The 57671-nt window shown below is 38.4% G+C and carries 44 protein-coding genes, 7 tRNA genes and 1 rRNA gene (2 of these 52 cut by a window edge); 22 read left to right on the top strand and 30 right to left on the bottom strand.

The features are described 5' to 3' along the window. The 3 genes from HN643_01610 to HN643_01600 form a co-directional block, all read right to left on the bottom strand. Nucleotides 1–11438, bottom strand: the 5' portion of a protein-coding gene (locus HN643_01610; GenBank protein MBT7500346.1) for a hypothetical protein. The gene continues 1318 nt to the left of window position 1, outside the view; 11438 of the gene's 12756 nt are visible here — the first part of the coding sequence; it begins with the start codon at nt 11436–11438; the stop codon falls past the left edge of the window. Between the two features lie 134 nt (nt 11439–11572). Continuing rightward, nucleotides 11573–13360, bottom strand: coding sequence for a translational GTPase TypA (typA, locus tag HN643_01605; GenBank protein ID MBT7500345.1), 1788 nt, complete (start codon nt 13358–13360; stop codon nt 11573–11575). Between the two features lie 74 nt (nt 13361–13434). Further along, nucleotides 13435–14724, bottom strand: a complete 1290-nt coding sequence (locus HN643_01600; protein ID MBT7500344.1) for a DEAD/DEAH box helicase — start codon at nt 14722–14724, stop codon at nt 13435–13437. A 372-nt stretch (nt 14725–15096) separates the two neighbouring features. Between HN643_01600 and HN643_01595 the strand changes: the two genes are divergently transcribed. From HN643_01595 to rihA, 3 genes are all read left to right on the top strand, one after another. Next, nucleotides 15097–16860, top strand: a complete 1764-nt coding sequence (locus tag HN643_01595) for an ATP-binding cassette domain-containing protein (protein ID MBT7500343.1) — start codon at nt 15097–15099, stop codon at nt 16858–16860. A gap of 181 nt (nt 16861–17041) precedes the next feature. Then, complete coding sequence (locus tag HN643_01590) at nt 17042–17695, top strand: HAD family hydrolase (protein MBT7500342.1); 654 nt, start codon at nt 17042–17044, stop codon at nt 17693–17695. Then, nucleotides 17692–18630 carry a pyrimidine-specific ribonucleoside hydrolase RihA gene (rihA, locus tag HN643_01585; protein ID MBT7500341.1) on the top strand — a complete coding sequence of 313 codons (939 nt, stop codon included), beginning with the start codon at nt 17692–17694 and terminating at the stop codon, nt 18628–18630. The genes HN643_01590 and rihA overlap by 4 nt, the downstream gene beginning before the upstream one ends. 163 nt (nt 18631–18793) lie before the next feature. Here rihA and HN643_01580 read toward each other — a convergent pair. From HN643_01580 to HN643_01555, 6 genes are all read right to left on the bottom strand, one after another. Beyond that, nucleotides 18794–18868 (bottom strand) — tRNA-Gly (locus HN643_01580). 156 nt (nt 18869–19024) lie between these two features. Beyond that, nucleotides 19025–19101: transfer RNA gene (locus HN643_01575), tRNA-Lys, on the bottom strand. A 54-nt stretch (nt 19102–19155) separates the two neighbouring features. Then, a tRNA-Pro gene (locus HN643_01570) sits at nt 19156–19232 on the bottom strand. 59 nt (nt 19233–19291) lie between these two features. After that, a tRNA-Phe gene (locus HN643_01565) sits at nt 19292–19366 on the bottom strand. A gap of 55 nt (nt 19367–19421) precedes the next feature. Then, a tRNA-Ile gene (locus HN643_01560) sits at nt 19422–19498 on the bottom strand. Nucleotides 19499–19622: 124 nt separating this feature from the next. Next, a tRNA-Val gene (locus tag HN643_01555) sits at nt 19623–19699 on the bottom strand. A gap of 335 nt (nt 19700–20034) precedes the next feature. Between HN643_01555 and udk the strand changes: the two genes are divergently transcribed. Beyond that, nucleotides 20035–20679, top strand: coding sequence for a uridine kinase (gene udk, locus HN643_01550; protein MBT7500340.1), 645 nt, complete (start codon nt 20035–20037; stop codon nt 20677–20679). Nucleotides 20680–20776: 97 nt separating this feature from the next. On the opposite strand, the gene HN643_01545 is transcribed toward udk, so the two are convergent. From HN643_01545 to HN643_01535, 3 genes are all read right to left on the bottom strand, one after another. Further along, nucleotides 20777–21190, bottom strand: coding sequence for a hypothetical protein (locus HN643_01545; protein MBT7500339.1), 414 nt, complete (start codon nt 21188–21190; stop codon nt 20777–20779). Nucleotides 21191–21259: 69 nt separating this feature from the next. After that, on the bottom strand, nt 21260–21988 hold the full coding sequence (locus HN643_01540; GenBank protein MBT7500338.1) for a hypothetical protein: 729 nt from the start codon (nt 21986–21988) through the stop codon (nt 21260–21262). A gap of 4 nt (nt 21989–21992) precedes the next feature. Then, on the bottom strand, nt 21993–22568 hold the full coding sequence (locus tag HN643_01535) for an RNA polymerase sigma factor (protein ID MBT7500337.1): 576 nt from the start codon (nt 22566–22568) through the stop codon (nt 21993–21995). Nucleotides 22569–22731: 163 nt separating this feature from the next. Here HN643_01535 and HN643_01530 point away from each other — a divergent pair, with 163 nt between their 5' ends. After that, complete coding sequence (locus HN643_01530) at nt 22732–24177, top strand: hypothetical protein (protein MBT7500336.1); 1446 nt, start codon at nt 22732–22734, stop codon at nt 24175–24177. A gap of 194 nt (nt 24178–24371) precedes the next feature. Here the strand turns inward: HN643_01530 and HN643_01525 are convergent. The 4 genes from HN643_01525 to trmD all read right to left on the bottom strand — a co-directional run bounded on the left by HN643_01525 (nt 24372) and on the right by trmD (nt 27987). Then, nucleotides 24372–25864 (bottom strand): 16S ribosomal RNA (locus HN643_01525). A gap of 361 nt (nt 25865–26225) precedes the next feature. Beyond that, on the bottom strand, nt 26226–26741 hold the full coding sequence (locus tag HN643_01520; protein MBT7500335.1) for a hypothetical protein: 516 nt from the start codon (nt 26739–26741) through the stop codon (nt 26226–26228). Nucleotides 26742–26743: 2 nt separating this feature from the next. Next, nucleotides 26744–27214, bottom strand: coding sequence for a hypothetical protein (locus HN643_01515; protein ID MBT7500334.1), 471 nt, complete (start codon nt 27212–27214; stop codon nt 26744–26746). Between the two features lie 71 nt (nt 27215–27285). Next, complete coding sequence (gene trmD, locus HN643_01510) at nt 27286–27987, bottom strand: tRNA (guanosine(37)-N1)-methyltransferase TrmD (GenBank protein MBT7500333.1); 702 nt, start codon at nt 27985–27987, stop codon at nt 27286–27288. A gap of 144 nt (nt 27988–28131) precedes the next feature. Here trmD and HN643_01505 point away from each other — a divergent pair, with 144 nt between their 5' ends. Further along, the gene (locus HN643_01505) at nt 28132–28503 is read left to right on the top strand and encodes a hypothetical protein (protein ID MBT7500332.1); all 372 of its coding nucleotides are present in this window, start codon (nt 28132–28134) and stop codon (nt 28501–28503) included. A 61-nt stretch (nt 28504–28564) separates the two neighbouring features. On the opposite strand, the gene HN643_01500 is transcribed toward HN643_01505, so the two are convergent. Continuing rightward, on the bottom strand, nt 28565–28912 hold the full coding sequence (locus tag HN643_01500; protein MBT7500331.1) for a KH domain-containing protein: 348 nt from the start codon (nt 28910–28912) through the stop codon (nt 28565–28567). Between the two features lie 296 nt (nt 28913–29208). Continuing rightward, complete coding sequence (gene rpsP / locus HN643_01495; GenBank protein ID MBT7500330.1) at nt 29209–29742, bottom strand: 30S ribosomal protein S16; 534 nt, start codon at nt 29740–29742, stop codon at nt 29209–29211. A gap of 372 nt (nt 29743–30114) precedes the next feature. On the opposite strand from rpsP, the gene HN643_01490 reads away from it, so the two are divergent. Next, nucleotides 30115–30669, top strand: a complete 555-nt coding sequence (locus HN643_01490) for a 3D domain-containing protein (protein ID MBT7500329.1) — start codon at nt 30115–30117, stop codon at nt 30667–30669. Between the two features lie 45 nt (nt 30670–30714). Here HN643_01490 and HN643_01485 read toward each other — a convergent pair. Beyond that, nucleotides 30715–30789: transfer RNA gene (locus HN643_01485), tRNA-Cys, on the bottom strand. A 261-nt stretch (nt 30790–31050) separates the two neighbouring features. On the opposite strand from HN643_01485, the gene HN643_01480 reads away from it, so the two are divergent. From HN643_01480 to polA, 4 genes are all read left to right on the top strand, one after another. Beyond that, nucleotides 31051–32037: a hypothetical protein gene (locus tag HN643_01480; protein ID MBT7500328.1), complete on the top strand. Its 987-nt coding sequence runs from the start codon at nt 31051–31053 to the stop codon at nt 32035–32037. 101 nt (nt 32038–32138) lie between these two features. Then, complete coding sequence (locus HN643_01475; protein ID MBT7500327.1) at nt 32139–32405, top strand: hypothetical protein; 267 nt, start codon at nt 32139–32141, stop codon at nt 32403–32405. A gap of 84 nt (nt 32406–32489) precedes the next feature. Continuing rightward, nucleotides 32490–33491, top strand: coding sequence for an NAD(P)-dependent glycerol-3-phosphate dehydrogenase (locus HN643_01470; protein MBT7500326.1), 1002 nt, complete (start codon nt 32490–32492; stop codon nt 33489–33491). A gap of 6 nt (nt 33492–33497) precedes the next feature. After that, on the top strand, nt 33498–36287 hold the full coding sequence (polA, locus tag HN643_01465; protein ID MBT7500325.1) for a DNA polymerase I: 2790 nt from the start codon (nt 33498–33500) through the stop codon (nt 36285–36287). A gap of 58 nt (nt 36288–36345) precedes the next feature. Here polA and HN643_01460 read toward each other — a convergent pair whose 3' ends face one another. Both HN643_01460 and HN643_01455 read right to left on the bottom strand, forming a co-directional pair. Next, complete coding sequence (locus HN643_01460) at nt 36346–36651, bottom strand: hypothetical protein (GenBank protein ID MBT7500324.1); 306 nt, start codon at nt 36649–36651, stop codon at nt 36346–36348. A gap of 232 nt (nt 36652–36883) precedes the next feature. Then, nucleotides 36884–37597, bottom strand: a complete 714-nt coding sequence (locus HN643_01455; protein MBT7500323.1) for a VWA domain-containing protein — start codon at nt 37595–37597, stop codon at nt 36884–36886. 149 nt (nt 37598–37746) lie between these two features. On the opposite strand from HN643_01455, the gene holA reads away from it, so the two are divergent. Beyond that, entirely contained in the window at nt 37747–38742 is a 996-nt protein-coding gene (holA, locus tag HN643_01450; protein ID MBT7500322.1) for a DNA polymerase III subunit delta, read from the top strand. A 123-nt stretch (nt 38743–38865) separates the two neighbouring features. Here holA and HN643_01445 read toward each other — a convergent pair whose 3' ends face one another. The 3 genes from HN643_01445 to rpsT all read right to left on the bottom strand — a co-directional run bounded on the left by HN643_01445 (nt 38866) and on the right by rpsT (nt 40102). Beyond that, nucleotides 38866–39069, bottom strand: a complete 204-nt coding sequence (locus tag HN643_01445; GenBank protein MBT7500321.1) for a hypothetical protein — start codon at nt 39067–39069, stop codon at nt 38866–38868. Between the two features lie 30 nt (nt 39070–39099). Beyond that, nucleotides 39100–39738 carry a queuosine precursor transporter gene (locus HN643_01440; protein MBT7500320.1) on the bottom strand — a complete coding sequence of 213 codons (639 nt, stop codon included), beginning with the start codon at nt 39736–39738 and terminating at the stop codon, nt 39100–39102. Nucleotides 39739–39829: 91 nt separating this feature from the next. After that, entirely contained in the window at nt 39830–40102 is a 273-nt protein-coding gene (rpsT, locus tag HN643_01435; protein ID MBT7500319.1) for a 30S ribosomal protein S20, read from the bottom strand. 238 nt (nt 40103–40340) lie between these two features. Between rpsT and HN643_01430 the strand changes: the two genes are divergently transcribed. Beyond that, nucleotides 40341–40601 carry a hypothetical protein gene (locus HN643_01430; protein ID MBT7500318.1) on the top strand — a complete coding sequence of 87 codons (261 nt, stop codon included), beginning with the start codon at nt 40341–40343 and terminating at the stop codon, nt 40599–40601. A 125-nt stretch (nt 40602–40726) separates the two neighbouring features. Next, nucleotides 40727–41191, top strand: a complete 465-nt coding sequence (locus HN643_01425; GenBank protein MBT7500317.1) for a hypothetical protein — start codon at nt 40727–40729, stop codon at nt 41189–41191. 54 nt (nt 41192–41245) lie between these two features. Here the strand turns inward: HN643_01425 and HN643_01420 are convergent, their stop codons facing one another. Both HN643_01420 and HN643_01415 read right to left on the bottom strand, forming a co-directional pair. Further along, nucleotides 41246–42277: a DNA recombination protein RmuC gene (locus HN643_01420; protein ID MBT7500316.1), complete on the bottom strand. Its 1032-nt coding sequence runs from the start codon at nt 42275–42277 to the stop codon at nt 41246–41248. Between the two features lie 101 nt (nt 42278–42378). Further along, complete coding sequence (locus HN643_01415) at nt 42379–42894, bottom strand: GNAT family N-acetyltransferase (GenBank protein ID MBT7500315.1); 516 nt, start codon at nt 42892–42894, stop codon at nt 42379–42381. A 192-nt stretch (nt 42895–43086) separates the two neighbouring features. On the opposite strand from HN643_01415, the gene HN643_01410 reads away from it, so the two are divergent. From HN643_01410 to HN643_01400, 3 genes are all read left to right on the top strand, one after another. Continuing rightward, nucleotides 43087–43794 carry a lytic transglycosylase domain-containing protein gene (locus HN643_01410; protein MBT7500314.1) on the top strand — a complete coding sequence of 236 codons (708 nt, stop codon included), beginning with the start codon at nt 43087–43089 and terminating at the stop codon, nt 43792–43794. A 177-nt stretch (nt 43795–43971) separates the two neighbouring features. Further along, nucleotides 43972–44679, top strand: a complete 708-nt coding sequence (locus HN643_01405) for an NUDIX hydrolase (protein ID MBT7500313.1) — start codon at nt 43972–43974, stop codon at nt 44677–44679. 122 nt (nt 44680–44801) lie between these two features. Further along, the gene (locus HN643_01400; protein ID MBT7500312.1) at nt 44802–45062 is read left to right on the top strand and encodes a hypothetical protein; all 261 of its coding nucleotides are present in this window, start codon (nt 44802–44804) and stop codon (nt 45060–45062) included. A 37-nt stretch (nt 45063–45099) separates the two neighbouring features. Here the strand turns inward: HN643_01400 and HN643_01395 are convergent, their stop codons facing one another. The 4 genes from HN643_01395 to HN643_01380 all read right to left on the bottom strand — a co-directional run bounded on the left by HN643_01395 (nt 45100) and on the right by HN643_01380 (nt 52618). Further along, the gene (locus tag HN643_01395; GenBank protein MBT7500311.1) at nt 45100–46350 is read right to left on the bottom strand and encodes a GIY-YIG nuclease family protein; all 1251 of its coding nucleotides are present in this window, start codon (nt 46348–46350) and stop codon (nt 45100–45102) included. A gap of 3 nt (nt 46351–46353) precedes the next feature. Next, nucleotides 46354–48945, bottom strand: coding sequence for an excinuclease ABC subunit UvrA (uvrA, locus tag HN643_01390; GenBank protein MBT7500310.1), 2592 nt, complete (start codon nt 48943–48945; stop codon nt 46354–46356). Between the two features lie 22 nt (nt 48946–48967). Then, on the bottom strand, nt 48968–49960 hold the full coding sequence (gene rlmN, locus HN643_01385; GenBank protein MBT7500309.1) for a 23S rRNA (adenine(2503)-C(2))-methyltransferase RlmN: 993 nt from the start codon (nt 49958–49960) through the stop codon (nt 48968–48970). A 582-nt stretch (nt 49961–50542) separates the two neighbouring features. Further along, nucleotides 50543–52618 carry an excinuclease ABC subunit UvrB gene (locus HN643_01380; protein MBT7500308.1) on the bottom strand — a complete coding sequence of 692 codons (2076 nt, stop codon included), beginning with the start codon at nt 52616–52618 and terminating at the stop codon, nt 50543–50545. 411 nt (nt 52619–53029) lie between these two features. Between HN643_01380 and HN643_01375 the strand changes: the two genes are divergently transcribed. From HN643_01375 to HN643_01355, 5 genes are all read left to right on the top strand, one after another. Beyond that, nucleotides 53030–53671, top strand: coding sequence for an isochorismatase family protein (locus HN643_01375; GenBank protein ID MBT7500307.1), 642 nt, complete (start codon nt 53030–53032; stop codon nt 53669–53671). 103 nt (nt 53672–53774) lie between these two features. Continuing rightward, nucleotides 53775–54383 (top strand): nicotinate-nicotinamide nucleotide adenylyltransferase, encoded by a 609-nt coding sequence (locus tag HN643_01370; GenBank protein MBT7500306.1) that lies wholly within the window; start codon nt 53775–53777, stop codon nt 54381–54383. Then, nucleotides 54373–55386, top strand: coding sequence for an NAD(+) synthase (nadE, locus tag HN643_01365; protein MBT7500305.1), 1014 nt, complete (start codon nt 54373–54375; stop codon nt 55384–55386). The genes HN643_01370 and nadE overlap by 11 nt, the downstream gene beginning before the upstream one ends. Nucleotides 55387–55743: 357 nt before the next feature. Beyond that, a complete protein-coding gene (locus HN643_01360) occupies nt 55744–56523 on the top strand; it encodes a hypothetical protein (GenBank protein ID MBT7500304.1) in 780 nt (259 codons plus the stop codon). 105 nt (nt 56524–56628) lie between these two features. Further along, nucleotides 56629–57671, top strand: the 5' portion of a protein-coding gene (locus HN643_01355) for a hypothetical protein (protein MBT7500303.1). It continues 775 nt past the right edge of the window; only the first 1043 of its 1818 coding nucleotides appear in the window; the start codon lies at nt 56629–56631; its stop codon lies beyond the right edge, outside the window.

Raw genomic sequence — 57671 nt, 5'->3', positions numbered from 1 at the left:
GAATCTAAACTTTTAATTTGAAAATCTGCGGGATCCTCTGAAAAACTTTCCGGAATGGTCATTGCAAAAGTAAAATCATCACCTGATTGATTTATTGTACCACCATATTCGGGAATCGCGGTTGTTTCATTAATGGTTCCTACAGAAGCGTTACCCGCACAACCAGTAGTAATAAAAGTATTTTCAGCGCTGAGGGCTGTATTGCCAGATGAATCAGTCGAGGTGACAACATAATAATATTTTGTACAGGAAACAAGATCAGATAAGGTTATTTCATGGCTGGTAACCCCAGTATCTACATTTGAAACATCAGAAGCCGTTGAACGGATTTGATTAGGATCATAAATAATTTGGGATGAGGTTGCCTCATCAGTTGTCCAGGTAATAACAGCGGTTGTTGAAGTTGGCGTGGACGAAATGTCGGAAATAACAGGGTCCGTTGTATCATCAGGTGCACTTAAGAATTCAAACGATCCAATATCTGGTGTAGACTCTCTTATGAAATCTCTTTGATCAGCTGTCGGCACACTAACTGCTCCGTTAGTGCCAGTAGTTCCGTAATCAATAGCCACACTTCCGGTTGAAACGGAGAGAGTTTTGGTTTTATTGGTGTTGCCGTTAAATGCCAAATACGAATTTAAATTCAATGAGCCGGTAGTTATTGAGTTATTCAAAAGAAATGTACCGTCACGATCGACATCCGACCAGTCGCCAGTTCCAGACCATGTATAGTTCTGAGAAACACCAACAATATTATTTCCATTATCAACAACATTGCCTTGACCACTGGCTCGGAAGCCAAAGTCAACATAATAATCACTGTTTCGTTTAATATTATTGGCAATAATTGTATTTTTAATTGTTATCGTTCCATCGGAGTCATCTATGCCAAGGCCCGCAACACCTGTAGCTGTATTATAGGCAATTGTTGAATTAGTAATCGTTGCACTACCTTTTCTGATATGTATTCCACCACCTTCTGTGTAAGCAATTCCAGTAGTTTGTTGATTATAGGCAATTGTTGAATTGGTAACTGTTAAATAACCAGAAGGATCAACATAGAAACTGTTAACAATTCCTCCTCCCATGTAATAAGCAACATTATTATAAATAGAACTATTAGTAACAGTTAAAGTATGTCTATTCGAAATACCACCACCAGAATCTGAAGCTGAACGATTATTGTAGATCTCGCAATCATCAATCGTCGTTATTCCATCATTTCTAATTCCACCTCCATCACTTTGATAGCCAAAAACCCGACCATATCTGACAGTTAAATTTTGAAAAGTTACAGTTGCTCCAGAAACAACAGTAAAAACTCTTCGATTGGCACTGTTGTCTCGGCTGGCAGCCTGAATAATTGTCGTGTCTGCACCTTGCCCTTGTACGGTCAAGTTTTTTGTAAGCACATAACCTTGTTTGTAGTAGTCTCCAATTTCCGCAGCGTCAGTCCAAGTGAAGGTGCCGGTCAAGTCCAAAATATCGCCAGTAGCAGACATAATATATCCTTTGTGAAATGTTTTGTAAGGAGTATCAGAACTGCCATCACCAGTTGTGTCATTTCCAGTTGAATTATTAACGTAAATGGTTGTTGCTGCTCTGTTTTCCGCAAAGGTTGCAGATATAGAAACGTTTGCGGAAACATTTACATCAGTTCTAGGATTTTGTGCACTTCCATCACTCCAATTTACAAAGTGATATCCGCTATCAGGAACCGCAGTTACCGCGGTACTGTCAGCGGAATAATTCACAGATTGTGAGGTTGTTCCGGTCAGAGAGCCATTGTCACCAGCTGAATATGAAAGAGTAAAAGTATTAATTGTAAAGTTGGCAGTCAGGTACATGCTGGAAGAAATATTTGTATCTGTCCTTGGGTTGTCAGTTGAACTGTCACTCCAGCTAGAAAAGGCATATCCAGAATTTGGTGTGGCGGTAATAGCAGTTCCATTTTCTCCGGCGGAAAGTGTTTGAGAAGTTGTTCCAGTTACGGTGCCATTCGAGCCTGCCACATATGTTAAAGCATATCTATCTACACCAAAAACAGCATTAACATTAATATTTTCACCAGTATCAGTTCTCGGATTAGTAATTGATCCATCACTCCATTTAACAAAACTAAATCTAGAATTTGGTACAGCAGTTATTGCTGATCCAGTATCTCCATAATTTATGGTTTGTGACGTTGTCCCTGTGACAGAGCCATTGGCACCAGCTGTATATTCCAGGCTGTATGTTTTTAGCGCAAAATTTGCAGTTACATTAATATTCTCAGAAAGACCAAGATCAGTTCTCTTATCGGTTGTTACACCATCACTCCAGCTGAGAAAGGTGTAACCTTCATTTGGAATAGCCACAACCGGTCTATTGCTTCCTGCGTAATAGGAAGATTGACTTGTTTGCCCAACGAGAGTTCCATTAGTTCCAGCAGTATATGCTGAAGTGAAGGCAGCTAAGATAAAATAAGCTCGAACACTTTTGTTGCTCGTTATATTAGTGTCAGTTCTTGGATTATTTGTTGACCCATCACTCCATCTAAAAAAAGTAAACCCTGAATTAGCAACCGCAGTTATAGCTGTGCCGTTTTCCCCATAATTAATTGTTTGCGAAGCGCTGCCGGTAAGCGTTCCTCTATAATCGACCGTATACGTTAAAGTAAAAGTATTCATTGAAAAATTTGCAGTGACAGTAACATCTCCTGAAATACTGGTATCAGTTCGTGGATTATCAGTTGAAGCGTCACTCCAATTAACAAAGGAGTAGCCAGCGCTAGGTACGGCTGTCACAGCTGTACCGTCAGCCGCATAACTAACAGTTTGCGATGCTGTTCCTGTCAAAGAACCATTTGATCCGGCGGAATATGTAAGAGTGTAGTTTACGGTAGAAAAATTTGCAGTGACTGACAAATTGGAGCCTACACTGGTATCAGTTCGTGGATTAGCTGTTGAGCTGTCACTCCAATTTACAAAGGCATATCCGGTAGCAGGAACGGCAGTTACAGCAGATCCATCTGCGCCAGAGGTAACTAACTGAGTTGCAGTGCCCGTTAAAGAACCGTTTGCACCGGCAGTATAAATAAGATTATAAGAATTTGAAGCAAAGCTGGCCGTTACTGTAGCGTCAGCAGTGACACCACTATCTGTGCGAGGATTGGTGACTACTCCATCACTCCAACCAATAAAATTATATCCATCAGCTGGAACTGCGGTAACAGCTGTACCATTTGAGCCATAATTAACAGTTTGTGACGTTGTTCCTGTCAAAGAACCATTTGCTCCAGCTGAGTAGCTGAGGTCATAAGTGATGACTTGAAAATTAGCAGTTACAGAAACATTAGCAGAAACACTGGAATCAGTTCTTGGATTGTCAGTTGCTTCATCGCTCCAATCCACGAATTCATACCCCGTATTTGGAGTTGGAGTGACGGCTGTTCCGTTGGCATCTTCAGGAACATTTTCTTGCAGAGCAGTACCAGAAATATATCCACCGAGTCCTGATAAATAAGTCAAAGTATAAGTATTAAGGAATTGACCACCATATTCATACGCACCAATATCTACCGTTCCGCTTCTAGCTGCACCTCTTTGGTCGATTGTTGAGACAGTAACATTTCCATTTGTTCCAGTTGATCCGTTATTAATAGCAATACTTGATTCTGTTACGGCGAAGGTTTTTGTTTTATTAGGGCTAGAATTCAAGGCCGCTGCATCAGCGAAATTAATTGTGCCAGTTGTCTCTGTCCCATATTTAGTAAAAGTTCCATCTCGATCAGTGTCAGTCCAATCAGTGCTGACTGTAAAATTGTAATTCTGAGCATAACCACCAATAATATTATTTCCACCATCAACAACGTTGCCGTAGCCACTTTGTCTAAAATCAAAGCCTTTAGGGTAGGCGCCATTACTGCAATATGAATGAACTTTTTGCAGATTTCCTGCGAAAATATTATTTTTTAGTTTTACAGTGCCATTGGCATCATCCATTCCCACACCTGCAACTCCACAAGCAGTATTTTTAGTTACTGTAGTATTTGTAATAGTTCCGTTTCCTTTTCGAAAATGAACACCACCTCCTTCTGTATAAGCTATGACTTGCGTAACTTGATTCGAATAAATAGTTGAATTAGTAATAGTTAAATAACCACTAGCAGAAACGGTATAACTATTTAAAACACCACCACCCATGTAGTAAGCAATATTATTATAGATTGCACTATCATTGATGGTCATTAAATGACGATTTGATAGTCCACCACCACCATAACCGGTTGGCACTCGGTTGTTATATATTTCACAATCATTGACCGTGACTGTTCCTAAATTTAAAATACCACCGCCTTCATTATTTAATGCTGTTCCTGTTCTGTCATCAATTTTTCCGTATCTTATAGCAAGATCTTGAATAGTAACTGTAGTGTTAGCAGCAATTGTAAAAATTCTTCTGTCGGCGATATTATCTGCAGAAGCGGCTTGAATGATAGTTGCATCTGAGCCTTGTCCGCGGATGGTTAAGTCTTTGGCTATGGAATATCCTGTGTATTTGGCATCGCCAGTTTCAGCTGCATTGGTCCAGTCGAAAGTACCGGTTAGATCGATAACATAATCATTTTCAGCTTGGGTGTAGGCTTTGTGAAAAGTTTTGTATGGATTGCCGGAGGTTCCATTGCCGACATTGTCGTTTCCGGTGGAGCTGTTGACGTAGATGTAGGGCGTTGATTCGATGAAGGTTGCTGTTAGAGTGGCGTCGGCGATTACACTGGAATCTGTTCTAGCGGCGGTAAGGATACCATCTGACCATGTAGAAAAGACATATCCAGAGTTGGCTACGGCGGTCACAGTGAGGGCTGTTCCATTGTGGGCGACGTTTTGAGGAGTGACTCCTGTCAAGGATCCGTTTACTCCTGCGGAGTAGGTTAGAGTGTAGACTCGAGTGGCAAATGAGGCACTTACTGTGACGTCTTCAGAGACGTCAAGGTCTGTTCTTGGGTTTGCTGTAGACCCATCACTCCAGCTGACGAATTGGTATCCAGTGCTTGGGACTGCGGTGACAGCTGTACCGTTTGAGCCTTCTTCAATGGTTTGAGAAGTTGTACCGGAAATTGAGCCGTTGTCTCCGGCTGAATATGAAAGAGAGTGAGTTAAAGGATTTAGATTTAGAATTATATTTGGACGGTATGAATTCAGAGTACCAGTACCCGGGCTGGATGGGCTATAATTGACTGAATCACTTTGTCTATAAATAAAAGTATTACTAGCGCTAGTATAGTACCATTTGCTACTTGAGGATGTGTAGCTTCCGTGATTGTTGTCGATGGCAATTATTAGATTGTCTGATCCGTTGTATTCAAATTCGCTATCGAGTGTAATAGTATCCCATGCTGAAGCTCCAGCTGTTACGGATACTGAACCAGAATATACTTGGGTCAAATCTCCTACTGCGACCCAATCGCTGCCAGAAGAAAAAGTAGCTTTGTCGGTATGGCCCATATAGACAACCATGTTATTCCAGGTATAAGTGTTGTTGCCGTTGTATTTAAACTTTATCGTATCGATAGATCCGTTGGAACCAATATCAGAGCTGGTGTAGATCATTTGAGAGTATGAATAGCGATAATAATTAGCCCAAGGTAAATAGTTTTGAGAACCTGTTCCTTCGCCAATTTGAACTTCAGAAGCTGTGGCTTGACTTTTGGGATTGTTTGAGGCTGAATCGGTTAAATAGTTTTCAATGCCGGCATCGCCGTTGTATTCGAAAACTTGCACTTGATAAGTGGCGGAACTGGAAAGTCCGGTAATAGATACGTTGGTACTTGTTCCATTGTAAACGCAGTACCAACCGGTAGAACCTATTTGGGTACCTGAACTAAAGGCTGTGTTGGCGGTATAAGTGGTGTCGTCGACCGGTTCGGCTGTGCCTGATGATGCTTGTTTTATAAATACGGCTCTGGCGTCACCGTTACCGTTGGTCCAGGAAGTGGTGAATCCAGTCCCGGTAACAGAAGAAAAGCTGACATTGCTAGATTGGGTGGTCGGTTCTGTTACTGAATTGGTTGCTTGAGTTTTTGGGTTGTTTGAAGCGCTATCGGTGAAGTATTTGGAGAGTGCTCCACTGGTATTGTATTCAAAAACTTGGGCAATGTATGTTGTTCCGGTTGATAAACCTGTAACTGTGACACTTGTTCCTGTGCCGGAGTAGACTGTGTACCATCCAGTTGATCCTATTTGAGTTCCGCTTTCAAATGCTGCATTGGCTGAATAGGTGGTGTCGTCTACTGGGGAAGCTGTTCCTGTACTGGCTTCTTTTAGAAAAACAATTCTTGCGTCTCCGTTACCATTTGACCATGAAATGTCTGTTTGAGTATATCCGACTGAAGAGAAGCTAATGTTTGTGGTTTGAGTGCTGGGTGTTGTTACTGAAGTGCTGGCGGAAGATTTGGGGTTGTTTGATGCTGTCTCGGTAAAATAATCATAGGTTGATTCGAAGCTGTCGTATTCGAAAACTTGAGCTATGTAGTCTGTGCCTGCAGTCAGTCCGGTAATAGTTACGCTTGTGCCGGTGTTGTTGTAGACTGCGTACCAGCCTGTGGAGCTAATTTGGGTTCCGCTGCCAAAAGTGGTGTTGGCGGTGTAGACAGTGTCATCTACTGGAGTAGCTGTTCCGGTGTTGGCTTGTTTTACGAAAACGACTCTTTTTGTGCCATCACCGTTGCTCCAACCGATGGTCATCTGGGTGTAGGCTATTGAAGAAAAAGTGATATTTGTAGCTTGGGTTGTTGGTTCTGTTACTTCTGCTGTTGCTTGAGTATTGGGATTATTGGTGGCGGTGTCTGTAAAATAGTTTTCTCCACCTGAGGTGATGCCGTTGTAGGTGAATACTTGGGCAATATAATCGGTTCCGGCAGATAGTCCGGTTAGGGTTACGCTTGTTCCAGTACCGTCGTATACAGCATACCAACCGGTGGAGCTTATTTGGGAACCGCTACCAAAGGCCGCATTGGCAGTGTAGTTTGATTCGTCGACAGGGGAGGCCGTGCCGGTATTTGCTTGTTTTACGAAGACAATGTTTTTTGATCCGTTGCCTGCTGTCCAGCTGAGGTCTATTTGGGTGAAGTTAACTGATGAGAAGCTGATGGAAGAGGCTTGGGTTGTCGGCTGGGTGATGGTATAGTCGCCGTCGTATTCAAAAGCTCCAATGTCGGCGGTACTGTTTCGGCCAGCTCCTCTTTGATCGGTTGATGGAATACTAACTCCATTGTTAGCCGTAGCATTGGCATTATTGATGGCGATACTACTGCTTTGTATTCCGTAGGTTAGTGTGCCATAGGTATTGTCATTGTTTGCTGATGAGCTGTCCAGATTTAATGATCCGGTTGTTCCTATTGAGTACAAATCGTAGGTGCCGTTGTTGTCTTGGTCAGTCCAGTCACCGGTGGCTGCGGTGTAGTATTTTGAAGCTCCGACTATGTTGTATCCGTTACTGGTGATAGTCGCGGCAGTTTCTTTGAAAACATTATTGTATTGTCCGCCATTGTTTGATGTATTGCCAGCTACAATAGTATTTTTAAGATTAAGGACAAGGCCTGCATTACCAGAAACATAAATCCCACCACCTCCATAGGGAGTATAATTGCCGGTAATTGTACAATTGGTGATTGTTGCTGTGGCTGTGGTATTATCATTTGCTCCGACCAATATTCCTCCGCCGTTGTAGCTAGGGTAACCTGGACCGATGTTGTTATAGACGGTGGAGTTGGTCATGATGAGATCTGCTCCGGAGGTAATTACAATTCCAGCTCCGTCGTAATAGACGCCATTGGAATAAATCGAAGAATTGGTGATGGTGGTGTCTCCTGAAGCGTAAATTCCCCCTCCGTAGCCACGATAGGCTTTGCAGTTATTTACTTCTGAGCGGTTCATTGTCAAAGTCGCTGTTCCACCGACATTAATACAACCGCCTGAAGTGTATGTTGTTGGGTAGCCATATCTAATGTTGAGATCTTGTATTGTGAGGTCGTAACTACCGGAAACTGAAAAAACCTTTTTGCCGGCTGTTTCTGCAGAGGAAGCGGCTTGTATGAATGTTGTTGAGGCTGATTGGCCTTGGAGGATTAGGTCTTTGTCAATTACGTAGCCTGAAGTGGTAACATCGCCAGTTTCGTCGGCGTTTGACCAGTCAAAGGTTCCGGTTAAATCCAAGGTATCTCCACCGGAAGACATAGTATATGCTTTGTGAAAAGTTTTATATGGAGTACCAGAAGTACCGTCACCGGTGCTGTCGTTTCCAGTGGAATAATTGACATAAATTGTTATCGGGGTGTGGGTGGCCTGAACTTTTGGATTGTTTGAAGCCGAATCTGTGAAATAGTTAACAGTACCATCGGTTACTCCGTTGTGTTCAAATGCTTGGAAAATATAGGAAGTGGAATCTGTTAGTCCTGTCATAGTGACAGAGGTTCCGACCCCATTGTATATAGCGTACCAGCCAGTTTCACCGATTTGATCTCCGCTACCAAGAATAGAATTGGCTGAATATGAAGTACCGTCAACAGGACTGGCTGTTCCTGAGCTAGCTTGCTTGGCAAAGACGACTCTCTTGTCACCATTTCCATTTGTCCAGCTGAGAGCTAGTTGTTCGTTGTCGACTAGGGTGAATGATATCTCTGTTGTTTGAGTTGATGGTTCGATGACTGTTAGACCTGTACCGTTGTATTCAAATGCACCGATGTCTGCAGCGCCTGCTCGGGTGGCATTTCTCTGGTCAGTTGAGGGGATTCCAACTCCGTTGTTGGCGGTAGCATTTGAATTGTTGATGGCAACGCTACCGGATAAAATCCCGTAAGTATATGTTTTTCGTGAACTATCATTGTATGAAGGTGTGGAGTCTAAATTTAGTGAGCCTGTTGTGCCTACTGAATATAAGTCATAAGTTCCATTATTGTCTTGATCTCCCCAATCTCCTGTAGTGGGGGTGAAATATTTAGAAGCTCCAACAACATTATATCCATTACTTGTAATTGTTGCTGCAGTTTCCTTAAAAATATTATTATATTGACCTCCGTTATTGGAGCTATTGCCAGCTACAATACTATTTTTTAAATTCAAAACAAGTCCAGCATTACCAGAAAGATAAATCCCACCACCTCCATAGGGTGTATAGTTGCCGGTAATTGTACAATTGGTGATTGTAGCTGTTGCTGTTGCGTTATCATTTTGGCCAATTAAAATTCCACCACCATTATAACTTGGATAACTAGCTCCGATATTATCGTAAACAGTTGAATTCGTCAGGATTAGATTTGCACCACCAGTAATAACAATTCCAGCTCCATCGTAATAAACACTATTTGAATAAATAGAGGAGTCAGTGATAGTCGTATCTCCTGCAGCATAAATACCTCCACCATATCCAGTTTGGGCTTTACAGTTGTTAACTTCTGATCGGTTCATGGTTAAGGTTGATGTTGAACTAACCAAAATACAACCACCAGAACTATATGAGGTTGGATAACCATATCTTATATTAGCATCAAGAATAGTTAATGAATAACCGGCTGAAATTGTAAAAACTCTTTTACCGGAAGATAGCGCAGTCGAAGCAGCTTGAATAATTGTTTGATCTGCACCTTGTCCTTGAATAATTATATCTTTTCCAATTGTATAGCCTGAAGAAGATGCGTCACCAGTTTCGTCGGCGTTTGACCAATCAAAGGTTCCGGTCAAATCCAAGGTATCTCCACCGGAAGACATGGTATATGCTTTGTAAAAAGTTTTGTAAGGGGTTCCTGATGATCCGTCACCGGTGCTGTCGTTTCCAGTGGAATAATTGACATAAATTGTTGTCGGAGTATGGGTGGCCTGGACTTTTGGATTGTTTGAAGCCGAATCTGTGAAATAGTTAACTGTACCATCGGTTATGCCGTTGTGTTCAAATGCTTGAAAAATATAGGAAGTTGAATCTGTTAGTCCTGTCAAAGTGACAGAGGTTCCGACCCCGTTGTATATGGTGTACCAACCTGTTTCGCCGATTTGATCTCCGCTACCAAGAACAGAATTGGCTGAATATGAAGTACCGTCAACTGGGCTGGCTGTTCCTGAACTAGCTTGTTTTGCAAAGATGACTCTTTTGTCACCATTTCCATTTGTCCAGCTGAGAGCTAATTGTTCGTTGTCGACTAGGGTGAATGATATATCGGTTGTTTGAGTTGATGGTTCGATAACTGTTAGACCTGTACCGTTGTATTCAAATGCACCGATGTCTGCAGCGCCTGCTCGGGTGGCATTTCTTTGGTCGGTTGAAGGGATGCTAACTCCGTTGTTGGCTGTAGCATTTGAATTGTTAATGGCAACGCTACCGGATAAAATTCCGTAAGTATATGTTTTTCGTGAACTGTCATTGTATGAAGGTGTGGCGTCTAAATTTAGTGAGCCTGTTGTACCTACTGAATATAGTTCAAATGTTCCGTCGTTGCCTTGGTCGGTCCAGTCGCCCGCGGCTGCGGTATAACTGTTTGATCCTCCGATAATGTTGTAACCGTTGCTGGTAATGACGGCGGCTGTTTCTTTGAAGATGTTGTTGTAGTTTCCTCCATTGTTGGAGTCGTTTTGGGCTACGATACTGTTTTTTATATAGAGACGTAGATCGGCATTTCCAGAAAGATAGATACCGCCACCTCCATAACGAGCATAGTTATCTGTGATTGTTGAGTTGGTAATTGTTGCTGTGGCCGTGGTATTGTCATTTGCTCCGACCAAGATTCCTCCACCATTATAGTTTGCGTTACCAGAACCAACATTGTTGTAGACGGTTGAATTAGTTAAAATCAGATTTGCACCACCTGTAATTACAATTCCTGCTCCATCATAATAAACGCCATTCGAATGAATTGCAGAATCAATAATAGTAGTATTACCGGAAGCATAAATACCACCACCATATCCGGTTTGGGCTTTACAGTTATTAACCTCTGATCGATTTATGGTTAGAGTGGCAGTTGAATTAACTAAAATACAACCTCCAGAGTTATAGGAGGTTGGATAACCGTATCTAATATTGGCATCAAGGATAGTTAATGAATAACCGGCTGAAATTGTGAAAACTCTTTTGCCGGAAGATAGCGCGGTTGAAGCAGCTTGAATAATTGTTTGATCTGAACCTTGTCCTTGAATAATTATATTTTTCCCAATTGTATAACCTGAATAAGATGCGTCACCAGATTCGTCACCATCTGCCCAATTAAAAGTACCGGTCAAATCAAGAGTATCATCAGTTGAAGCTGAAGTATATGCTTTATGAAATGTTTTATATGGAGTACCCGAAGTACCGTCACCTGTGGTGTCGTTTCCAGTTGAACTGTTGGAGTATATAGTGGCAGCGCTTGCAGATACAGCTGTAAAACAAAAGCCGACTATTACAAAAAGTAATATAAAATATTTTTTCATATTTGGGAAATCATTATGTATTTTTCATATATATTATACGTTATTTTATTGAGTTTTTCCAGTTTTTGAGTGGATGTCTTGTGTTAATAAAAAAACATCGCAATAGGCGATGTTTTTTTATTTAAAGAAAAGTATTATTTTACGAGATGTTTATTTCGATCAGTCTTGGTTAAGTGTTTTTTTCTAAGTCTGATATTTTTGGGAGTTACTTCTAAATATTCATCATCTTTCATTATACCAAAGCCTCTTTCGATTGTGATTTCTACTGGTGGAGTTAAATTAATAGCTTCATCAGCACCTGAGGATCGCATGTTTGTTAATTGTTTACCTTTGATAGGGTTTACTTCCATGTCATTACCCTTGGCGACATTACCAATAACCATGCCTTCGTAAACATCAGTATTTGCTCCAATATATAAAGTCCCACGATTTTGAAGATTAAACAAAGAGAATCCCAAAGCTTTTCCTGTGGCCATGGAGATCATAGAGCCAGTATCAGCTTTTTCAATTGCACCAGTATGTTTTTTGAAACCAATCATTCTACTACAGAAAATACCTTCGCCTCTAGTATCAACAATGAAGTCAGTTCGATAACCGAGTAATCCTCTGACCGGGATTTCAAAAATCAATCTAGTTCGTCCATTTTTAGAAGTCATATTGGCTAGCAAACCTTTTCTCTTTGACATTTTTTCAATAATAGAGCCAGACATTTCGTCAGGAACATCGATAGTTACTTCTTCGAATGGTTCTTGTTTCTCGCCATAAACCTCTTTGATAATTACCATCGGTTGGGAAACTTGCAATTCGTAGTTTTCTCTGCGCATGTTTTCTAAAAGTATAGCAATGTGCAATTCGCCACGTCCAAGAACTTTATAAAAAGTCGTTTCAGAAAAATCAATTTTCAAACCAACGTTTACCTCTAATTCTTTTTCCAGTCTTTCTTTTAATTTACTGTTGGTGACATGTTTGCCTTCCTGTCCAGCAACTGGTGAATCATTTACAAAAAAGTTAAGTGAAATAGTTGGCTCATCAATTTTTATGTCTGGTAGTGCTTCTTGCTTTTCATCTTCACAGATTGTTTCTCCAATAAATATATCTGGTAATCCAGCGATCATAACGATTTCTCCAGCTGTAGCTTCTGAAACTTCTTTTCTTTCAATCCCGTGAAAAGTAAATAGTTTTGATATTTTACCGGTTCTGTTTTTACCGCTAGGATTTAAGATTGTGACTGTTTGGCTTTTTGAAATTTTACCTTCATAAATTCTACCAACGGCTAATCTGCCAAGGAAATTATCATAAGCCAAATTAAAAGGTTGAAGAAGTAATTGTTGTGTTTCTTTTTCAGGAGAAGATGCTGGGTTAACATATTCTAAAATAACATCTAAGATTGGCATTAAGTCTTTACCTTTTTCAGTCATTTTATTCATAGCCACACCCTGTTTGGCATTGGCATAGATAGTAGGAAAATTTAATTGTTCATCATTAGCATCTAAATTAAGAAAAAGTTCATAAACCATTTCTTCAACTTCTTCCACTCGAGCTGCCGGTTTATCTATCTTATTAATAACAACAATTGGTTTTAAACCAAGTTCTAGTGATTTTTTCAAAACAAACCTTGTTTGAGGCATTGGTCCTTCTTGTGCGTCAACTACTAGCAATACAGAATCGATTGAACGCAAAACTCGTTCAACTTCTGAACCAAAATCAGCATGACCAGGAGTGTCCACGATGTTGATTTTTGTGTCTTTATAGAGAACGGAAGTGTTTTTAGAATAAATAGTAATTCCTCTTTCCTGTTCCAACTTATCACTGTCCATGCTTTGTCCTTCTTCACAAGTTCCTGTTTGCTTCATTAAGGCATCAGTTAAAGTTGTTTTACCATGATCCACGTGAGCAATAATTGCAATATTTCTGATTTCCATATTTGATTGAGTTTCTTAAAATGAATTTAAATAATTTGCTTAATAGTACAGTTTTTTTATAGCAAAGTCAAAGATTATCTTCGTTTATTCCTTTTTTTATTTCTTTTGGCAGTTGTTTTGCTGTTACGACCATAATCTTTTGTACTATTTCGTGATGGTTTATTTTTTCGTCCCCATTGAGGATTTGAAGGGCGCCTTTTTCGACCTTGGTATCGTTTTTGTGGTCGGTCACTAACCCCGGTTAGTTCTTCAGAGCCCTTAATAATTATGATATTCTTTTTTATTAATCTTTCAATTTTATTAAGCTTGAATTTTTCATTTGGTTCTATGAATGCAAGTGCTTTACCGCTTTTACCTGCTCTTCCGGTTCTTCCAATACGATGAACATAATCTTCAGCGTTGTTTGGTAAATCGAAATTAACAACAAGTGAGATGTCGTCTACATCAAGACCTCGAGCAGCAACATCAGTTGCAACAAGAATCTTGAATTTTCCGGATTTAAATCCTTCTAATGCTTTTCTTCGTTGATCTAATGATCTATTAGAATGCATCTCAACTGCATTAAATCCAGCGTTTCTTAAAACTAAGGCAATCTTTTTTGCTTTATGTTTAGTTCTAGTGAAAACAAGAACACTGCCAGAGGTTTCTTTAATAACCTCTTTTAACAATGGTTGTTTATTTTCCGATTTTACAATGTAGGCTTCTTGCTTAACATTCTTAGCACTTGTCCCAGAAGGTGACACTTCGATCCGTACAGGGTTATTCATGTACTGGACTGAAAGATCGGAAATTTCCATTGGAATTGTCGCAGAAAATAACATTGTTTGTCTTTTGGTAGGAATTGATTTTAGAATTTCCCTAATTTGTGGCATAAATCCAATATCTAGCATTCTGTCAGCTTCATCCAGGACAACTAAATTAATATCAGATAGATTACAGTTTTTTCTCTGGATATGGTCAATTAATCTGCCCGGAGTAGCAATAATAATTTGAGGTTTTTTTCTTAAAGCAATTTTTTGAGGATAGGAAGAAACACCACCTATTAAAAGCGCTGTTTTGATACCAAAAGACTTTCCTAAATCTGACAAAACTTCGTCAACTTGTATAGCAAGTTCTCTGGTTGGTAGCATAATTACACATTTGCAATTGCCTTTTCTAATTTTTTGTATCGCAGGTAAGCCAAAAGCTAAGGTTTTTCCTGTCCCTGTTTGTGCAACTCCGACAATATCTTTGCCTTCAAGACCGAGAGAAATACATTTTTCTTGAATAGGAGTTGGATTAGTTAATTTTTTGGCGTCTAAGATTTGTAATAAATCAATAGAAACACCAACATCACCAAAGGTGATTGGTTCACTTTGTGTCATATTATTTTACTTACTGTAACCCGATGTCCAAGTAGGTCACAGATATGTGAGTGTTACCGAATATAGCGCTTGTTATAATTCTTAAATTCTAGTATCTTGAACAAAATCTTTTTTCACTATATCTACAGATATGCTTCAAAAATTTTTTGCCCAATATACTCAAAATTTTAAAATTATTCCTAAACGTCTATCCGCCAACACTCTCATATGACACAAAAGTGGTTCGAGTTATTACCCACTATTTAAGAATGAGTAATTGTTTATAAGACATTAAGTATACTATGAATATGAAAGACTGTCAAGGGGAGTTTTTACTATGTCTAGGTTCATGTAACATTGACTAAAATTACAATATCATTATAATATGACCATATGGCCAATCTATTACAAGTAAGTAGTGTCTCAAAGGCATATAGTCGGCAAGTTCTCTTGAATGAGGCCAGTTTTAGTGTTGGAGAAAGAAAGAAAATAGCAGTAATTGGTAGAAATGGTGCTGGGAAATCAACTTTATTTAATATTATAACGGGTCATGAGCAAGCGGATTCTGGGGAAGTTATTATTGGAAGTCAAACACAGCTTGGTTATTTAAAACAAGAAGATGATTTTCAGGAAGACGACACTGTTTTGTCTTATTTGATGCGTGAAAGTGACAGAGAAGAATGGGAATGCGCCAAGATTGCAGCTCAGTTTGAATTGAAGAATGAGAAGCTAGATGCTTTGATCACCAGTTTGTCCGGTGGATATCAAATGAGAGTCAAACTTTCTGCAATGTTATTAAAGGAACCAAATCTAATTTTACTTGACGAGCCAACGAATTATTTGGATCTTAGTACAATGCTTTTGCTGGAAAAGTTCTTGATCGATTATAGAGGTTCTTATTTGATAATTTCTCACGATCGTAAATTTATCAGAAATACTTGTCAGGAAATATTGGAAATTGAAAGAGGTAAAACTATTCACTTTCCTAATACGTTAGAGAATTATTTTGAACATAAAAAGAAAAAACTTGAAACTGAAGAGAATTTTAATAAAAAACAAGAGAAAAAGAAGCAACATTTGCAAAAATTTGTTGATCGATTTGGAGCTAAGGCTTCCAAGGCTTCTCAGGCAAAATCAAAAGCTAAACAAATTGCTAAAATGGAAACGATTGATATTGAAAAATCACTTTCCAATGTAAGAATTAAAATTCAAAACACAAAACAACAAAAAGGCTTTGCTTGGCGATTGTTGGACTTGGTAATTGGCTATGGTGATAAAAAAGTTGTTGAAGATATTGAGATAGATATTGAAAAAGGATCACATGTCGCGATCTTGGGAGATAATGGACAAGGTAAGAGTACTTTTCTAAAAACTTTGGCTGAAGAAATTAATCCAATTAGTGGGACATATAAAAAAGCAGAAAATATCAAGGTGGCTTATTATGCGCAGCATTTAACCATAGGACTTAAAAATGAGGAAACGGTCCAACAATATTTAAGACAATCAGCTGACTATAATTGTCCGGAAGAAGACATTTTTAAAATGGCTAGTAATTTTCTTTTCAGAGATGATGACTTGAAAAAGCCAATCTCAGTTTTGTCAGGTGGTGAAAAGGCGAGGTTGTGCATTGCTGGTATTTTGTTGAACAATTGTGACGTTTTACTTTTAGATGAGCCAACAAGTCATTTGGACTTTGAGACGGCGGAAGTCTTGGCGCGATCATTGGCTGAGGCGAATGTTACAATTTTATTTGTTAGTCATGATCGTACTTTTATTAATATTTTAGCCACTAGAATTTTGGAAGTGAAAGATGGTACAATTAAACATTTTTATGGAGACTTTGAAGATTATGTAGAACATTTAGAAAATAAATCACTTAATAGCGAAGAAAAAAAATCTTCGACAACAGAAACAACGAAGGACAAGGAACAGCGAAAATATTTACTTGAAGAAAAGAAAAGGATAAAGCGAGAATTAAGTAAGTTAGAAAAACAGTTAGCTAGCCTAAAAAAAGAACAGGAATTAATAACTCAAAAAATTCTTGAAGATCCCAAAAGTTTTGATCCGGGTTTAACCAAAAGATCAAAAGAAATTGAGACTCAAATAAAAAAAGCCGAGGAGGATTGGATGGTAGAGAGTGATAAGGTTCAGGGTTGACAAAATCTCGAAATATATTATAATACAATTGATATGAATAACCATTGTACAAATTCAAAAACATATTGGCACCACGAGATTATTAGTAGTTGGCTCGTAGGTTTTTGATTATATAATGATAAATTATTAAATTAACACAATCACCTTCGAGCTGAAGGTGATTTTTTAAACTATAAAACTTATGAAAGACATAAAATTAATCTTATTTGACGTTGATCTGACTCTAATATATGGAGAGAAGGCGAATTTATTATACAAAGAATATTCTAAAATCTTGGAAAACACATTAGCAAAATGTTTGCAGGTGTCTCAATCAGAAGGAAAACAAATTGCGGATCAGCATCGAGAAATGTATAATGGGCAGGGAGAAAAAGCATTCCTAACCCAAGGAATTGGAATAGATAAGTGGTATGATGCATTAATTGATCTGGCGCCTGAAAAATACTTAGAACCATTACCAAAAACAATGGAGGTTTTACAGGCACTTAAGGAAAAAGGGTTACTTGTCGGAGTAATTACGGACGGCCCAAGAAAATTAGCGGAGAAGATTCTATTTGCAACCAAGATAAATAGCGATTTGTTTGATTTATTTTATGCTTGGGAGAAAAATGAGGCTATGCCCAAAGGGGGCTTGAGTGATATTTACAAAAAAGTTTGTTCGGACTTCAAATTGGAGCCACATGAAGTAATGATGGTTGGAGATTCTCTCGGCTCTGATGTTTTACCAGCAATTGCTACCGGGCTGAGAGCTGTACATATTACTGACATGGAAAACAATCATAATAATAAGTATATTACATTAAAAAATATAGAAGAATTATCAAAAATTATATGATCAAACAACTAGAAAATGATTCAAAACCATTATTAATAATTGACACTGATCCAGGTCATGATGATGCTATGGCGATTATGTTAATTGAGAAATCAAAATTGTTTGATATTAAAGCATTAACAACTGTCGCTGGTAATACTGATATTCAGAAGACGACAAACAATGCGCGTTACATTCTCGATTTACTAGAATCGGATGTCCCAATTTATTCTGGTGCTGAAAAACCATTAAAACGAGAATTAATAAAGGCACAGGTGCATGGTGAGAGTGGTCTTGCTGGGGCGAATGTTATTAAAGAGGAAAAGTTGAATAATTTGGCTGTAGACAAAATAATTGAAATTGTTAAAGCCAATCCGGGGCAAGTCTCTATCTTAACCATTGGTCCAGAAACAAATCTGGCGCAGGCAATTCTTCGTGAACCACAATTGCCAGAGTTGATAAAGCAGATCGTGATAATGGGTGGAGCAATTGAAGTTCCTGGTAATAAAAATAGGGTTGCAGAATTTAATGTTTTTGTTGATCCAGATGCTGCCAAAATAGTTTTTGATTGTAGTACTCCAAAAGTTCTTCTTCCTTTAGATATTTGTAATGAAGTATTTATGACTCTGTCGGATTTTGAAAGACTTGAAGGAATAAAATTGTATGAGCCAATCATGTCAATGATGAAGCATTTCATAAAAGGAATTGCTGAATTCGAAAAGAATACAAAGGGCGCATTGGTTTATGACGCACTGGCTGCCTACTATTTGATAAAACCAGAAGCTTTTAAACTACAACTCATGGATGTGCGCGTTGAAACCAAGGGTGAAGTAACTTTGGGTATGACCGCGGCAGATCGAAGGAGCTGGGGTGAACAAAAGCCCAATATTAAGGTTGCGACTTTTCTTGACCGCCAGGAATTTATCGATGATTTTGTGAGGATCTTAAAGCAGTAAATATTACAATAAAAAGATAGGTGGTTTATGAAGCGGGTAGCCCGCCTTCACTAAAGTTTTGGCAAGGCAAGCGGGAATATTCTTTTAGTGCTATTGTTCGTTCGATTCCCGTACACATTCCAAGGATCAAAAAAGCATTACCATAAGGCAATGCTTTTTTGATTGGAGCGGGTAGCGGGAATCGAACCCGCATCATCTGCTTGGAAGGCAGAGATAATAGCCATTATACGATACCCGCGGAATTAATTACCAATAATCAATAGACAAATCCTAATCAAATTCAAATTTTCAAATTACTAAATTTGATATTAGCATTTTATATTTGTTTGATAATTGTTATTTAGAGTTTGGTACTTTCAGAGAAAAGTAATTTAAATATTAAATTACTTTTCTCTGGTGGGTCCTCTGGGAATCGAACCCAGGACGCCCAGCTTAAAAGGCTGGCGCTCTAACCGACTGAGCTAAGGACCCTAATAAAAATAATACCAAATAAATAATATCTAATTCACAATACTTATTAAGAAGTGGTCGGGGCGGAGGGACTCGAACCCTCGACCTCATGCTCCCAAAGCACGCACGCTAGCCAACTGCGCCACGCCCCGACGAAAATGAGTTATAGAAATAATGGTTTACCATGTAGTCATGCGAAGCATGTACTACGTGGTGCCGAGGGGCGGATTTGAACCGCCGACACGAGGATTTTCAGTCCACTGCTCTACCCCTGAGCTACCTCGGCAAAAGTATATTAAAAAGAATGGTTCACCATGTAGTCATGCACAGCATGTACTACATGGTGGGCGCGGGAGGAATTGAACCTCCGACCTCTACATTATCAGTGTAGCGCTCTAACCAACTGAGCTACGCGCCCTGAAGTACATGCTTCGCATGACTTCAGGGCGAGCCCCTTGTCTACGAAGATGTAAGCCTCATGGCAAATCACAACTATTCGTTATGGTTTACCATTAAGTTTTGACCAACAGTCAAATACTTCATGGTGGGTGGCAGAGGATTCGAACCTCTGACCCCTTCGGTGTAAACGAAGTGCTCTAACCAACTGAGCTAGCCACCCATAAAAATGATATATGTTCAATTATAGAACTAAATTATCGTTAAATCGTGTCATTATTGTAGCAAATAAAAATGATTTAATCAAGTCCTTTATAAACAAAAATATAATATATCATTTTACACGAAAAAACAAGTTCAAATGCCCATTACTAAGGAGCTTCATAAAACATTAGCAGAAGAAATATTACACATAAGCACATCTTTACAAGATGTTTTTTGTTAAATAAATCAATGTAGACTTATTCTCCAGCTTGACTGATTTTAGAAAATAGGTATAATATAACATCAATAGTTCATTCACACTATAATACTAACCATATACGGAGGTTATTAACAATGAAACAAACCCTATTGATTCTGGTTGCCGGCTCAAGCGGTTCAGGAAAATCAACAGTTGTACGAGAAATGATGGCGCAGTTGGGTGAGGACATTTGCACACTTGTTCCTCTTGATATGTTTTATCTAAACCAGTCATCAATCCCGGTGGCCAAACGTGTTGAAATCAATTTTGATCATCCGGACGCAATTGATTGGGAAGAGCTTTATTATGTTGTTCGGAATTTACAAGAAGGCAACAAGACAAAATTGCCATTCTATGATTTCGTCACTCACACCAGAATACCTGGAAAGGCTACACCTGTTTCACCAAAGAAAATTATTATTGTAGAAGGGATCATGGTTCTCTGGGGTAAAAAGTTTCGAGAGATGGCTGACTATTCTATTTTTGTAGATGCGCCAATGGATACATGTTTAAGCCGTCGCCTGAGAAGGGATACTGCTCCTGAAACTGAAGGAGGGAGAGGTCGAACACATGATTCGGTAATTGAACAATGGGAAGTTGTACGCGATATGTATCTTGCTCATTTTGAGCCAACGAAAATGCATGCTCATTTAATCATCCCACGTGGCGGAAAAAATGATGGCGGTATTACTCTACTAGTTGCAGCAATCCGACAGCTTTTGTCAGAACGAGAAGAATAAATAATTCTACTAAAAAGGCCCACAGTTTTAAACTGGGGCCTTTAGCTTTCATATAAAAAAGATTCAACGTAAGTTGAATCTTTTTTAATAAGTGTTTTTATTGTTCTGACAAAGCTGAGTTATGACCACCCTTGCAGAATTTACCTTTTTTGTGTTTGAATTTCATCAAACCTAGCTCTTCGGCTAAAGCTTTGGCAGCTTCCATGTCACCACTAGCCTTTAGTTCATGAAGTCTAGCCATTGAATTAAAGTGATCTTCAGTGATGGTAGCCTTGAAGGTCTCCAGATTTTCCTGCATTCTGGTAGCCTTTTCTTGCATTAAAGCTTCCCAGCCAGCATAGTCTTTATTTTCGAAAATAGTTTTCATTTCTTGCCTGTTTTCTTTCATCTCAGGAGACATTTGCTTGTTACCTCTAGACTTTAATTCACCAGCTGAAGCAAAAGCTGAAACACCAACAGTAGTTATCATCAAGGCAAGAACTGCAATTGCAATGTAGTATTTTTTGTTCATAGATTGATTAATAATTTAATTGTTAAGTAAAAGGCCTTTCTGTTAACTAATACGCAAACGGTGAGCGTTTTATTTCATTTTTTTAAGGCCAGCATTAAGTTTTTTATTAATAGGAAAGTCCCAAGGTAATATTTTGATTGCCTGGAAGGTGTCATCAGTTTCTTTTTCTCCGAATAGGCGAAGTTTTTCATTTGGCAAAATAAAACTCAAATCTTCAGGGTAGGTGTTTTCATCAGTTAAAATTGTCCATTCAATTTCACTGGCATCAAGCAATAGAAATTGATTATTTTCAATTTCACTTAAAACTTGACCAGCTAAACGGTTGGGGTTTTGTTTTAACCAATGTTGGCCACGCATTTTTCCCAGTTTACTATACCCGGGGAGTTGATTTGCTTGTTTAGTTAGTGGCCGACCTAGGTTAAGGTTGAGCAAGATGCAACTGATTAGTAAACTTGTAAGTATGCTGACTCCAAGAATTATTAAAGGTTTGTATTTGTAACCTTTTTCAGTTTTTTGCCAATGATAATAAGCCAAAGCTATGAAAACAACCAGTATCAATAACCAGAAAAAGGGGAAATATAAAAAATATTCGTTTGCGTGCAAGAATTTTCTCATTGGTAAAATGTCATTCTTGAGTAGATGAATGATCAAAGTGAAAGCTAGGCTGCCAATTACAATTGAAACTCCAAACAAAAACCAAAGTATGATTTCCTTAATCCAAAAATGCCACTTAGGTTTAGGTTTTATGTAGTGTTGTTTAATTTTTTCTAAAATTTTTAACGCTAGTTTTTTAGTCATAGAATTATTCTTTATGATGTTTATGGAATTGTTTTTTGGCACGATTTAAAAGTGTTCCGATTGTTCCAATTGGTTTTTTGAGAATATCGGCAATTTCTTCATAGGATTTATCTTCAAAAAATCTATAAACAATTACTTCTTTATATTTGATATCCAGTTTGTTTAAGGTTAATTTAATTTGGTTAGTTATCAATTGATTGTCAAAGGAGACGTCTAGTTCAAAGTCGGAAGCAATATTATTTAAAATTTGTTCATTAATTTCCCAGTCCGTAGAAATTCTTTGGGGACGGGCTTTTAGTTTTCGATGATGACTAATAACGTGATTCCTGGCAATGCGGTACAGCCAGGAAGAAAATTTAAGGTTTTGATTATAATTATTTAGGTTTCGATAAATTTTTAGGAAGATTTCTTGTAAGTGATCTTCGATATCTTCATTTGGTACATTAGAGATTCTCTTTATGTAATAAAAAAGTTGTGGCTGGTATTTATTAATGACCTGGGCAAAATGGTCTGAGTTTTTTAGCGTTAATTTGACCAATTCTTGGTCGGAAGCGAAACTATTTTGGTTAGTCTTCGTCATATAGTATAGTACGCATTCAATATATAGCTTATTTCAGTGATTGACAAGGATTGTTTATGTTTTTGTGTAAATTTATTCAATACTTGACAAAATCATGTAAATGCGCTAATGTAATATGTTGTCGAAGTGTACGTTAATAATACAAAAAGGATGGAGGCTCCAAATGCAAAAGAAATTGCTTCTTTACGTAACCATGCCTGAAAGGTGCGTAGTTGAGAACTTGTTGGCCCGAGCCAGTGAGGTTGAAGTCAAAACTAATCCTACGGGTGAACCAAAGAAGTGTCTCCGCATTGGACTGGGTAATGGTCATTATACCAAATTTTTCCATGAGTTTTGCGAGTTTGCCGAGATAGAAGGAATTGAGGCTGAAAAGTTTCTTGGTACAATTATTGCTCGTCTGAAACAAGCTGGTATGATCAAGAAAGTTGCAGACCACAAAGATTGCCCGCAGTTTGGGATTTTGGAACTGCTGATCAAACAAGAAGAAATTATGTTGGTCGATATTGAAAGTCGAACAGCAAGGTCTATCAGTGGTACAATGTCTCGATTGCTTGATGGCTTGACGCGGGGGGTATCTGTATTTGATAGTTTTCCTCCAACTGCCAAAGCAATTCTTGGCATCCTCACAACAGATGATGATTGTAATCGATTGCGTTGGAGATTGACACGAGCAGGCGTAATTATTCGACTTGAACTTGACCCAGATGAAAGGTTGGCCGCGAAAAAGGTCAATTATTGGCTTATAGCTTGTTCTCAATTCCTGAAACATACTTTTGTGTCTGATGGTCAGGAAGAAGAATGGGCTCAATCACTTGATGGAGTAAAGGTTGCCGGCTCGCCGGAGCGTTTACAGGTCTTAGTGTTTGATTTCTTGACTTCCAGGCGAGCTGATTTGGAAAAAGAGTTTTTGCAAAAACAGACCACTTTAGCGGACTGTCTAGAAAAGTTTGTGGAAGCTCAACAAGCCATGATTGCTGTGATTAACTCTGGTGATATTCCTGATTCTGCTGAGCTTGTTCAGGCCAAAGCTGAACTTGAAAAGGCAGAACAAGAAGCAGGGGGAATCAAACCTGGACAGGACAATGCATTGTTGGAAAAGTACGAAGCAGTTATTGCGGACTTGAGTTTACAGGCTCCTAAATTGGAATCTGTAAAACTTGAAGATTCAGTTGGCAGACCAAAATCCGTTGCTTCATCGAAGCCAACCGCTGCAGCAAGTAAACCCAAAAAAGGCAAGCAACCAGCGAAAAAACCAGGACGCAAGAAGCAACCATCACCTGATCCAGAAAAAATTATCAGTTCACCATGGTTCAAGAATTTGACTCTACTGGATAGAGTCATGGTCTGTGTATTTCTGAAGTTTGGAAGAGAGCGTTTTTCTTCTCTTCAGATGGTTGACTACATTGCCATCGTTCTCCCTTTGACAAAAAAGAATGATGTCACGTCAGCACTTAGTCACCTTTATAGAAAGAGAAAGCAACTTAAAAGTTCTGAACTGACTACGGAAATGCGTGAAGAACTAGGGTTGCCTCATCAGGTAAGACATATGTATCAGCTGAAATTGAAAGTTTTCAAGTTGGTCAAGGCAATGATCAAAAACGCTGAATAGTAAAACCACAGGGGACACTTAACATTTAAGTGCCCCCTTTTTTTATTTTAAAAACAAAAAATTAGACTATGAAGTCTAATTAATTGTTTAACAGTATTTAGGTGATAGGAAACAATATGCTACCGCGTTAAAAACGCTAAGTAGTCCGACCGGAGTGGATAAAGTAAGTAAACCTACCTTATCAAAATCTCCCTAGAAAGGAGTTGTTTCCATCCACAGCTTCCGCTACGGATGCCTTGTTACGACTTCGCCCCTATCATCAATCCTGCCTTCTGCCGTTCTACAACGACATTCGGGCATTACCGACTCTCTTGACGTGACGGGCGGTGTGTACAAGACTCGAGAACGTATTCACCGTGACGTTCTGATTCACGGTTACTAGCGATTCCAGCTTCATGAGGTCGAGTTTCAGACCTCAATCCGAACTGAGACCAGTTTTGATGGGATTAGCTTCACCTTACGGCTTCGCAGCCCTTTGTACTGGCCATTGTATCATGTGTGTAGCCCAAGGCGTAAGAGCCATGCTGATTTGACGTCATCCCCACCTTCCTCCCCGTTATCCGAGGCAGTTTCCTGATAAAGTATAAATCAGGATGAGGGTTGCGCTCGTTATCGGACTTAACCGTACACCTCACGGCACGAGCTGACGGCAACCATGCAGCACCTGTATAGCACCCTCATAGGAGCCCTAGTTTCTTAGGGTTTGCAGCTATATGTCAAGCCTTGGTAAGGTTTTTCGCTTATCGTCGAATTAAACCACATGATCAACCGCTTGTGCGAGTCCCCGTCAATTCCTTTGAGTTTTAAGCTTGCGCTCGTACTCCCCAGGCGGTGCACTTAACGGGTTACCTTTGTTGAACGACACTGAAAGGGTCGATACTTCCAATGTCTAGTGCACATCGTTTACGGCGTGGACTACGCGGGTATCTAATCCGCTTCGCTCCCCACGCTTTCGTGTTTTAGTGTCAGGACTGTCCTAGCTAGCTGCCTTCGCATTTGGTGTTCCTGCCGATATTAACGGATTTGACCCCTACACCGGCAATTCCGCTAGCCTCTTCCAGCCTCAAGTTTGTCAGTATCAGTGGCAGTTCTTCAGTTGAGCTGAAGGATTTGACCATTGACTTAACAAACCACCTGCACACGCTTTACGCCCAATAAATCCGGGTAACGCTTGGGGCACTCGTATTACCGCTGCTGCTGGCACGAGTTTAGCAGCCCCTTATTCTTCAGGTACCGTCATTAGTTCGTCCCTGATAAAAGATCTTTACACCCCGAGGGGCTTCATCGATCACGCGGCGTCGCTCCTTCACACTTTCGTGCATTGAGGAATATTCTTGACTGCAGCCTCCCGTAGGAGTCTGGGCAGTGTCTCAGTCCCAGTGAGGCGGGTCGTGCTCTCACACCCGCTACTCGTCGTTGCCTTGGTAGGCTTTTACCCTACCAACTAGCTGATGAGACATAGGCTCCTCTCAAAGCGCCGGAGCTTTACTGATAAAACTTATGTTAAACCAGCACATCGGGTATTAGCCCAGGTTTCCCCAGGTTATGCCCGTCTTTGAGGTAGATTACCAATGTGTTACTCACCCGTTTGCCACTACCATTACTATAAATAGCAATGATCGTTCGACTTGCATGCCTTAGACACGCCGCCAGCGTTCACCCTGAGCCAGGATCAAACTCTCAATAAAAAATCCAGTTAAAGGCACCTGTGGTAAAACCAGCAGGTTCTGGACCATGCCATAAATTTATGAAGAGTTTCCTATCACTTAGCTACTGTTAAAAAAATAAATATTGTTATTAGAGATCTCGCATGTATAAAGGGTCCATTGCCGTAGGCAACTTCAATCATGAAATTACATTCGGGAACAGACCCTTTGGTGGATATTCAGTTGTAATGTTCTCTTGTGATGATTAGTATAAGGCATTTTTAAAAATATGTCAAGCAAATTGTGTGGCCAGAATAGGGAAGTATTATTAAGAGCATTCTTGAGTAAATTTAGAAGAATAAAAAACAGCCCGGTGAGGGGCTGTTGTTGCTATATTAAGAGTTATTCGTCATGAACGAAGTCAACTGTTTCCCAGTCACAAACAGTGTCTGCGGCCTGGATCAGGCGGGCATCCCCGATTTTGATATGATCATTTGGCTGTAACCATTTGAAGAGGTCACCTTCTTGGTGGTCCCACAAGTCAATTGAACCGTCCTTATGAAAGATCATAGTGACCTGATTTTTGGAAAGTAGTTTAATGGTCACTTCTTCTCTGGCCAGTGCACGGATAGCGAGAATCTCCTCTGTGGCTTCAGCCGTGTTCTCCCATATTTGTAGATGAATAGTAGATTCATCTACTTGGGCTGTGAGTTTTTCAAGATCACGAGTCAAAGCCTCATTGTCGCTGGAGAGTTGAATAGTCCTGCCTGCAACTTCTTCGAGCTCTTTGATTTGTCGTTCCAGTTTTTCAATGAACGCTTGTGTTTCAGCATCTCTTTCTGGTTGGTTAGCCTGAAGCATATGTGCTTTTAGCAGGTCAATAACATCCCTGGCTCTTTGAATCTTGCGAGTCGTCATGATTATTCCTCTTGCTCTTTCTCAATAATACTAACTTCCACGTGTTCCCAATTTTGAATACCAGCCAAGACCATTTCCATTTTTGGTCCTGATAGGGGAACGTCTTCATTACTTTGAACGATGACTTCTAATGTGTCGCCGTTAGCATCTTTGAGCAATACAGAGCCGGTATCTTCAAAGACCACAGTTTTAGGAGTGTCTCCATTTGGGATCGTCACTTTAATGGTGGTGTCACCCTTGGCTAATTCCCTGGTTGTGATAAAAATTTCTACCAATCCTTGTCGTTCTCGGAGTAATTGGACGCCAGCTTCTAGTTCAGCCAGATCCTTTGTCAGACGGGAAATCTCGTCCCTCAGGTTTTGCTTTTCTCCATCATGTAGAGCAGCCTCTTTCTGACGGTGAAGAGCTGCAATTTGGGTTTTGATAGTTGGGATCAACTGCTCTCCTCGCTGAAATCTTTGTGACTTTTCCATTGTATTCTCCTAAATGGGATGTTTCAAAAAACTCACGGATCATATTAGAATAATATATTTCTAAACAATTGTCAAGACTTACTTTTTTTTTGCCGCCATTCTTGGATATTTTTATGATGACCGGAGAGTAGGACCTTCGGGACCTTTAGCTTATGTGTTGAGACGCGATTAATCGCGTCTCTTCTTTTGTAGGAGAAGGTTTCAGGTCTGGTATATTGCGGATATTCTTTGTATCCCGGTTTTGAATGTGATTCTTCATCAAGAGATTCTTGTTTACCCAAAACTCCTGGTAGAAGTCTTGTTACGGAATCAATTATAACGGCTGCACCAAGTTCACCACCGGTTAAAACATAATCACCAATTGCGATTTCTTCGTCTACAAATTTTTTAATTCTTTCATCATGACCTTCATATCTTGGACAAACAAAAGTGATTTCATCCAGTTTGGAAAATCGTTTGGCCATTTGTTGATTCCAGGTTTTCCCTTTCGCGGATAATAAAACAATCTTTGATTTTGTATTTTTTCTCTTTGACTTTTGACCTTTGATCTTCAAGGCGCGCAGCGCCTTGTAAACGGGTTCAACCATGATTACTTGTCCTGGTCCACCGCCGTAGGGCCTGTCGTCAACTGTGCCACGATTGTCAACAGCAAAATCACGCAAGTTAATGTTTTTAATCTTGATTAGTTTTTTTTCTTGAGCAATGCGAATCATACCCTTGTCGAAATAAGAGTCAAGTATGTCTGGAAAAATTGTCATTATGTTGAATTTCATATAGTTATATGGTTACATTGTCAAACTGTTAAATTGTTTAAACAATTTAGCAATATAACAATATAGCAATTTATTCTAGTGTATCTTGACAAACCATTAAAGTAAAGCTATAGTAGTTTGTTGTATTAATAGTGGAGGGAAATTATGTTACAGCTCTCGGATAGAGAAAGAGTAGTGTTGAGGGAGTTCATGATTGAATATTTACAGCTTGATGATGAGGAGAATTGGCCGAATTTGTTGGATTGGCTTCGAGCTGTAGAGCGGGGAGAAAAAGAGTTTTTTCTCGATTGTCATTCAAGTGACGAGGAAATGCATGACCTGTTAGTGAGGGTTATCCTTGAAGATAAAAAGGTTATGGGCTTTATTAGCGAAGCTAACGCTTTGATTAATCGTACGGAAATGGTAGTCAATTCCTGTAGTTCAAAGATAGAGGGCCAGCACAATGACAACTTAAGTGTTTTGATTATGTCAGCAATGAATCATTTTCAGAATCTGGTGATTGGCCAGGAGATTTGATCAAAAAAAAGCCACGAACTTCAATAGTTGTGGCTTTTTTCTTATTGTAAAATGGTAAAGTTTAGATCTTTAGATCATCTACAACGTCAGTGTCAACAACCTCTGTTTCAGGAGCTTTTGTGTCAACTCTTTCTTCGCGTCTTGGACCTCTTGTTGAACCTTCTGGTTCATTGATTTTCAAGTTAACTCGTGCATTGTTTTTTGCACCGACAATCTTCAATAAAGTTCGGATTGCCTTAGCTGTTTGTCCTTGCTTTCCAATCACATATCCCATATCAGCTGGGTTAATGTCTAGGGTTAATAGGACACCTCTTTCGTCAATATCACGGCTAGCCTTAACGTCGTCAGGGAAACCTACGATTGACTTAACTATGAATTCTAAGAATTCCAGGTCAAATTCCTTTGCCATAAGATTCATTTTCGTTACTTATTAATTCATACAACTAATCGATTCAGATACAATTAAATTGATTATATTTGAATTGATTATGCATGTATTATAGCAAATAATTTTTGGTTTGTCAAGTTTTTAATAAAGCTATATCCAGGTTCTGTGGATGATTATTATTCATTCCAGTCAACCATTGTTCCATCTCGACTGGCGTCCGTTGTGGTGAAGCATTGAGGGTCGATTATTTGTAATGTTATGTTATTACTGTAAACAAAAATCTGTCTTTCGAGATGATTGAGACAGATTTTTTTTTGTTATTCAGCTTTTTTATTTTCAGTGACTTCTTTAACTTTAGTTTCTTCTTTGGGATCTTCATCCTTCTCTACTGCTTCGGTTTTAGCTGCTTCTTTAGGCGCCTCCTCCTTCGCTACCGCTTCGGTGGACACGTCGGTTGGAGCTTCTTCAGTTTTAACCTCTTCTTTAGGAGCTTCCTCCTTCGCTACCGTTTCGGTGGACACGTCGGTTGCAGTTTCTTTTGCGGCTTTTTCTTTTTGTTTATCAGCAAGTTTGGCCGTTCTCTTTTTACTTAACCTAGAAACGCGGACTTTTTTTTCTTGAATAATATCTTGAGAGACTAAGAGATTGTGTACAGTACTTGAAGGTTGGGCACCTTTCTCAATCCAATACTTAACTCGGTCAGCTTTTATATTTAATTTTTTTGTCCTAGGGTCGTAGTTACCTAGGTTTTCTAAAAAGTCTCCCCATGGATCTTTACGTTTATCCAAAACTATAATTCGAAAAGACGGATAATTTTTTTTCCCTGTACGTGAAAATCTAATTGACAACATAATTTATCGTGAATCATGAGTCCTGTCTCATGTAGCAACTCATTGGGAGTGCTATATGTTACATGCTTCATGTTATATTAATTAGCGAGCACAATGACGATTGATCCTATGATAGCGTGAAAATCTGTCTTTGTCAACATCGTGGTGGACAATCTCCTTGAATAGTTATTTGTTGTGTGCTAATATATTGCCACGGGATTTATTCCAGAGGATAATTCACCTATTGACAAAGTATTGAAATTGTGATATTATGGAATAATTTACACAAATCAATTGAGTTATCCTTATGAGGAAATTTTATCTAAATTTAGTGAACGCCTACGTGGTTTAACTAAATTTAGCCACATAATGGATAATTCCTATATAATATATATGACGCTAGAATTATTACGTGAACAGTCTGGTCCATTGCCAAACTCAGTTAGAGTGGGTTTTGCAGTTATATTAGTTGCTTTTTTGATCAATATGACCATTCCGCAAGCAGCCAAGGCGGAGTCAATTGTGGTTTCAACAGGGACTGGTTCTTCTGTGGAAATCAAAAGTGCTAAACCATTAGATCTATTAAGTAAAAAGTTTATTGCATATGAAAATAGTCAAAAACACCTTAAATACAGAGACCCTCTTCGGGTGGCTACAGTTATTGCCACTGCGTATTCAAGTACGGTTGATCAAACCGATTCAACTCCGTGTATTACGGCGAGTGGCTTTAACGTATGTAAGCACGGGAAAGAGGATATCCTCGCTGCTAACTTTTTACCTCTCGGTGCGAAGGTAAGGATTCCCGAACTATATGGAACTAGAATTTTTACTGTTGAGGATCGAATGAATAAACGATATGATTATCGAGTTGATTTATGGAAAAAAGATCGTAACACAGCAATTACCTTTGGTAAAAGATTAATTAAAATCGAAGTAGTTCAATATTAAGAAACTATAAAACAAAAAAACTCCGTTAATCGGAGTTTTTTTGTTTGGAGGCCTGGACCGGATTCGAACCGGTGAATGACGGTTTTGCAAACCGTTGCCTTACCACTTGGCGACCAGGCCATAAAATAGGTAATTAAATGGTAGCAAATTTGAACTTGAATGTAAAGATTAGTAAAGAGAAGCTTATTGACAGTTATAAAAAAAAAATATAAACTAAATCATTAACATTGAACTTTACAATAATGCTTGAAAAAGGAGGTTCACGTGAGACCATGGCGACAACAGAGAATCGATTTTTTAGTTGTGTTGGCGGGTCTAGGATTCAGCTGTAAAGAAATGTCGCAATATTCTGGCATTAATGAATTAGTAATTCTTAGTGATATGAGGTTGATTGGTGGAATAAAAGCAAATTGTTCTAATCGACCAAAAGGCCAGCAAAAGAAGATTGGTTTGATCAAAGAATTTGCTAAGTTGTTTCTCGTAAAAGAGCGTACAGTGCTAGAAGAGTCTCTTTTCCAGGTTTTAACAAAAGCACTAGAAGTTAATGTTTTATTCCCTTATTTACGTGGCGTAGTTAAAACAATGGAGAGGCTGTATTTTCCTGAATGTACAGTTGAACAACGGCCATATTTGGATCTGCTAAAATTTGTGTATGGATCACCTCAACCATCTGATTCAACCGAGGATATCTGGCGAATGTTCTGGGTGAATCTTAGTCATGGGATTATCTATACTGAAGGCGATTTACACCAAGATCTTTATGCTCACGTTTTAAATGGTGAACGTAGAAGGATCACTCCAGTTTGGCCAGCAATAGCAGTAGAAGAAATTGAAGCTACGCTTGATTTGTTAGAATCACGAAGGGCTTTTGTGGTACGTGCCTATTTTGGATTAGGAGTAGAAAAGCAAAAGATTGAGGTCCTTGCTAAGAAATTTAGATTAAGTAGCCAAAGCATCAGGCGAGATTTGATAGTCGCAAAAAGAAAATTGTGGTATGCATTTAGAAACTGCAAGCTTGATTTGTTGGTCTTGCCCATGAATAAACATGTTGATGATGTTATTGCTGCTCATCGGATTCGCAGGTTAATGGTTGGCTCTGAAGATATACCAATTGAACTATTACTAAAACCTGTTCAAGAAATAGAAATGAGTGTGAGATCTGCTCATTGTTTGTACAACGCTAATATTGTTTATGTAGGCGAGTTGATTGCTAAGACCGAAACAGAATTCTTGAAAATCAAACGCCTTGGTCGCAAAAGTTTTAAAGAAATTAAAGAGCTTTTGTTAGCGATGGATTTACAAGTAGGAACTTTTGTTTCGAAAGAACATTTACAGCACATGTCAGATCTTAAAAGAGGTTTCATTTAACAATACAAACTCCTATCTTTATTAAAAGGTGGGAGTTTTAAATTGAATCTTGACAGTTTCGGTCATGTTTGCTAAATTAGTTAGTCAAACGGGAGGATTTAATGCTAGAACAGAAAAAAGCTATAAAGGTATCGATCGCGTTGGCAACAATCTTGTTCATTTTTTCTGGTTATATAAATAGTGCTGCGAATATGATTAACTTCTTTTCGGCAGTGTCTCTGATTGCCGCTGGTTTTGCGATAATTTACCCTTTTATCTGGATCAGAGGTGGTTTTGACCGCGAAGAACAAAAACTGGAATTAGAACTATTGATTATTAGTGTGGGAATGGGGATTCTCTCTTTCGGCTACATTTGGCTAAAAGGATAACAATAACTGCTCATAAAAATGAGCGGTTTTATTTTTGCGAGAAGATGATATAATGGGCTTACTAAATATAATTAAGATAAATCTATGAATATTGCTGTTTTGGGGGCTGGGGCCTGGGGGACTTCGATTGCAAGCCTATTGGCTAAAAAAAATTATTCAGTAAAAATTTGGGCAAATGAACCAGAAGTTATTAAAAGTATTAATACTGTCCATCGCAATGATTTGTATTTACCTGAGTTTGATCTACCTGAAAATTTGATTGCAGTTGATGATTTTTCAGAGTTGACTAAGGACGTAGAAATTATTGTTAATGCTGTGCCGTCTAAATTTACTAGATCAATTATTCAAAAGATAAAACCGTTTATTGATAAGCCGTTAACTGTTGTTACATTATCAAAGGGGCTTGAACCTGAAACATATAAAAGAATATCCGAGGTGATTACAGAAGAATTGGGAACGGAACATGAAGTTGTTGCTTTGTCTGGTCCAAACATTGCCTGGGAGGTCGCTAAAGAAATTCCGTCAAAGACGGTGATTGGTCATTCAAGTAAACATTGTTTAGTAAAGGTGAAAGAAATCTTGGAAACAGAATATTTTCGTGTTTATTGCAATGATGATATTATTGGAGTAGAGCTTGGCGGTGCATTAAAAAATATTATTGCTGTAGCCGCTGGATTTTGTGATGGATTAGGTTATGGTGTCAACACCAAGTCAGCGATTATTTCTAGAGGGCTAAATGAAATGGCTTCAGTTGGTAAATATTTTGGGGCAAAACCAATTACTTTTATGGGACTGTCCGGTGTTGGTGATTTAATAGTTACTGCCATGTCTGAGCACGGTCGAAATAGATTTTTTGGTCAAGAATTGGGAAAGGGGCTGAGCGTTGATGAAATAATTAACGGTTTAAATGGAAAAGTGGTTGAGGCTATGAATATTGTACCGTCTGTTTATAAGTTGAATGAAAAAATGAAATTAGATTTACCAATTACTGAGCAAGTTTATCGAGTCTTGTATGAAAAGTTATCAGCAAAAGAAGCGTTTGATAATATTTGGAAAATAAAAAATTTACAGGATGTTTGTCACTAAATAATTATGAGTAAAAAAAAGAAAAAATTTATAATAGTTGACGGTAATGCGGTACTCCACCGAGCGTTTCATGCTCTGCCTCCGATGATGACAAAAGATGGCACATTAGTAAATGCTGTCTATGGTTTCATTACCACAATTTTCAAGGCAGTTAAAGAATTCAAACCGGAGTACATTGCTGTGACTTTTGATCGCAAAGAAAAAACATTTCGTCACGAAGAGTTTGCTGATTACAAGGCGCACAGGGAAAAACAGCCTGATGAATTATACGCACAAATACCGATCATTAAGGATGTTCTGGATGTTTTAAATATAAGAATTTATGAGAAGGTTGGTTTTGAGGCTGATGATGTAATTGGCACGCTTTGTGAAAAGCGCCAAGTTGATCGCGATGATGTTTTGTCGATTATTGTGACTGGTGACATGGATGCATTGCAATTGGTTGATGACAATACTCAAGTTTTTACAATGCGAAAGGGAATGTCTGATACAGTTATTTATGATGAAAAGGGTGTAAAAGAAAAATATGACGGCCTGGGGCCAGAGAAACTTATTGATTACAAAGGATTGCGCGGTGATCCATCAGATAATATCCCAGGTGTTCCAGGAGTTGGTGAAAAAACTGCGATTGGTTTGATAAAAGAATTTGGTTCAATGGAAAAAATGTATGAAAAAGTTGAGGCCAAAGCTTACGATAATATAAAAGTGACTGAGAGAATTTATAATTTACTTATTGATAACAAGAAACAGGCATTCCTTAGTAAAAAATTAGCAACCATTGTTCGAGATGTTAAAGTAGATTTTGATTTAAATGATACTGCAGTTGCACCTTATGACAAAGATGAAGTTTTTAAAGTTTTTCAAGAGCTTGGGTTCAAAAGTTTGTTAAATAGACTACCTGATTTCGGCCCTTCGACAGGCTCAGGGCAGGCTGTGGATCAAGAGACTCCGGATCCTGCCTCGACTGCCATCGGGCAAGGCGGGCAAGTCCGGAGTGACGACAAGAAAAGCAATCACAACTATTGTCATGTTGTTGGAGAAAAAGAATTTGATGAATTCTATGGAAAATTAAAAAAACAAAAACTGTTTGTGTTTGACACAGAGACTGATGGGTTAAATATTTTTCAATGTAAATTATTAGGAATCAGCTTTTCTTGGAAAACGGGCGAGGCTTATTATATCGAGCCATTAAAAAAGAATTTAGAAAAATTAAAAGAAATTTTTGCAGATGAAAATGTGAAAAAGATAGGACATAATTTAAAATTTGATATTAAGGTTCTAAAACAAAATGGTATTGAAACTGAAGGTGTATATTTTGATACAATGGTTGGTTCTTACCTTTTGAACCCTGGTACCAGAGCTCATAAGCTTGATGATTTGGTTTTTCGTGAACTCGGATACCAGATGACCAAGATTACAGATCTGATTGGTAAAAAAGGAAAGGGTCAGAGTACTCTTGACCTGGTTGATCCGAAAAAAGTGGCTGATTACTCTTGTGAAGACGCTGATTATACTTTTCGCTTGGTTGGGATTTTGGAAAAAGAGTTAAAAGAAAATAAACTTTGGAAATTATTCACAGAAATTGAAATGCCGTTAATCGAAGTTCTAGTCGAAATGGAATTAAACGGCATTAAAATTGATATTAAGCATTTAGCAGAGCTACAAAAGAAAGTCCAACTTCGTATTGATACTTTAATTAAAAAAATTCACAAGTTGGCAGGACAGGAATTTAATATCAGCTCACCAAAACAATTAAAAGAAATTTTATTTGAGAAGTTAGATATCAGTATTGAAGGTTTAAGTAAAACTAAGACTGGAATTTCCACAGCTGCAGCTGAATTGGACAAAATGTTAGATCGTCATCCGATTATCGAATTAATTCAAGACTATAGAGAGTTGACAAAATTACAATCAACTTATATTGAAGCTCTGCCAAAGCTGATTGAACCAAAAACTGGTAGAATTCATACCGATTTTAATCAGACCGTTACCGCGACTGGGCGATTGTCTTCTTCAAGTCCAAATTTACAAAATATTCCGATTAGAAAAGAACTTGGCAAGGAAATTCGAGAGTGTTTTATTGCAGAAAAAGGAAATAAAATAATAGCAGCTGACTATTCTCAAGTTGAACTTCGAGTGATCGCTTGTTTAGCCAAAGATAAGAAGATGATTCAAGTTTTTGAAGATGATCAAGACATTCACTCTGTAACAGCAGCTAAGATTTATGGTGTTGAATTAGAAAAAGTAACTAAAGAGATGCGCTACTCTGCCAAAGAAGTTAATTTTGGAGTTCTTTACGGAATGGGCGCTTGGGGTTTGGCCAGTCGAAAAAAGATTACCCGTGCAGAAGCTCAAGATTTTATTGAAAAGTATTTTAAATCTTTTGCCAGCGTGAAAAAATATTTAGATAACATGAAAGATACCGCTTCGGATCAAGGTTATGTTGAAACTATGTTTGGGCGTAGGAGATATTTACCAGAAATTAATTCAGGTGTACAACAGGTGCGTGCATCTGCTGAAAGAATGGCTATTAATCACCCGATTCAGGGAACCGCAGCTGATCTTATGAAAATAGCAATGATTGAAGTTTATAAAGAGGTGAAAGGTAAAAGTTCAAAGGTAAAAGTATTACTGCAAGTTCACGATGAACTGGTAATTGAGTGTCCATCAGAGATGGTTGATTATGTTGCAAAAATTATTGATGAAAAAATGGAAAAAATCCACAAACTTTGTGTGCCTATTAAGGTTGACACCGAGGTGGGTGATAATTGGCAGGATATGAAAGTTAAGTTTTAATAAATATAAAAATTTTGTATAGAAAAAACCCACTACACTGTAGTGGGTTTTGTGTTTGTTATCTTCTCGGCAGAACCGCTACCTGGAATTTATCCTGGTAAACGATTTCCGATCTTTTGGGGTTTTTCCGACAAATGATTTTGTGTGTCAGTCCCATCTCCCGAATCTGCTGCAAAACATAGTTTCTACCATTTCGCCAACCTTTTTCCGTGAAGAAGAATTTTGCCTTGGGATTAATCTTCTTGTTAGGAAAAGGTACGTCGCAAAATACGCCGCCTACCATCCAGGCGCCACCGAATGTCGGCTGGCTATAAGACGGATAGTTCTGTTCATTAAAGCTGGCTGTCAGTACGCGATAGATCATTTTGTCCTCCTCCAGGTTTAGCGACCTGGGAAGGAGTCAGACATAGGAGTAGCATTGATCTTTTTCTTGGCCAGATTGACCTGAGTTAGACCATGCCGCTGAAAGCTCAGATTCAGTTTCATTATAACCCCATGTAAATGGTTAAAAATAGAACTTTTGATTATAATAGATTATTTTAATTTTGTCAAGATTAAAAACCCCCACAAATTCATGAATTTGTGGGGGTGAGTTGTTACGGTTTCTGCGGAGTAGTTGTCTTTTGCTTTTTTTTGAAAAAGTTGGGGTCAAAACAACCAGTGGTTGTTGCATCAGAGTAGTGTCTGGTTACGTTGGCAATGGCCTCTGGCGAGCCTTCAACGGTAATGGCGTGATCTGAATCGGTAGGAAAGCCCATGTCTTCAGCTAGCCTTTCACCATCGATACCAATCCCGTAACAGAACAGTTCCCATCCCAGAGCTCGCACACTTCTAGCGAGCTTCTTTACTTTTCTGGGCTGGCGTTCACGGTCTGACTTGTTGTCGTCTCCATCACTGAAAACCGCCACGTAAACTTTGATGTCAGCAAGACCGTTAGCTTGTCGATAAAAGTGGCGGAAGACTTTCAGCGTCTGGTAAACTGTTTCCCACAGCAGAGTCATATTTTTCGCTCGATAATTAGAAATCGGAACAACTTCCGTTGCCAGGGTTAGTGGCAAAAGAATCTCTGCTTCGTCATCAAATGCAATCACTGTACAAAATTGAGTTCGTCCATCTTTCGGGTTTTTGCATTCTTCAATGACTCCATTAATGCATGTTTGTGGAGTGTCATCATAATGCATCATTGAGGAAGATTGATCCAGAATCATGATACTTAGCGTCTTAGGTTTGGTATCTACCTGAACCAGACCATTTAGCGCATCACCTGGGATCAAAGCACTTACTGAGTTTTTGTTTCCGTTGTCTTTCATGAGAACACCTCGTGAGTTGAGTTACTACTTTACTGCCAAAGAACATCAATAAAACAGCTTAAAATAAATGTAATAGTTTGTCAAGAGGTGAATTTGTTATTTAGTATTGGATATTGTGAATTTGATATTTTATGCTAGTATATAACTATATGTCAGACAAAACTAAACAATTATTTTTGTGGCACGGTGAGAATGATTACGAGATTTTTCAACGAATGGTCTATTGGCGAGAGGTATTTGAAAAGAAATATACAGGTTTGAATATTTTTTCTTTTGATTTATTGGCTAGTGGTTCAAAGGACAAAATTAATAATGATTTAAAAAATGCACTTCAAGTCAATTCTTTGTTTGGAATGAATAAGTTAGTTATTCTTAAAAACTTTTTACAAACTGGTAGCAAGTTAGACAAGGAAGTGCAGGAATTAGTACTTGGTGCATTAAAAAAACCAGCTGAAGGATTTTTTGTGGTTTTTTATCAAACTGAAAAGCCTGATGCTAGAAATAAAATCTATAAACAGATCCAAGGTCTTCACAAAAAGGCAATTGCTGAGATTGAAGAATTTCAATTACCAAAACAAAATAATTTAGTGAAGTGGATTTTGAATAAAGCTAAACAATATGAAATCAATTTGTCGCTAGAGGCAGTGAACTTACTGGCAGCAATTATTGGTAATGACCTTTGGCAATTGGATCGAGAAATTCACAAGTTGGCTAATTACAAATCTGGTGAAAAGGTTACCACTGAAGATATTAATTTAATGGTCAAGGGAAAGTATAATGATGACATTTTTCAACTGATGGATGCTATTAGTTCCAAGAATAAGAAAAAAGCATTAAAACTTTTTCAAGATCAATTGGATAGCGGATCGAATGAAATATATTTGTTGACAATGTTGGTTCGTCAGTTCAGAATTTTTTGGCAGATCAAGGAGGCTACGGAAAAAGATAATTTACCAGAAGCTATGATTGCCAAACAACTTAAAATTCATCCTTACGTAGTGAAGAAAAGTTTGAGTCAACTGCGCAATTTTCCAATTGAACAAATTAAAAAAATATATCAGCAGTTACTGGATTTTGAAATTAAGATAAAATCTACAAATATTACCTTTGAGTTACTGTTTGATTTGTTGATTGCTGAGCTTTGAAGCGAGACTAGTAAAACAAGTGAAACCCCGCACCAATCATTACACTCGGGTTCGGGGCAGGCAAGCAAGACTAGTATAAAATAATTTTAAAAAAATAAGCGCTCAGTTGAGCGCTTTTGTGTTTTACTGTGCCTGGGAGATTACTTTCAAAAATCGTTGATCATCCTGGTCGCAGAGTATATTCAATTTTGCAAACTGTTCTTCGGTCGGCCAATGTTTGAATTCCGGTGGCCCTGTTCTTGCAAGAAATTTCTTTGCTTCTGGCCCTAGATTTACATTTAATGGCTGAAGAAGTTCAGCGGTTGTTTTGTTTGGCAGTCTTCCCATGCTTTCCTCCGAAATAAGTGATTCCTTGATTTATTTCTTCCCTGATTTCGTGCCTTTTAACCACTTAACTCCAAGATAACAAAACGGAGTATCAATGGCGGCGATTACTATTTTAAATAACCAATAAGGAATTATTAGTTGAATTATAAATAAAGCATCGAACTTCGGAGCAATTGCGTAAAAGGCGATGAACATGAAGATAGTAGAATCAAGTAATTGACTGACTACTGTTGAGGCATTATTCCTCAACCACAAATATTTACCTTTGGTTTTTGTTTTCCAAAAATTAAATGCCCAAATATCATGATACTGGCTAATTAAAAAGGCAATCAAACTTGCAAAAAGCATTCGTAGAGTACTACCAAAAATTGTAGCGTAAGCTTCTCCGTGCGGATATCTTTCACTTGCGCCTAGCCATATTGAAAGAGCTGTGTAGGCAAAGACAATGATCAACGCAATGGAACCAGCTTTTATAAAAGTTTTAGTTTTTTCTTTACCATGAACTTCTTCTATAATGTCTGTAATTAAAAAGGTTATTGGAAACATGAAGATGCCAACCGAAACTGAAATACCGAGAATGGTTGTAATTTTCACACCTAAAATATTAGCGCAGATCAAAACTGTGATGAAGATAGCTAAAAGAAGGTCGGTTTTTTTATTTTGTGACATAGGACAAGAAGATAAAGAGGGCGAAAGAAGATCATTTAAAAAATTATCATAAAATCCTCTCAAGATTAAAAAACATAAGAGGATTTTAGATTTAGGCTTTTGGGCCTTGGCTTTTATTTAGGCTCTTCATTAAGCGAGATTTTTTTCGGGCAGCGGTATTTTTTTTGATAACACCTTTTTGAGCGGCTTTATCAATTTTTTGGATAGTTGTTTTAATCAATTCTCCAGCTGTCCCATCATTACTTAATACTGCTTTTCGACTTTTTTTAACTAAAGTTTTAACAGTGCTGTTGATAGCTTTATTTATTACCGCTTTTTTCTGACTTTTTCGAAGAGCTTTTTTTGCTTGTCTAGTTTGTGGCATAAGTATTAGAGGGGGTAAAGGAGGTAAAGGAGGTAGAGGAAAGATAAGGGGAAACAATTCCTGTAATCCCACCTTACCTTCTGTCCCTTCTAGCTCTTCTTGCTCTTCTGACCCTTTTGAAAATTTATAAAACTAAGAGTATGATAACTCTAAATTTAGAAAATGTCAAGTCTTGACAAGTTGATAATAATAGTATAGTATAATTAGTCGGTGTATATTATAACTATGGAGGTTCACTATGTGTGGTAATGGGAATGGTTGTGGTAGTTGCATCAAGTTTGAAGTGGTTGGAAATCGAGTAAATTTGGCTTTTCGAGATAAAGTAATAGCAATCAAGAGAGCTTCAATTTTAGACAGTGGTGTTGAGCGGGAGCTTTGTGACATGCTGGGGGTGACGGTCGCATTCCGTTGTCCTCGAGCACAGGTAGATCCCGAACCTACCCAGGAACAGATTTCTGCGATTGAAGCAGATGTTGAAGCCAAAAGTGGTCGTTTCTAAAAATGATCAATCAGCCAGCTTGGATATTATTCAAGCTGGCTTTTTAGTTGACATTTATAGCAAATTTAATTAAGATTTAAGTGTTAAAAGCAGAAATTGATCTGCTTAACTGTTCGAGGCCTAAAATGAACGATGCGCTAGGAGAAAAAGGTCGATGTGGCTTTTGTAGCGGTAATAATCAGGTAACGAAGGTTCCACTTGGACAGCTTGGCGCATATATTTGCGTTGATTGCGTTCATGGGGTATTTGCATCTTTTACTGAAGCAGGTGTTGATTTGATTGGTATTTCTGATCTAATTAAAAAATTGGACCAAGAAATTACTGTTCAAATTCCATTACTTGATTTGAAGAGAAAGAATATCTATCTTGGAAAAGATCCAACTAAGGAAAAATTAATAATTGCTTTTGATGAAATGATAGAATGGTTTGGGCTGGTTGGATCATTTATATCTAGTGGTGGAATGGGTAAACTACGTCATTCTCAAGAGGAACTGAGAAAGATAAGAACCGAGAAACAACAAATTGAACTTCGTGAACAAAAGGCCAAGGATGAGCATCAGAACTTATTGCATGAATCTGGTTTGTCATAAACACAAAACCGTCCCAAGTAACATCAGGGACGGCTTTTTTATTTTGCGGAAGTATTAATCAGTTTTTGGGCGATCTAATGGGGTGGGCTCGAAGTTACTTGGCGTGCCGGTTATTTTCAAAACATCTTTATCAATCTTTTTTAATTCCTTGTCTCCATAGTTCCAGGCATTGATTACTGTTCCTAAGTGAGATCCGACTTTTCGATGATAATCTTCGTAGGCTGCAAGATGTTTTTGAAGCTTTTCTACATTCTGCCGTATTTCCTTGGCAGATTCTTCAATTTGTAGAGCTCGTAATCCCTGAAGTACAGTTTGTAAGTATGCAGCAAAGGTTGTTGGGGAAACTATTATGACCCTTTTTTCATTAAAGGCATAGTCAATCAAGCTGCGTGTATTCACTTTTACGGCGCCAACTTCATTAACCAGTAAATCGTAATAAATCCCTTCAGCGGGGATAAACATGAACGCAAATTCAAGGGTGTTTTCTTCTGGGCGAATATATTTTGAGGTTTCGTCAATTCTTTTCTTTAGGTCATTTTTAAATTCTTTTTCTAGCACTAATTTTCTTTCTGGGTTATCTTCGTCGACTATGCGCTGGTAGTTGGTTAATGAGAATTTTGCATCGATCGGTAATATTTTGTCTTTTATCCTCACAATTGCGTCTACCGATTCATTGTTTCGGAATCGATATTGCATCTGAAACGCTTGAGGTGGAAGAATATTATTTAAAATCAATTCCAAATTAGCTTCGCCAAGTGCACCACGTGTCTTTGAATTAGTTAAAATCTTTTCGAGACTTTGTAGCTGTTCTGTAAATCCAATAACCTGTTTATTCGTGTCATCCAACTTTGTTAATCTCTCGGTCACATTTCTAATAACTTTTGCGCTTTCGGAAAATTGACCTTGCATTGTTTTTTGGATTTCAGTTTGTTGACTGGATAGAGACTGGCGGATTTCTTTGAGTTGATTCTGCATCATGATCATGGATTGATCATCTTTTTTTTCCTCAGGCTCTTTAGGCCTTACAATGAAATAAGTTATGACGGCGAAACCGACGATTATGATTATTAATTGTAGGTATTGCATAAGAAAATTTTAATTTCAAGATTAGTTTTGTTTTAACTATTTTAGCATACTTTCAGGAAAACAAAAACCGCCTTGAATTATATTCAAAGCGGCTGTGATTATTAGTCTTTGTACCATAGGTGGTACTCTTTGGCCAAGATTGACATACGGACCATGTTTACAAAGTTGTCGTTGACTTTGTACTCTTCTCGCAAAAGACCCTCTGTCTCAAAACCGCACCGTTTGTAAAGGTACCGGCCACGCTCGTTGTGTTCCCTGACGATCAGCCAAATTTTGTTTAGCTTTAAATCCTCAAAGGCAACCCGGAGGAGCTCCGCAATCACTTTGGCAGCTAGTCCGCGACCTTGGAATTTTTTGGTTAAGACCAAGAAGATTCTACCAGTTTGAGAAGGCCAGTGAATCTGATTGATTGAGCATTGCCCAGCATAATCGTCGTCTACAAAAATGCTGAACAAGCGATCGTTTTTACTAGCCAACATTGTACTCAAATAAGCAATTTCCTGCTCTTTGGTAATGTTTCCCATAGTGGCAAAGTAGGCGGTGACTTCTGGGTCATTTACCCAGGTCATTATTTTCTCAACATCTTCAAGTCCGGTTGGCCAAAGTTTAATAGACATATACGCCTCCAGTATGTTTAATATTGTAAATATCCGATAACTGAGCATTGTAGCAAATATAGTGAAAATTGTCAATAGTAATTTTAGCTAAAATTGGTTAATTTAGTGCAATTCGCCATTGACATTATCTAATATTCGTGCTATACTACGTTTACCGCAAGGCGAGGAGGCTAAACTTCTTTGGAGGAAATCATGAAGAAAACAGCCCTTTTCGCAATGGCAATCTTGATTGTTTGTAGTCTGACTGACCTGGGTCAAGCTGCAGCCGAAACTAAAATGGAGATCGTTTCTAACAAACAGGTAAAAGTTCTGCGAGCAAAGGTGTATCGCCAGTATGATTGGGATGATGTAATTTATCCTCATGTATTGGTGAAGGACGTGATTGGCAAGTTGGGCTATTCCAATGTAAATGGTCTTTTGAGAAACTGGCTGAAGATTCCCAAGAATGCTAGGGATGAAATCATTACCATTTTTAATGAGGCCGGTCTGGGTCGATTCGTTTTCCTGATGTTTGTGGAGAGCGGAGCTGATCCAGATGAAGAAAGCTTCAAAGGTGCTCAAGGATTGTTCCAAATCATGCCGGGAACGGCTGAGGCAATCTGTGGCATCACTCGAGTAGAAGCTCTACGTGACCCGGTGATCAACGCTTGGTGTGCGGTAGAGGTTCTCAAGAAGTATGGAGCGAAGAAGAACTGGCGTTGGGCTCTGGTCAAGTACAATGGTAAGTACAGAAGTTGTGCTGCTAAAGGTTACATGAAATGTCTGCATGAAAAGTATCTGGCAGGCAACAAGGATCTGTACGGAGCCGCGCATTACCAAGCTCATTTCCTAATTTATTCGGAGATGGGTCGCCACTTCATCTGGGACTGGGAAAAGCCTGAGCAAGTTGCTCGCAAGTGAGATTCAAAAAAGAGAGTAGTGATCCTCGTATCACTACTCTTTTTTGTTTAATTGACACTAATGTGCTATACTGTGTAAGGATTACAGATTGATATGGATGTACAGATTTACATGAGGTTTAAAACTAGAGAGTCTTGTGTCTCCGTATATCCGTATAAATCCGTAATCCGTAAATCTATGACTAATAAAAAAGCTTTTGATTTCAAAAAAGCCACAGAAGGCTGGAAACTTTTAGTTGCCGCTGATATTGTGGTTTTTTCATTAATAAAAAATAAGTTAAATGTACTTTTGGTTAAACGTCGTTTTGGTCCAGGCGTTGGTAAATGGGCAATCCCGGGTGGTTTTGTGCGGGAAGATGAAAGTTTGGAAGAAGCTGCTTTGCGTGAGTTAAATGAAGAAACTGGTTTATCAAAATCAAATTACTTGGAACAGCTTTATACTTTTGGTGAAGTTAAACGTGATCCACGAACAAGAGTAATTGCGGTAGCGTACATGGTGCTAGTAAGTGAGCCGGAGAAAATTAAACTTAGTGCTTCTGATGATGCACGTGAGGCGCGTTGGTTTCCAATAACTGATTTGCCGGAACTTTCTTTTGGAAAATCGCATGAAGAAATTCTTTTGTATGCATGGCAACGCTTGAAATGGAAATTTGAATATACTAATGTAGCCGCTACCATGATGCAATCAGAATTTACTCTAACCGAATTGCAAAAAGCTTATGAAGCGGTTTACAAAGATAAAATTGACAAGCGGAATTTCCGTAAAAAGATTTTGTCTCTGGCTATGGTTGAGCCATTAGATAAGGTGACCAGTGAAGTTGGTCGGCCAGCTCAACTTTACAAAGCAACCACTAAAAAGTTGAAAATCTATAGTAGAGTTATATAAACGAGATATTGAAAAGACCGAGCTGGATAGCTCGGTTTTTTGATTGGGGTTGACAAATTAAGATAATTTTAGTAATATAACATATCGCGTAGGTTTTAGGTTTAATAACTCGGAGGTGATATATGGAAAGGTATCGAGTAAAGATTTTTAGTTGTACTGATGAAGCGGTTTCTCATAGTTCAGCAGTAAGCCAACTTAATCAAGAATTGGAGGCGTGGCTCAGTGAAAATGAAGGTAAAATTTTCTATGACAACGATGATATTGAGTGGCGAACAGTAGGCGCCGGAGCTGGTGCTGGTAGTAGCCACACTACAAATGTGAATGTGGTTTTTGCAATCACGGTGGTTATTAAATACCAGTTGCTGAACGAAGAAGAACATTAAGACAAACGAAAAACGCGACCATGTCGCGTTTCTTTTTTTACTTTATTTTCCTAAGTTGCCTTTGATATTTAATCGCAAAGCGATGTGCTTCATCGCGAACTTGAATTAAAAGTTTTTTGTTTTCTTTGATCCAGGATTCAATTGATTTGTCAGAAATGAAAAACTGATTTTTTTTACGATCTTTTCCTTTGGCAATTCCTACGATTGGGATTTGTTTTTGTGTGTTAATTTTTTTTCTTTCTTGCTTTTCTTCTTTTTTGCTTTTTTGAAGTATCTTAATTGCTGTAGATATTTGTGGCTTACCGCCGTCGACAAGAATTAAGTCTGGCAGAGGCCAGTCGGAGTGCTTCAATCTTCGATTCAAAACTTCAGCCAGACAATCAACATCACTTTGGCCCTTAACAGTTTTTATTTTGAATTTTTTGTAATCTTTTTTACTTGGTGCTCCGTGGAGAAAGGTAACTAAACTTCCAACTTTGCCAGTTGAGCCAAGGTTAGAGATATCATAACCTTCGATTCTAGAAATTCGAAACTTGAAATTAGAAATTCGGGTAGTTTTGAATAAAGAATCACTAAGCAGGGCAACATCTTGAATTTTTTTCAAGTTATTGATTTGGTCGCGTAGGCGAGCTGCTTCTTCATATTCTTCTTCTTTACTCGCAACTTTCATGTTTTTTTTGAGATCTTTTATTACTTGATCTTTTTTGCCAGAAAGAAAGGCCATTAGTGGGCGGATAACTTTTTGTTTGTATTTCTGAGCAGTAATTTCACCAGTGCAAACCCCAAGACATTGTTCGATTTGATTATAAAAGCAAGGTTTGTCTTGATTTGGTTTACAATCAGAATAGTTAAAAAGCTTACGCAAAAGTTTGAGTGCTTCCTTGGTATTTAAACCTGGAAAAGGACCCCATAATTTTTGGTAATTAGTAATTTCATGAGCACGAATAGATTTTAAAATGGGAAAATAATCTTTAGTTAAATATAAATAATTCCAGCTCTTGTCATCTTTGCCAAGGACGTTGTATTTCGGTTGATGTTTTTTTATGTAATTGGCTTCGAAAATAATGGCTTCCAAAACTGAGTCTGTTACGACCCACTTAATGTTGGAAACTTCGTGAATAAAAGTTTCAATTGGTCTAGGTGATTTTTGTCCAGTAAAGTAACTGCGAATCCGTGATTTTAGGTTTGTGGCTTTGCCAACATAAATAAGAGCCCTTTGTTTATTATAAAAAAGGTATATACCAGGTTTGGTTGGTGCTTTGGTGAGTTTTTGTTTTAAGTTGGGCATGTTTCAAGATTTTAATATTCGTTTTAAGTATTGTCCGGTCCAGCTTGGTCCATATCTAGCAACTTCCTCTGGGGTGCCAACTTTTACAACTTCGCCACCACCATCACCACCTTCAGGTCCAAGGTCAATCAGCCAGTCAGCGCATTTGATGATGTCGAGATTATGTTCAATTATCATGGCTGTGTTTCCTTGTGAAACTAATCGTTGAATGACATCAAGAAGTTTTTTGACATCATCATAATGCAGTCCAACGGTAGGCTCGTCCATTAAATATAAAGTATTGGTTGTATTTCTTTTTGCTAATTCTCGACTTAGTTTAATCCGTTGGGCTTCACCACCCGAGAGGGTGGTGGCTGACTGGCCAAGTGTTAGGTAGTCAAGACCAACTTCACTAAGAACCTTTAGTTTGTCGTAAATAAAAGGTACGTCACGGAAAAAAACTTTTGATTCTTCAATCGTCATACTCAGAACATCGGAAATGTTTTTTCCTTTGTAATGAACTTGCAAAGTTTCTTTGTTGTAACGTTTGCCTTTACATATATCACAAATAACTTCTACGCTGGGTAGAAAATGCATTTCTATTTGCAAGTGACCACGACCTTCACAGTTTTCGCAACGTCCGCCGGGCTTATTAAAACTGAAGCGACCAACGTTATAACCGCGAATACGAGCTTCTTGAGTTGAAGCAAAAATATCACGAATATAATCAAACGCTTTGGTGTAAGTTGCAGGGTTTGATCTAGGGGTACGGCCGATTGGTGCTTGGTTGATTTTGATAACTTTATCAATACTCTCGATTCCTGTTACAGATTTGTGTTTACCAACCCATTTATTCATGCGGAATTTCTTGTTTTGAATAGCACGATACAAAGTGTCGTGCATTAAGGTTGACTTACCTGATCCGGATACACCGGTCAAACAAATTAAACGGCGAAGGGGAATTTCTACCTTGATGTTTTTTAGATTATGTTCTTTGGCCCCAGTAATTTTTATGACGGGAGTTTTTTTATCAACTTTTCGCCGGCGCTCTGGTAGTGAAATTGATTTTTCGTTTCTTAAATATTGACCTGTTAAAGAATCTTTTGCGGAACCTTGAGTTTGACAATCGAGTGCTATTTTCGGTAAAGCCTGTTTTGAATCAAGAATATTATTTAAGGGGCCGTTGTAGACAATTTTACCGCCGTGCACTCCAGCAGCTGGACCAATATCAACCAGCCAGTCACTGGTCAAGATTGTGTTTTCATCATGTTCAACAATTATAATAGTATTGCCAGTATCGCACAGATTTCTCAGTGTTGAAATTAGTTGATCGTTATCTTTTTGATGTAAACCAATAGTTGGTTCATCTAAGATATAAAGTGCTCCAACCAGTTTGGTGCTGACCTGAGATGCTAGGCGAATGCGTTGCGCTTCACCACCAGAAAGTGTTCCGCCACGCCGGTTTAAAGTTAAATAGTGCAAGCCGACATCAAGCATAAACTGTAAACGGGTTCTCACCTCTCCGATAATAACTCCTGCAATTTCGAGTTGTTTAGCGGTGAGTTTTTTTTCTAGTAAGATAATAAATTCCAATGCTTCTCGTATATTGAGGTCGGTTGTTTGGCAAATGTTTTTTTTGTTGATTTTTACGCTTAGGGCATTTTCGTTTAGACGCTTGCCCTCGCACTTAGGACACACTTCTTCGCTGAATAATTCTTTTGTGCCAAGGCCTGTACAATAGTTACAATATCCATAAGGACTATTAAAACTAAAAAGACGGGGCTCGATTTCTGGAAAACTATAACCATCATGCGGACAAGAATAGTCTGTGCTGAATATTTTTTCTTCACTGTTTGGATAAATAACGGTACAAAGACCATCGGATAGTTCAGCTGCATTTTCCACTGCTTCAGCAATCCTTTGCAAAACAGAAGGACTTTGTTCAATCGTGTCTGGATTAATAAGGGTGATTTTATCGATTACAATTTCAATAGTATGCTTTTTATTTTTGGTTAATACAACTCTATTCTTAAGCGATTTAAATTTTCCGTCAATACGAGCCTCAACAAAACCGTTGTTATAAATATCATAAAGTAATTGGTGATATTCTCCTTTGCGACCGCGAACAATTGGTGAAAGTATCGATAAAGTTGTTGTTTTGTTCTTTTCTTCTTTAGTATTTTTAAGTCGTTCAATCAAGTGGTCGTTAATTTCATCAGTAGTGACTTTTTCTAGTGGCGTCTGACACAAAGGACAATAGGGTTGTCCGATTTTTGCATATAGAATTCTTAAATAATCATAAACTTCCGTGATTGTTGCCACGGTTGAGCGAGGATTGGAACTATGAGCTTTTTGATCTATAGAAATAGCTGGAGATAGCCCTGATATTTCGTTTACGTCCGGTTTATTCATACCACCTAGAAATTGGCGCGCGTAAGAAGATAAACTTTCCAGATATCGGCGTTGGCCTTCAGCGAAAATCGTATCAAAAGCCAGGCTGGATTTTCCCGAACCAGAAATACCGGTGAATACAATCATTTTGTTACGAGGAATTTCCAAGTTAACATTTCTCAGATTATGTTCACGTGCACCCTTGATTGTGATTTTGGTTTCCATGTGAATTGATTTCTGATTGTACTTACTTATTAGCTAGTTGACCGCACGCTGCATTAATATCTTGTCCAAAGCTGTGACGTTCAGTTACATTAATGCCTGCCACTTGCAAAATAGATTTAAATTTTTGGAATTTATTAATTGGAGTTGGCGAGAATGCGCTATTACTTGGATTGTATTTTACCAGGTTAACCATGTATAAGTGGTTATCAAGAAGTGTGGCAAGTTCTCGAGCATGTTCTGGTTTATCATTAACATCTTTTAATAATAAATATTCAAACATTACTTTTCGGTTAGTCTTAGTAACATATTGATCGACGGCTACCATGATTTTGTTAACAGAATACTTTTTGTTAATAGTCATTATTTGATTGCGAACTTTGTCGTTAGGCGCATGCAACGAGATGGCCAGGTTTATCTGCAGTGGCTGATTAGCTAATTTTTTAATTCCTTCAGTAATACCGCAGGTTGAAATAGAAATTCTACGTGCTCCGATATTGAAAAAGTCGGGGCTGTTGATTATTGAAATAGATTTCATTACATTGTCATAGTTTAAGAATGGTTCACCCATCCCCATAAAAACAACATTGGTGATTTTTCTTTTTGATTTTTTTAAGTATCTTGCCCAAAACAAAATTTGCATGATGATTTCGTCCGCTGTTAGATTTCTTGAAAATCCCATTTGGCCCGTGGCGCAGTATGAACAGTTCATTACGCAACCGACTTGAGTGGATAGGCAGATTGTATTACGATCGTCCTTGTGTTGCATCAGTACGGTTTCAATCTTTTTTTCGTCTTCAAGTTCAATAACTGTTTTGCAAGTTTGTTGATCAGTGGAATGAAAATTTTCACCGGCAATGTTTATAGGTAAACTTTGTTCCAGTTCCTTCAAAAGGTCCTTGGGTAGGGTAGTAGCGTCTGACCATTCAGAAATATAATCACCCCAAATTGCATGATGAATTTGTTTTTTTCTGAAATTAGGTAAATGATTTAGGTTTTCAGGTAATTGATAGAGCATAAGCTAAAAGCCCCCTATTCTGCTTTGGCAGGGGGGTAGGTTAAATTTATTGTTATGGGTCTGTTACCGAATGCAGCTTCTACTGCAATTTTCAAATTTTGGCTATAATCTCCAAAAATCTTCTCGCTAATATTACCATATTACCTCAAAAATTTTTGAAGATTCTATCATAATATTTGAAAATTTCGTTACGAACTTGCATTCGGTAACAGACCCGTTATTAGTATAGAAGAGCTGTTCCTTTTTGTCAAAACATTTTAGTCGTTTTGTTGCTAAAATTACATTATTAGCACTTGTGACGGTTGACAACTATTTTTCTTTATGCTATAATTTTCAGTTGTATATAATATATAACAGTGGAGGAGAGATTGATTAGATTTCTTTTTCTTCTTCTCGGTTTATTGGTTGGCCAATTCTTTCGATTACGCTTGCCAAAGGCAGGTAGGATCGAGCATCCCGTATACAAAGGCGGGAAGATGGTTGATCGGTGGATCAGAGAAGTCGCCACATCGCCGTATCCCTCGGGGTACACTTAAGGGAAATTTCTCACATGCGCTCAAGTTAAGGACTTGGGCGCTTTTTTTATATTTTCATTTTCAATAGTCGAATTTCGTCGCGAAGTACAGCGGCCAATTCAAATTCCAGTTTTTGAGCAGCTTCTTTCATTTGCGTTTCTTTATCTTTAATGATTTGTTTAATTGGTCGATCGTCTCCTTGCAAGTCAATAGCCAGAGTTTCCTGTAATTGTTTTTTTTCTTTCTTGGTTTTTTTCTTCACTGTAAGTCCGAATTCTTCAAGTATATTTTGAATAGCTTTTTGAATTGTCTTGGGGGTGATACCATGTTTTTTGTTGTAGGATAATTGTTTGTTTCGGCGACGTTTGGTTTCTTTTACTGCACGTTTAATTGAACCAGTGATGTTGTCAGCGTAAAGCAAAACTCTACCGTTTACATTTCTAGCTGCTCGGCCAATGGTTTGAATTAAGCTGGTGTCGTTTCTTAAAAACCCTTCTTTGTCAGCATCAAGAATAGCAACCAGTGAAACTTCTGGGATGTCCAGTCCTTCACGAAGTAAATTTACTCCGATTAAAACATCAATTTTACCGTTCCTAAGATCTGTGATGATTTGAATTCTTTCTAGGGTGTCGATATCACTGTGTAGATATGAAACTTGTATTTTCTTTTTCTTCAGATACTCAGCTAGGTCTTCAGCCATTTTCTTTGTTAATGTCGTAACTAGCGTTCTCTCTTTTAGCTTGATCTGTTTTTCTATTTCTAATATTAAATCTTCAATCTGAGTTTTTGTGTGTGTTTTATTTTTTAATTTTCCCTTTTTAATTTTTCCTTGCTCCTTGCTCCTTGATTCTTGCTCCTTACCAGAGATTGGTCTGATGTCAACTTCTGGATCAATTAGGCCGGTTGGGCGAACGATCTGTTCAACGACTTTATTCGAGCTTTTTGTTTCAAATTCTGTTGGAGTGGCGGAGGTGTATATTGTTGAATCGTTTTTTCTTTCAAATTCCTCGAACTTAAGTGGTCGGTTGTCTTTGGCGCTGGGTAGTCTAAACCCGTGTTCAACTAAAGTACTTTTACGTGCCTGATCACCGTTATACATGGCCCGGATTTGAGGTAGCGCAACATGAGACTCGTCAATTACAGTTAGAAACTTTTTATTGTTAGCTTTGAAATAATCCATTAGGTTAAATGGCGCTTCTCCAGGTTTTCTATTATCAAAATGCCGAGAGTAATTTTCAATTCCACTGCAGTAACCAACATTTTTGATCATCTCTAAATCATATTTTACTCGACGTTTCAATCTCTCATATTCCAATAATTTTTTTTGTTTTTTGAATATAGCAAGCTGTTCTTTTAGTTCAGCGCGAATTGTTTGAAAAGCTTTTTGTTTAATGTCTTCATTAATTACATAATGCACGGCTGGGAAAAGCCAGATACCTGGTAGTTCGCGTTTAACTTTTCGGGTAATCGGATCGAGTGATTCAATTAGGTCGATTTTATCAGAAATTTCAAAGCGAAAGATAATATTTTCGTTAATCGGCATGATCTCAAATATTTGCCCACGCATTCTGAAAGTGCCGCGTTTCAAATCAGAATTTGTTCTAGTAAATTGCATGTCAATCAGTTGTTCCAGCATTTCACGCCTATCTAGTTTTTGATTCTTGGTTAAGTGCAAGGTTATTTTTTTATATTCTTCTGGTGAGCCTAAACCATAGATGGCAGAAACTGAAGCAACAATAATTACATCTTTGCGAGTTAAGAGTGATTGCGTGCAGGCGTGACGAAGTCGTTCAATCTCTTCATTAATTTGGGCTTCTTTTTCTATGTAAGTATCAGATGACGGTAGATAAGCTTCTGGTTGATAATAATCATAATAGCTGACAAAATATTCCACTGCGTTGTCTGGAAAGAACTGACGAAACTCACTACATAGTTGAGCGGCTAGAGTTTTATTGTGAGCAATTATAAGAGTAGGTAATTGAGTTTTTTTAATTACGTTGGCAATGGTAAAAGTTTTACCAGACCCAGTTACACCAAGTAGTGTCTGTTTATCAAAATCAGACTTGATGCCCTGAACAAGTTTTTCGATCGCCTGTGGTTGATCACCGGCTGGTTTGAATTTGGCGTGGAGATTGAATTTCATACATTTACTTAATCATAGCAATAGAATAGCTTTTGGCAAAGACTGGGAATATAAATATACATATATATGCTAGAATAGGGTGGATGTTTTTTTATGGTTTTGACTAATTTTACGACAAAACACCTAAAAACACTTGACAGAGTGTAATAAATACACTATAATACCTGTGAAAGTGAAGTGAGTGCTGATAATTACTGATATACTAAATGTTCAGTAGATCAGTACAATTCAGTAATCAATTATATGGATAAAAAGAAAATTCGTGATAATTTAGACGACCTAAAAGATGAACATTACAAGTTGGCCATGCGTTTGATGATAGATAAAGAAGATGAGGATTTAGACCTTGACAATGAGCAGTAGGTGTGATACTATATTGAGTTATTTTACAACCAATTTAAGAGGTGAAAGATGAAAACTATTCGCAAGATTAAGATCGGCAGAATCCTGATAATTGTTGATCCCCAGCTTGATTTCATGGAAAGTGGAGCCCTGGCTGTTACGGGTGGCTCAGCTTTAATGAAGATGATCAATGCGTTGATGGCCACTGGTGAATACGATTTGATTATCGTTACCCAGGATTGGCATCCGGAAGGACATTACGAATTTGCTTCGAGACATGGTGTTGCTCCGTTCGCAATGGTTAAAAGGAACGGAGTTGAGCAGATGGTCTTTTTTGACCATTGCAAGCAGAATTCGTCCGGTGCAATGATTCATCCCTTACTTGATATGAGTAAAGTTGCTCTTATCGTTCGGAAGGGAATGGATCCGGATGTTGCTAGCCATTCCGCGTTTTTCTCGGGAGTTAATGAAAATGGTGAACGGATTACGACCGGTCTCGCGGAAAGTCTTTCTGCATATGATTTCGAAGGCATTGATGTTGTTTGTTTGGCCTTTGATGTTTGTGTGAAAGACTCTGCGAAAGATGCTAAGATGGAATTTCCTGAGGCAGAAGTAAGAGTACTTAAGGAATATTGCGCTTCAGTATTTCCTGAGAACGATGAACAAATTATCCAGGAGTTGGAAGCCGCTGAAGTGGTAGTTGTTCGATAAATAAACACATGGGAATTAGCTCATAGCTAATTCCCATTCAATAAAGTTCAGAATATATTTATGAATTTTATTGAATAATAGATCTTTACAATGAGGTTGCAAAATGAACGACAAAAAGGTTGTGATTTTTGGTGGTAGTTTTGATCCACCTACAATGGCTCACTTTGATATTGCCAAAACTCTTTCTGAGATTTTCGATCAAGTGTTAGTGGTGCCTTGTGGGGGAAGAGTCAAAAAAGACTTTGGTACAGTGACACCACTGGAAAGATCAGAAATGGTTATTATGACTTTCGGAGAATTGAAAAATGTGAAGGTTGACTTGAGTGACGTTACGAATCAAACCTTTACTCGTACTTACGATCTGGATCGCCGTTTGCGAGAGCAAATTAATGGTCAGGTTTTCCACGTTATTGGAACTGATCTAATTATAGGCGGCGCTACTGGGGAATCTGAGATTCAGAGATGCTGGTATCGCGGTCAGGAAGTTTGGGAAAACTTGAACTTTGTGATCAACAGTAGGGCTGGGTTTCCTCTCAACGAGAAGGACCTTCCTTCTAAAGCTGAGGTCTTGTCGGTGCAAGAACTTGCAGGTTCAAGTACTGAAGTCCGTGCACGACTAAAAGCAGGAAATCCAATTACAGGATTGGTAGTCCCTATTGTCGAAAAGTTTATTATTGCAAATGACCTTTACGGAGGCGAAAATGACGACTGAGTATAGATTGACGACTAAGCAGATTGACCGGGCTATTGATGCGATGGCCCTGCACCTGTATGATTATTGTAAAGCCAGCGGTATTCATGATTTGATTATTCCTGAATCCGGAGGTCTAGACAGTGCTGTAACTACGGGAGCGGCGGCGTATGCACGCGACATGGCAAAGATGGACGGTTATCGTCTGGATGTTACAGCAGTGATGATTCCCATTGAGTCCAGTCCTGATGCAGAGCGTTTGGCTCTTGATGTTATCAATCAATTTGGTGTTCATCAGATCAAGGTTGAATGGACTGAAGTATTCCGTATTGCAAACGGTAGCTACGACTGGAGAGCTCTACTTGAGCACTATGTTGAGGAAAGTCGATTTGAGCATCTACTCAATGATCTTCCTCGTTCGCCAGTTGCCAGTATTAATGAGCAGGTAAAAGAGATTCTGGTGAAAACACAGAATCAGGCTGCTCTTGATCAGTGGGACTGGTCTCGCAAGGTTGCGCAGGGAAATATCAAGGCGCGTCTGCGCATGATTACTGCGTACCACATTGCCAGGCTTATGAAGGGACTTGTTCTTTCGACCGACAATCTGTCGGAATTCTGGATGGCCTTCTGGACTATCTGCGGTGATGTTGGTGATTTCGGAATGATCCAGAATGTTCTCAAGGGAAAGGAGATGAAGGCCTTTGCCAGGCGGCTTTGTGTTCCGGAAGAGGTAATCAACCGCAAGCCGGATGCTGATCTCGGAATCAGCAAGAATGATGAAGATGAACTCCGTGCAAATTACGACGTGATCGATGAGGTTATGATCAAGCTGATTCAGGTTGGCTTTGATCCGGATGGAGACAAAAATCAGTTGAATGATCTTCCCATCATCGATGATTATCCGTATGAACTGATTCACAGTTTGGCGGAAAGAGCGTTGAACGGAGCCTTCAAGCGGCGAGGTACGCTGAATCTGGGTCGAGAAGACCTTGGTCTGCCGCACATTGAAGACATTGTTCTTTAACTGAAATCATAAGCGTCTACTTACAAAGTTAAGTAGACGTTTTTTTGTTTACGAGATTACAAGGATTCAATTTAAACATAAGTGTCATTTTTAACCCTTTGCCCACAGGAATTATTAGCTAACTTTAGCTAGTTTTTGTTTTAAATTAACAAAAAGACTTGACAATGTGTAAAAAGTACACTATGATTAAACTGTAAGACAAAAGTGTATTCATTACACTATTTCCTAAAAACATATTGTGGGGAAATTACATCTTGCGTTTTTCTTCTCTGTGATTTGCTTCGGCTTTTTACAAGGAAGAATTCATAGTGAGTATAGAACTTTGACAATCATAGTTACATAAATAGGAGAAATATAATGTTGGATAAATTCGCTATTCAAGGTGGAAGCGTCATTGGATCTTATCATCACAAAGGTTTCAAGAACAATCAAGATGCTTTAACTATTGCCACAACTGAACGAGTAGTTATTGGTTTAGTTAGTGATGGTTGTGGCTCAGGGAGGCATTCTGAAGTAGGAGCGAAGTTAGGAGTCCGATTTATGGCTAATCATTTACGACAGATGATTGAAATTTGTCCAGATGAATTGCCAAATGATTGGGAGTACTTTTTGAACGATGCGGCCAGGCAATTTTTGCTTAGTCTGCGTCGCTTTAATCAGTGTTTAGGGATAGTAGAAGCTCCTGACACCTATAGTTATTGGCTTTTTACTTTGGTCGGATTTATTTTGACCGAAGAAAGAACGATTATCTTTAGCTTTGGTGATGGGGTGATTTCTCTGAATGGAGAAGTTACAGAAATTGATCAAAATAATGAACCTGAATATTTAACTTATGGTTCAGCAAAAGTTAAAATTCAGCATGACCTACCAACTTCTGAAGTCGACAGTTTGCTAATTGCCACCGATGGCTTTAGTGAGTTATTTGAAAGAAGTGAGGAAGATATTTCTTTGCTTGGCAAAGAAATGAAAGTTGGAGACTTGCTAGATTTTGAAACTGGGTCAAAGTATTTGAAAAATAAAGCTTTGGTTCAAAAGCGACTGAACGTTCTTGGTAATAATCATAAACTTTTACATGACGATACAACGGTAATTCTTGTTAGAAAGCAAGAATTACAAATCCCAATCACTAATATCTAAATTCTAAACAAATACAAAGTTCAAAATTTAAATTTATTGGTTTGAACATTTGATATTATTTGATGTTTAGGATTTAGGAAATTAGAATTTCTTCCGGAGGAAGCAATGGATGTTTACATAGAAGGTAAAAAAGTCCGTCTGTCTCCCAAAGATATTTTGGGAACTGGCGGTGAGGCTCAGGTTTTCAACTGGCGAGACAAAGCAGTAAAGATTTTTCATAAACCAGAGAAAGGTTGGGAGCAAGATCGTAAAGATCTGTGGCAAATGATGCATAGGATCAAGCTTGAAAAACTGAGAAAGTTTCCTCAGAATTTGCCGAAAAATGTAATTTCACCTATCGCTCTTGCCAAAGATGTAAAAGGTGAAATTGTCGGCTATGTAATGCCTAAAGTTTCTGGCGCTGAAGTAGCTTATATGCTTTCGCAAAAGAAATTTCGCCAAGGTGGAATTGATAACTCTGAAGTAATGGAAATTTTCGGTGACTTAGGTCAGGCAGTTGATGGTTTGCATACTCGAAGTGTGATTATTGGTGACTTTAATGATTTGAATGTTCTATTCAAAGATCAAAAAAGTTACTTGATTGACACTGACAGTATGCAGTTTGCTGGTTTGCCCTGTGTTATGGCCACAGAAAGGTTTCTGGATCCTCTTTTGTTCGGACAGGACTTTTCTTCTAGAGCAGTTTTTACTTGCGAAAGTGATTACTATGCTTTTGCGGTCATGCTTTTTCAAAGCCTTTTGTATGTTCATCCTTACGGTGGCATTCATAAAGGATTCAAAACCATGCTTCGTCGAGCTGAAGCAGCAGTTTCAGTTTTTGATGACCAAGTAAAGTATCCCAAAGCGGCAATTCATTATGGGGTTTTGCCGGATGAGTTACTTAACTACTTTAGCTTGCTCTTTGACGATAAACAAAGAGCTAAGCTAGATCTTAATCTACTGAAAAGTATTCGGTGGACGGAGTGTGCTAAGTGCGGAGTTTATCATGCTCGTCGTGTTTGTCCGACTTGTGTGCAAAGGGACCCGGCATTAGTACAAGCTACAGTAATAAACGGTAGTTGTACTGCGACGAGGGTGTTTCAAACCAGAGGTAGAATTATTTTAGCCGAATTGCAGGGACCTAAACTGCGTTATCTTTACGAAGAAGG

Source organism: Candidatus Falkowbacteria bacterium, from assembly GCA_018674305.1.
Classification (GTDB): domain Bacteria; phylum Patescibacteriota; class Patescibacteriia; order UBA11705; family JABHMO01; genus JABMRF01.
The sequence above is the reverse complement of the archived record's forward strand: the minus strand, read 5'-3'. Positions and strand labels throughout refer to the sequence as shown.

Bases quoted from the DNA above. Each gene is read 5' to 3' on its own strand.
- typA (MBT7500345.1), bottom strand. From the start codon at position 13,360: ATGGAAATCAGAAATATTGCAATTATTGCTCACGTGGATCATGGTAAA.
- HN643_01600 (MBT7500344.1), bottom strand. From the start codon at position 14,724: ATGACACAAAGTGAACCAATCACCTTTGGTGATGTTGGTGTTTCTATT.
- HN643_01595 (MBT7500343.1), top strand. From the start codon at position 15,097: ATGGCCAATCTATTACAAGTAAGTAGTGTCTCAAAGGCATATAGTCGG.
- HN643_01590 (MBT7500342.1), top strand. From the start codon at position 17,042: ATGAAAGACATAAAATTAATCTTATTTGACGTTGATCTGACTCTAATA.
- rihA (MBT7500341.1), top strand. From the start codon at position 17,692: ATGATCAAACAACTAGAAAATGATTCAAAACCATTATTAATAATTGAC.
- udk (MBT7500340.1), top strand. From the start codon at position 20,035: ATGAAACAAACCCTATTGATTCTGGTTGCCGGCTCAAGCGGTTCAGGA.
- HN643_01545 (MBT7500339.1), bottom strand. From the start codon at position 21,190: ATGAACAAAAAATACTACATTGCAATTGCAGTTCTTGCCTTGATGATA.
- HN643_01540 (MBT7500338.1), bottom strand. From the start codon at position 21,988: ATGACTAAAAAACTAGCGTTAAAAATTTTAGAAAAAATTAAACAACAC.
- HN643_01535 (MBT7500337.1), bottom strand. From the start codon at position 22,568: ATGACGAAGACTAACCAAAATAGTTTCGCTTCCGACCAAGAATTGGTC.
- HN643_01530 (MBT7500336.1), top strand. From the start codon at position 22,732: ATGCAAAAGAAATTGCTTCTTTACGTAACCATGCCTGAAAGGTGCGTA.
- HN643_01520 (MBT7500335.1), bottom strand. From the start codon at position 26,741: ATGACGACTCGCAAGATTCAAAGAGCCAGGGATGTTATTGACCTGCTA.
- HN643_01515 (MBT7500334.1), bottom strand. From the start codon at position 27,214: ATGGAAAAGTCACAAAGATTTCAGCGAGGAGAGCAGTTGATCCCAACT.
- trmD (MBT7500333.1), bottom strand. From the start codon at position 27,987: ATGAAATTCAACATAATGACAATTTTTCCAGACATACTTGACTCTTAT.
- HN643_01505 (MBT7500332.1), top strand. From the start codon at position 28,132: ATGTTACAGCTCTCGGATAGAGAAAGAGTAGTGTTGAGGGAGTTCATG.
- HN643_01500 (MBT7500331.1), bottom strand. From the start codon at position 28,912: ATGGCAAAGGAATTTGACCTGGAATTCTTAGAATTCATAGTTAAGTCA.
- rpsP (MBT7500330.1), bottom strand. From the start codon at position 29,742: ATGTTGTCAATTAGATTTTCACGTACAGGGAAAAAAAATTATCCGTCT.
- HN643_01490 (MBT7500329.1), top strand. From the start codon at position 30,115: ATGACGCTAGAATTATTACGTGAACAGTCTGGTCCATTGCCAAACTCA.
- HN643_01480 (MBT7500328.1), top strand. From the start codon at position 31,051: ATGAGGTTGATTGGTGGAATAAAAGCAAATTGTTCTAATCGACCAAAA.
- HN643_01475 (MBT7500327.1), top strand. From the start codon at position 32,139: ATGCTAGAACAGAAAAAAGCTATAAAGGTATCGATCGCGTTGGCAACA.
- HN643_01470 (MBT7500326.1), top strand. From the start codon at position 32,490: ATGAATATTGCTGTTTTGGGGGCTGGGGCCTGGGGGACTTCGATTGCA.
- polA (MBT7500325.1), top strand. From the start codon at position 33,498: ATGAGTAAAAAAAAGAAAAAATTTATAATAGTTGACGGTAATGCGGTA.
- HN643_01460 (MBT7500324.1), bottom strand. From the start codon at position 36,651: ATGATCTATCGCGTACTGACAGCCAGCTTTAATGAACAGAACTATCCG.
- HN643_01455 (MBT7500323.1), bottom strand. From the start codon at position 37,597: ATGAAAGACAACGGAAACAAAAACTCAGTAAGTGCTTTGATCCCAGGT.
- holA (MBT7500322.1), top strand. From the start codon at position 37,747: ATGTCAGACAAAACTAAACAATTATTTTTGTGGCACGGTGAGAATGAT.
- HN643_01445 (MBT7500321.1), bottom strand. From the start codon at position 39,069: ATGGGAAGACTGCCAAACAAAACAACCGCTGAACTTCTTCAGCCATTA.
- HN643_01440 (MBT7500320.1), bottom strand. From the start codon at position 39,738: ATGTCACAAAATAAAAAAACCGACCTTCTTTTAGCTATCTTCATCACA.
- rpsT (MBT7500319.1), bottom strand. From the start codon at position 40,102: ATGCCACAAACTAGACAAGCAAAAAAAGCTCTTCGAAAAAGTCAGAAA.
- HN643_01430 (MBT7500318.1), top strand. From the start codon at position 40,341: ATGTGTGGTAATGGGAATGGTTGTGGTAGTTGCATCAAGTTTGAAGTG.
- HN643_01425 (MBT7500317.1), top strand. From the start codon at position 40,727: ATGAACGATGCGCTAGGAGAAAAAGGTCGATGTGGCTTTTGTAGCGGT.
- HN643_01420 (MBT7500316.1), bottom strand. From the start codon at position 42,277: ATGCAATACCTACAATTAATAATCATAATCGTCGGTTTCGCCGTCATA.
- HN643_01415 (MBT7500315.1), bottom strand. From the start codon at position 42,894: ATGTCTATTAAACTTTGGCCAACCGGACTTGAAGATGTTGAGAAAATA.
- HN643_01410 (MBT7500314.1), top strand. From the start codon at position 43,087: ATGAAGAAAACAGCCCTTTTCGCAATGGCAATCTTGATTGTTTGTAGT.
- HN643_01405 (MBT7500313.1), top strand. From the start codon at position 43,972: ATGACTAATAAAAAAGCTTTTGATTTCAAAAAAGCCACAGAAGGCTGG.
- HN643_01400 (MBT7500312.1), top strand. From the start codon at position 44,802: ATGGAAAGGTATCGAGTAAAGATTTTTAGTTGTACTGATGAAGCGGTT.
- HN643_01395 (MBT7500311.1), bottom strand. From the start codon at position 46,350: ATGCCCAACTTAAAACAAAAACTCACCAAAGCACCAACCAAACCTGGT.
- uvrA (MBT7500310.1), bottom strand. From the start codon at position 48,945: ATGGAAACCAAAATCACAATCAAGGGTGCACGTGAACATAATCTGAGA.
- rlmN (MBT7500309.1), bottom strand. From the start codon at position 49,960: ATGCTCTATCAATTACCTGAAAACCTAAATCATTTACCTAATTTCAGA.
- HN643_01380 (MBT7500308.1), bottom strand. From the start codon at position 52,618: ATGAAATTCAATCTCCACGCCAAATTCAAACCAGCCGGTGATCAACCA.
- HN643_01375 (MBT7500307.1), top strand. From the start codon at position 53,030: ATGAAAACTATTCGCAAGATTAAGATCGGCAGAATCCTGATAATTGTT.
- HN643_01370 (MBT7500306.1), top strand. From the start codon at position 53,775: ATGAACGACAAAAAGGTTGTGATTTTTGGTGGTAGTTTTGATCCACCT.
- nadE (MBT7500305.1), top strand. From the start codon at position 54,373: ATGACGACTGAGTATAGATTGACGACTAAGCAGATTGACCGGGCTATT.
- HN643_01360 (MBT7500304.1), top strand. From the start codon at position 55,744: ATGTTGGATAAATTCGCTATTCAAGGTGGAAGCGTCATTGGATCTTAT.